Annotated in this window: 57 protein-coding genes and 1 riboswitch (1 of these 58 only partly in view); of the genes, 30 read left to right on the top strand and 27 right to left on the bottom strand. The window is 72.3% G+C overall.

The annotated features are described in order from the left end of the window. Positions 1–308 carry the 3' portion of a helicase-associated domain-containing protein gene (locus ACGFYQ_RS00285; protein ID WP_393738319.1) on the top strand. The gene continues 2,185 nt to the left of window position 1, outside the view, so only the last 308 of its 2,493 coding nucleotides appear in the window; its start codon lies off the left edge, out of view; its stop codon occupies positions 306–308. A 210-nt stretch (positions 309–518) separates the two neighbouring features. Beyond that, positions 519–1,109 carry a DUF4291 domain-containing protein gene (locus ACGFYQ_RS00280; protein WP_393738317.1) on the top strand — a complete coding sequence of 197 codons (591 nt, stop codon included), beginning with the start codon at positions 519–521 and terminating at the stop codon, positions 1,107–1,109. Here ACGFYQ_RS00280 and ACGFYQ_RS00275 read toward each other — a convergent pair. Together ACGFYQ_RS00275 and ACGFYQ_RS00270 are read right to left on the bottom strand one after the other, a co-directional pair. Further along, complete coding sequence (locus ACGFYQ_RS00275) at positions 1,094–1,561, bottom strand: N-acetyltransferase (RefSeq protein WP_393738315.1); 468 nt, start codon at positions 1,559–1,561, stop codon at positions 1,094–1,096. The two genes, ACGFYQ_RS00280 and ACGFYQ_RS00275, sit on opposite strands and share 16 nt — an antisense overlap. A 309-nt stretch (positions 1,562–1,870) precedes the next feature. Beyond that, entirely contained in the window at positions 1,871–2,320 is a 450-nt protein-coding gene (locus ACGFYQ_RS00270) for a GNAT family N-acetyltransferase (RefSeq protein WP_393738313.1), read from the bottom strand. 232 nt (positions 2,321–2,552) lie between these two features. Here ACGFYQ_RS00270 and ACGFYQ_RS00265 point away from each other — a divergent pair, with 232 nt between their 5' ends. Continuing rightward, entirely contained in the window at positions 2,553–4,196 is a 1,644-nt protein-coding gene (locus tag ACGFYQ_RS00265; RefSeq protein WP_393738311.1) for a DNA repair helicase XPB, read from the top strand. Positions 4,197–4,687: 491 nt separating this feature from the next. Here ACGFYQ_RS00265 and ACGFYQ_RS00260 read toward each other — a convergent pair whose 3' ends face one another. Beyond that, positions 4,688–4,873 carry a hypothetical protein gene (locus ACGFYQ_RS00260; RefSeq protein ID WP_393738309.1) on the bottom strand — a complete coding sequence of 62 codons (186 nt, stop codon included), beginning with the start codon at positions 4,871–4,873 and terminating at the stop codon, positions 4,688–4,690. A gap of 312 nt (positions 4,874–5,185) precedes the next feature. On the opposite strand from ACGFYQ_RS00260, the gene ACGFYQ_RS00255 reads away from it, so the two are divergent. Beyond that, the gene (locus ACGFYQ_RS00255) at positions 5,186–7,246 is read left to right on the top strand and encodes a HelD family protein (protein WP_393738307.1); all 2,061 of its coding nucleotides are present in this window, start codon (positions 5,186–5,188) and stop codon (positions 7,244–7,246) included. 237 nt (positions 7,247–7,483) lie between these two features. Here ACGFYQ_RS00255 and ACGFYQ_RS00250 read toward each other — a convergent pair whose 3' ends face one another. Beyond that, on the bottom strand, positions 7,484–8,170 hold the full coding sequence (locus tag ACGFYQ_RS00250; RefSeq protein WP_393738305.1) for a copper homeostasis protein CutC: 687 nt from the start codon (positions 8,168–8,170) through the stop codon (positions 7,484–7,486). A gap of 110 nt (positions 8,171–8,280) precedes the next feature. On the opposite strand from ACGFYQ_RS00250, the gene ACGFYQ_RS00245 reads away from it, so the two are divergent. Continuing rightward, positions 8,281–8,943, top strand: coding sequence for a hypothetical protein (locus ACGFYQ_RS00245; protein ID WP_393738303.1), 663 nt, complete (start codon positions 8,281–8,283; stop codon positions 8,941–8,943). Positions 8,944–9,045: 102 nt separating this feature from the next. Then, positions 9,046–10,323 carry a Cmx/CmrA family chloramphenicol efflux MFS transporter gene (locus ACGFYQ_RS00240; RefSeq protein WP_393739664.1) on the top strand — a complete coding sequence of 426 codons (1,278 nt, stop codon included), beginning with the start codon at positions 9,046–9,048 and terminating at the stop codon, positions 10,321–10,323. 9 nt (positions 10,324–10,332) lie between these two features. Here the strand turns inward: ACGFYQ_RS00240 and ACGFYQ_RS00235 are convergent, their stop codons facing one another. Then, positions 10,333–10,602: a DUF4031 domain-containing protein gene (locus ACGFYQ_RS00235; protein WP_328926322.1), complete on the bottom strand. Its 270-nt coding sequence runs from the start codon at positions 10,600–10,602 to the stop codon at positions 10,333–10,335. Continuing rightward, positions 10,599–10,970 carry a hypothetical protein gene (locus ACGFYQ_RS00230; protein WP_393738301.1) on the bottom strand — a complete coding sequence of 124 codons (372 nt, stop codon included), beginning with the start codon at positions 10,968–10,970 and terminating at the stop codon, positions 10,599–10,601. The genes ACGFYQ_RS00235 and ACGFYQ_RS00230 overlap by 4 nt, the downstream gene beginning before the upstream one ends. Before the next feature lie 100 nt (positions 10,971–11,070). Between ACGFYQ_RS00230 and ACGFYQ_RS00225 the strand changes: the two genes are divergently transcribed. The 3 genes from ACGFYQ_RS00225 (at position 11,071) to ACGFYQ_RS00215 (ending at position 14,654) form a co-directional block, all read left to right on the top strand. Continuing rightward, positions 11,071–12,057 (top strand): MurR/RpiR family transcriptional regulator, encoded by a 987-nt coding sequence (locus ACGFYQ_RS00225; RefSeq protein WP_393738299.1) that lies wholly within the window; start codon positions 11,071–11,073, stop codon positions 12,055–12,057. A gap of 106 nt (positions 12,058–12,163) precedes the next feature. Next, positions 12,164–13,087 (top strand): N-acetylmuramic acid 6-phosphate etherase, encoded by a 924-nt coding sequence (murQ, locus tag ACGFYQ_RS00220; protein ID WP_393738297.1) that lies wholly within the window; start codon positions 12,164–12,166, stop codon positions 13,085–13,087. Between the two features lie 94 nt (positions 13,088–13,181). Continuing rightward, positions 13,182–14,654 carry a PTS transporter subunit EIIC gene (locus ACGFYQ_RS00215; RefSeq protein ID WP_393738295.1) on the top strand — a complete coding sequence of 491 codons (1,473 nt, stop codon included), beginning with the start codon at positions 13,182–13,184 and terminating at the stop codon, positions 14,652–14,654. Positions 14,655–14,777: 123 nt separating this feature from the next. Here ACGFYQ_RS00215 and ACGFYQ_RS00210 read toward each other — a convergent pair whose 3' ends face one another. Next, on the bottom strand, positions 14,778–16,220 hold the full coding sequence (locus tag ACGFYQ_RS00210; RefSeq protein WP_393738293.1) for a hypothetical protein: 1,443 nt from the start codon (positions 16,218–16,220) through the stop codon (positions 14,778–14,780). Between the two features lie 126 nt (positions 16,221–16,346). Between ACGFYQ_RS00210 and ACGFYQ_RS00205 the strand changes: the two genes are divergently transcribed. Continuing rightward, positions 16,347–16,550: a hypothetical protein gene (locus ACGFYQ_RS00205; RefSeq protein WP_393738291.1), complete on the top strand. Its 204-nt coding sequence runs from the start codon at positions 16,347–16,349 to the stop codon at positions 16,548–16,550. Positions 16,551–16,598: 48 nt separating this feature from the next. Here the strand turns inward: ACGFYQ_RS00205 and ACGFYQ_RS00200 are convergent, their stop codons facing one another. Then, positions 16,599–17,219, bottom strand: coding sequence for a hypothetical protein (locus ACGFYQ_RS00200; RefSeq protein WP_393738289.1), 621 nt, complete (start codon positions 17,217–17,219; stop codon positions 16,599–16,601). Beyond that, entirely contained in the window at positions 17,216–17,434 is a 219-nt protein-coding gene (locus ACGFYQ_RS00195) for a hypothetical protein (protein ID WP_393738287.1), read from the bottom strand. The genes ACGFYQ_RS00200 and ACGFYQ_RS00195 overlap by 4 nt, the downstream gene beginning before the upstream one ends. Before the next feature lie 115 nt (positions 17,435–17,549). Here ACGFYQ_RS00195 and ACGFYQ_RS00190 point away from each other — a divergent pair, with 115 nt between their 5' ends. Next, a complete protein-coding gene (locus ACGFYQ_RS00190) occupies positions 17,550–18,386 on the top strand; it encodes a Scr1 family TA system antitoxin-like transcriptional regulator (protein WP_393738285.1) in 837 nt (278 codons plus the stop codon). Then, positions 18,370–18,624: a DUF397 domain-containing protein gene (locus ACGFYQ_RS00185; RefSeq protein WP_393738283.1), complete on the top strand. Its 255-nt coding sequence runs from the start codon at positions 18,370–18,372 to the stop codon at positions 18,622–18,624. Before ACGFYQ_RS00190 ends, ACGFYQ_RS00185 begins: the two co-directional genes overlap by 17 nt. A gap of 16 nt (positions 18,625–18,640) precedes the next feature. On the opposite strand, the gene ACGFYQ_RS00180 is transcribed toward ACGFYQ_RS00185, so the two are convergent. Both ACGFYQ_RS00180 and ACGFYQ_RS00175 read right to left on the bottom strand, forming a co-directional pair. Beyond that, positions 18,641–20,044: a PQQ-binding-like beta-propeller repeat protein gene (locus ACGFYQ_RS00180; RefSeq protein ID WP_393738281.1), complete on the bottom strand. Its 1,404-nt coding sequence runs from the start codon at positions 20,042–20,044 to the stop codon at positions 18,641–18,643. Positions 20,045–20,149: 105 nt separating this feature from the next. Further along, positions 20,150–20,515 (bottom strand): S8 family serine peptidase, encoded by a 366-nt coding sequence (locus ACGFYQ_RS00175; protein WP_393739662.1) that lies wholly within the window; start codon positions 20,513–20,515, stop codon positions 20,150–20,152. Between the two features lie 280 nt (positions 20,516–20,795). Between ACGFYQ_RS00175 and ACGFYQ_RS00170 the strand changes: the two genes are divergently transcribed. Beyond that, positions 20,796–21,149 (top strand): protease inhibitor I9 family protein, encoded by a 354-nt coding sequence (locus ACGFYQ_RS00170; RefSeq protein ID WP_393738279.1) that lies wholly within the window; start codon positions 20,796–20,798, stop codon positions 21,147–21,149. A gap of 96 nt (positions 21,150–21,245) precedes the next feature. After that, on the top strand, positions 21,246–22,877 hold the full coding sequence (locus tag ACGFYQ_RS00165; protein WP_393738277.1) for a protein kinase: 1,632 nt from the start codon (positions 21,246–21,248) through the stop codon (positions 22,875–22,877). 13 nt (positions 22,878–22,890) lie between these two features. On the opposite strand, the gene ACGFYQ_RS00160 is transcribed toward ACGFYQ_RS00165, so the two are convergent. Both ACGFYQ_RS00160 and ACGFYQ_RS00155 read right to left on the bottom strand, forming a co-directional pair. Then, complete coding sequence (locus tag ACGFYQ_RS00160; protein WP_393738275.1) at positions 22,891–23,631, bottom strand: beta-glucanase; 741 nt, start codon at positions 23,629–23,631, stop codon at positions 22,891–22,893. A gap of 70 nt (positions 23,632–23,701) precedes the next feature. Then, entirely contained in the window at positions 23,702–24,310 is a 609-nt protein-coding gene (locus ACGFYQ_RS00155) for a phosphoribosylanthranilate isomerase (RefSeq protein WP_393738273.1), read from the bottom strand. Positions 24,311–24,447: 137 nt separating this feature from the next. On the opposite strand from ACGFYQ_RS00155, the gene ACGFYQ_RS00150 reads away from it, so the two are divergent. Continuing rightward, positions 24,448–25,020, top strand: a complete 573-nt coding sequence (locus ACGFYQ_RS00150; protein WP_393739660.1) for a Uma2 family endonuclease — start codon at positions 24,448–24,450, stop codon at positions 25,018–25,020. A 95-nt stretch (positions 25,021–25,115) separates the two neighbouring features. Here the strand turns inward: ACGFYQ_RS00150 and groL are convergent, their stop codons facing one another. The 4 genes from groL to thrC all read right to left on the bottom strand — a co-directional run bounded on the left by groL (position 25,116) and on the right by thrC (position 29,250). Beyond that, positions 25,116–26,738 (bottom strand): chaperonin GroEL, encoded by a 1,623-nt coding sequence (gene groL / locus ACGFYQ_RS00145; RefSeq protein ID WP_328926339.1) that lies wholly within the window; start codon positions 26,736–26,738, stop codon positions 25,116–25,118. 305 nt (positions 26,739–27,043) lie between these two features. Continuing rightward, a complete protein-coding gene (locus ACGFYQ_RS00140) occupies positions 27,044–27,250 on the bottom strand; it encodes a cold-shock protein (RefSeq protein WP_030009783.1) in 207 nt (68 codons plus the stop codon). A gap of 382 nt (positions 27,251–27,632) precedes the next feature. Next, positions 27,633–27,911, bottom strand: coding sequence for a MoaD/ThiS family protein (locus ACGFYQ_RS00135; protein ID WP_393738270.1), 279 nt, complete (start codon positions 27,909–27,911; stop codon positions 27,633–27,635). 34 nt (positions 27,912–27,945) lie between these two features. Continuing rightward, a complete protein-coding gene (gene thrC / locus ACGFYQ_RS00130) occupies positions 27,946–29,250 on the bottom strand; it encodes a threonine synthase (protein ID WP_393738268.1) in 1,305 nt (434 codons plus the stop codon). Between the two features lie 17 nt (positions 29,251–29,267). Then, positions 29,268–29,424: riboswitch (SAM riboswitch) on the bottom strand. A gap of 186 nt (positions 29,425–29,610) precedes the next feature. On the opposite strand from thrC, the gene ACGFYQ_RS00125 reads away from it, so the two are divergent. Beyond that, positions 29,611–30,561, top strand: a complete 951-nt coding sequence (locus tag ACGFYQ_RS00125) for a glucosyl-3-phosphoglycerate synthase (RefSeq protein WP_393738266.1) — start codon at positions 29,611–29,613, stop codon at positions 30,559–30,561. 46 nt (positions 30,562–30,607) lie between these two features. Continuing rightward, positions 30,608–32,056: a trehalose-6-phosphate synthase gene (locus tag ACGFYQ_RS00120; protein WP_393738264.1), complete on the top strand. Its 1,449-nt coding sequence runs from the start codon at positions 30,608–30,610 to the stop codon at positions 32,054–32,056. Between the two features lie 209 nt (positions 32,057–32,265). On the opposite strand, the gene otsB is transcribed toward ACGFYQ_RS00120, so the two are convergent. From otsB to ACGFYQ_RS00105, 3 genes are all read right to left on the bottom strand, one after another. Further along, positions 32,266–33,114 (bottom strand): trehalose-phosphatase, encoded by an 849-nt coding sequence (gene otsB, locus ACGFYQ_RS00115; protein ID WP_393738262.1) that lies wholly within the window; start codon positions 33,112–33,114, stop codon positions 32,266–32,268. A 33-nt stretch (positions 33,115–33,147) separates the two neighbouring features. Beyond that, positions 33,148–33,384, bottom strand: a complete 237-nt coding sequence (locus tag ACGFYQ_RS00110; protein ID WP_030031449.1) for a DUF3263 domain-containing protein — start codon at positions 33,382–33,384, stop codon at positions 33,148–33,150. Between the two features lie 112 nt (positions 33,385–33,496). Then, positions 33,497–34,804, bottom strand: coding sequence for an extracellular solute-binding protein (locus ACGFYQ_RS00105; RefSeq protein WP_393738260.1), 1,308 nt, complete (start codon positions 34,802–34,804; stop codon positions 33,497–33,499). A 176-nt stretch (positions 34,805–34,980) separates the two neighbouring features. Here ACGFYQ_RS00105 and ACGFYQ_RS00100 point away from each other — a divergent pair, with 176 nt between their 5' ends. The 4 genes from ACGFYQ_RS00100 to ACGFYQ_RS00085 all read left to right on the top strand — a co-directional run bounded on the left by ACGFYQ_RS00100 (position 34,981) and on the right by ACGFYQ_RS00085 (position 38,689). After that, positions 34,981–35,913 carry an ROK family protein gene (locus tag ACGFYQ_RS00100; RefSeq protein ID WP_393739658.1) on the top strand — a complete coding sequence of 311 codons (933 nt, stop codon included), beginning with the start codon at positions 34,981–34,983 and terminating at the stop codon, positions 35,911–35,913. Further along, positions 35,913–37,076, top strand: a complete 1,164-nt coding sequence (gene nagA, locus ACGFYQ_RS00095; protein ID WP_393738258.1) for an N-acetylglucosamine-6-phosphate deacetylase — start codon at positions 35,913–35,915, stop codon at positions 37,074–37,076. Before ACGFYQ_RS00100 ends, nagA begins: the two co-directional genes overlap by 1 nt. Positions 37,077–37,175: 99 nt before the next feature. After that, positions 37,176–38,102 carry a 1-phosphofructokinase family hexose kinase gene (locus ACGFYQ_RS00090; protein WP_393738256.1) on the top strand — a complete coding sequence of 309 codons (927 nt, stop codon included), beginning with the start codon at positions 37,176–37,178 and terminating at the stop codon, positions 38,100–38,102. A gap of 122 nt (positions 38,103–38,224) precedes the next feature. After that, complete coding sequence (locus tag ACGFYQ_RS00085; protein ID WP_393738254.1) at positions 38,225–38,689, top strand: hypothetical protein; 465 nt, start codon at positions 38,225–38,227, stop codon at positions 38,687–38,689. 68 nt (positions 38,690–38,757) lie between these two features. On the opposite strand, the gene ACGFYQ_RS00080 is transcribed toward ACGFYQ_RS00085, so the two are convergent. After that, on the bottom strand, positions 38,758–39,789 hold the full coding sequence (locus tag ACGFYQ_RS00080; RefSeq protein ID WP_393738252.1) for a CBM35 domain-containing protein: 1,032 nt from the start codon (positions 39,787–39,789) through the stop codon (positions 38,758–38,760). Between the two features lie 68 nt (positions 39,790–39,857). Beyond that, positions 39,858–41,591: a diguanylate cyclase CdgB gene (gene cdgB, locus ACGFYQ_RS00075; protein WP_393738250.1), complete on the bottom strand. Its 1,734-nt coding sequence runs from the start codon at positions 41,589–41,591 to the stop codon at positions 39,858–39,860. A gap of 384 nt (positions 41,592–41,975) precedes the next feature. On the opposite strand from cdgB, the gene ACGFYQ_RS00070 reads away from it, so the two are divergent. Next, complete coding sequence (locus ACGFYQ_RS00070) at positions 41,976–42,461, top strand: flavin reductase family protein (RefSeq protein WP_393739656.1); 486 nt, start codon at positions 41,976–41,978, stop codon at positions 42,459–42,461. Positions 42,462–42,479: 18 nt separating this feature from the next. On the opposite strand, the gene arfB is transcribed toward ACGFYQ_RS00070, so the two are convergent. Further along, positions 42,480–42,905 (bottom strand): alternative ribosome rescue aminoacyl-tRNA hydrolase ArfB, encoded by a 426-nt coding sequence (arfB, locus tag ACGFYQ_RS00065; protein ID WP_215139607.1) that lies wholly within the window; start codon positions 42,903–42,905, stop codon positions 42,480–42,482. Positions 42,906–43,042: 137 nt separating this feature from the next. Here arfB and ACGFYQ_RS00060 point away from each other — a divergent pair, with 137 nt between their 5' ends. Together ACGFYQ_RS00060 and ACGFYQ_RS00055 are read left to right on the top strand one after the other, a co-directional pair. Further along, on the top strand, positions 43,043–43,618 hold the full coding sequence (locus ACGFYQ_RS00060) for a TerD family protein (RefSeq protein WP_393738247.1): 576 nt from the start codon (positions 43,043–43,045) through the stop codon (positions 43,616–43,618). Positions 43,619–43,701: 83 nt separating this feature from the next. Then, a complete protein-coding gene (locus ACGFYQ_RS00055; protein ID WP_393738245.1) occupies positions 43,702–44,226 on the top strand; it encodes a GNAT family N-acetyltransferase in 525 nt (174 codons plus the stop codon). 17 nt (positions 44,227–44,243) lie between these two features. On the opposite strand, the gene ACGFYQ_RS00050 is transcribed toward ACGFYQ_RS00055, so the two are convergent. After that, positions 44,244–45,653, bottom strand: coding sequence for a M1 family metallopeptidase (locus ACGFYQ_RS00050; RefSeq protein WP_393738243.1), 1,410 nt, complete (start codon positions 45,651–45,653; stop codon positions 44,244–44,246). Between the two features lie 40 nt (positions 45,654–45,693). Continuing rightward, positions 45,694–46,251: a heme-binding protein gene (locus tag ACGFYQ_RS00045; protein ID WP_393738241.1), complete on the bottom strand. Its 558-nt coding sequence runs from the start codon at positions 46,249–46,251 to the stop codon at positions 45,694–45,696. A gap of 563 nt (positions 46,252–46,814) precedes the next feature. Here ACGFYQ_RS00045 and ACGFYQ_RS00040 point away from each other — a divergent pair. The 3 genes from ACGFYQ_RS00040 to ACGFYQ_RS00030 all read left to right on the top strand — a co-directional run bounded on the left by ACGFYQ_RS00040 (position 46,815) and on the right by ACGFYQ_RS00030 (position 49,260). Then, positions 46,815–48,032, top strand: a complete 1,218-nt coding sequence (locus tag ACGFYQ_RS00040; protein WP_393738239.1) for a sensor histidine kinase — start codon at positions 46,815–46,817, stop codon at positions 48,030–48,032. Further along, positions 48,029–48,652 (top strand): response regulator, encoded by a 624-nt coding sequence (locus tag ACGFYQ_RS00035; RefSeq protein ID WP_393738237.1) that lies wholly within the window; start codon positions 48,029–48,031, stop codon positions 48,650–48,652. The genes ACGFYQ_RS00040 and ACGFYQ_RS00035 overlap by 4 nt, the downstream gene beginning before the upstream one ends. Positions 48,653–48,756: 104 nt before the next feature. Next, positions 48,757–49,260 carry a hypothetical protein gene (locus tag ACGFYQ_RS00030; protein ID WP_362395822.1) on the top strand — a complete coding sequence of 168 codons (504 nt, stop codon included), beginning with the start codon at positions 48,757–48,759 and terminating at the stop codon, positions 49,258–49,260. 445 nt (positions 49,261–49,705) lie between these two features. On the opposite strand, the gene ACGFYQ_RS00025 is transcribed toward ACGFYQ_RS00030, so the two are convergent. Then, the gene (locus ACGFYQ_RS00025; RefSeq protein ID WP_393738234.1) at positions 49,706–50,380 is read right to left on the bottom strand and encodes a pentapeptide repeat-containing protein; all 675 of its coding nucleotides are present in this window, start codon (positions 50,378–50,380) and stop codon (positions 49,706–49,708) included. A 134-nt stretch (positions 50,381–50,514) separates the two neighbouring features. Here ACGFYQ_RS00025 and ACGFYQ_RS00020 point away from each other — a divergent pair, with 134 nt between their 5' ends. From ACGFYQ_RS00020 to ACGFYQ_RS00010, 3 genes are all read left to right on the top strand, one after another. Beyond that, positions 50,515–51,507: a zinc-binding dehydrogenase gene (locus tag ACGFYQ_RS00020; RefSeq protein WP_393739654.1), complete on the top strand. Its 993-nt coding sequence runs from the start codon at positions 50,515–50,517 to the stop codon at positions 51,505–51,507. A gap of 93 nt (positions 51,508–51,600) precedes the next feature. Then, entirely contained in the window at positions 51,601–52,113 is a 513-nt protein-coding gene (locus tag ACGFYQ_RS00015; RefSeq protein ID WP_393738232.1) for a DUF6232 family protein, read from the top strand. After that, complete coding sequence (locus ACGFYQ_RS00010) at positions 52,110–52,457, top strand: hypothetical protein (RefSeq protein ID WP_393738230.1); 348 nt, start codon at positions 52,110–52,112, stop codon at positions 52,455–52,457. The genes ACGFYQ_RS00015 and ACGFYQ_RS00010 overlap by 4 nt, the downstream gene beginning before the upstream one ends. Here ACGFYQ_RS00010 and ACGFYQ_RS00005 read toward each other — a convergent pair. Beyond that, positions 52,454–52,990: a GNAT family N-acetyltransferase gene (locus tag ACGFYQ_RS00005; RefSeq protein WP_393738228.1), complete on the bottom strand. Its 537-nt coding sequence runs from the start codon at positions 52,988–52,990 to the stop codon at positions 52,454–52,456. The genes ACGFYQ_RS00010 and ACGFYQ_RS00005 overlap by 4 nt on opposite strands. Positions 52,991–53,133 lie beyond the last annotated feature (143 nt).

Genomic DNA, 53,133 nt, shown 5'->3' with positions numbered 1-53,133 from the left:
GCGACCTGGCGGCGACGGCCGTGCGCAAGGAGCCGACGGCCTCGGCGTCCGCCGCGGTCGCGCCCGGCGAACTGCCGCGCACGAGCGCGGCCGAGACCCTGGCGACGGTGCAGGCGGCCGCGCTGACCGGGTCGGCCGTGTGGATCGGATACGTGAACGCGGACGGGGCGGCGAGCCAGCGGGTCATCGCCCCGGTCCGGGTGGAGGGCGGCTTCGTCACCGGCTACGACCACACGGCCGACGAGGTGCGGACGTACGCGCTGCACCGGATCACGGGGGTCGCGGAGCTGGCGGAGGAACACCTCTGAAACCGCCTGCCGATCCAGCCCCGCCCGGGGGCACCTCCCTGGGGGTCCCCCCGGACGGAGTCTGGGGGAGGTAGCCGGGGGAGTTTGAGGCGTGGGGGTCCCCCCGGACGGAGTCTGGGGGAGGGTCTGGGGCAGCGCCCCGGCAACGGCGCGCCGCACCGGCCCGGAAAACCGCTGGCCGACGCGGCGGAGCCTCGTCAGGCTGGGGCCATGCCCGAAGCACCGCCGCGAGCGATCCGCGCCGCCCACACCGACACCACGATCACCGTCTACCAGGCGTACTCCCCCGCCCTCGGGGTGCCGGCCGCCCGCGACGGCCGCTTCCCGCCCGCCTGGAAGCGGGAGCGGATGACATGGATCAAGCCGTCGTTCCTGTGGATGATGTACCGCTGCGGCTGGGCCACCAAGGCCGACCAGGAGACGGTGCTGGCGATCGAGATCACCCGGTCCGGTTTCGACGACGCGCTCCGCGGGGCCTGCCTCTCCCACTACTCGCCCGGTGTCCACGCGGACCGCGACGCCTGGCAGCGGTCGCTGCGCGCGACGTCGGCCCGCGTCCAGTGGGACCCGGAGCGCGACCCGCACCTGAACCCGCTGCCGTACCGCTCGCTCCAGCTGGGCCTGTCGGGGCCCACCTCACGGGCCTACGCCGACGAGTGGACGGTCGCCATCCGGGACGTCACCCCGCTGGCCCGGAAGATCCACGGCCTGCTCCGCGCGGGCGACGAGGCCGCGGCGCGCGCCCTGCTGCCCGCGGAAACCCCGTACCCCGCGGGCCCGTTGCCTCACCTGGGGGCGTAGTCGATCCGCCCGTGGTCGAAGGGCCAGTCCTCGCGCAGCCAGCGGCTCACGGCCTCGTACAGCGGGCGGTCGAGGTGGGCCCGGTCGGCGCGCACCCAGGAGCTGGCCTGGACCCGCTCCGGGTCGTCCTTGCCCGGGTAGACGTACAGGCACCCGATGACCTCGTCGTCCCCTTCCAGGACGGTGTACGTGAACCCGCGCCGCTCGGCGAAGTCCCGGGCGTGCCGGGCCAGATCGCCCCGGTTCGCCTCGGCGGACATCCCCTCCACGGGCGGCCAGCCGCGCCCCACGAATCCGGGGGTGGCCCTGATGTGCGCGATGCTCCCGGTCCAGGCGGCGAGATCCCGCTCGTTGTGCTGCTCCCCGAGCGGCTCCAGCCGGAAGCCGTCGCCCGCGAGCGTGCCCGGCACCTCGAAATCACCGGGCACGAAGGTCTGCTGATCATCGTTCATGCCCGGACGGTACGTGCCCGCCGCGCGAGCGCCAGCAGGTTTTCCACCTGCCACCGGTCGTCCACGTGCTCCCCGTACCCGGCGGCCGGCACCCGGCCGTCCGGCGCGATCAGCAAGCCCGCCGGAAGCCCCAGGCACCCGCCGTCCTGGACACGCGCCGGCGCCCTGTCCGGCGCGGGCACCACGGCGATCGCCGAACTCCCGGCGGCCGAGTACCCGTACCTGACCGAGGCCGCCCGCGGCGCCCGGACCCTCACCCGGGACCGGGAGTTCCACGGCGGCCTCGCCCTGCTCCTGCGCGGCCTGGGATCAGGCTGGTTCGCGCAGTTCGAGGTCGATGAACGGCACGGTGTCCCCCGGCAGCAGGTACCGCTCGACCTCCACGAACCCGTGCGCGAGGGCGAACCGCAGCCCCTCCGGATTGGACTCCAGGACCACGGTCCGGATCCGCTCGGCCCCCAGCTCCCGCGCCCGCGCCAGCCCCCGCGCGTACAGCAGCTCCCCGTACCCCCGGCCCCGGTACCCGGGCAGCACCCGCGCGATGACGGTGCCCACCGCCTCCCCGTCCCGGGGCGGCCGCACGGTCGTACACCCCACCACGGCGTCACCGAGATGCGCCACCTCCAGCACGTTCCGCCCGGCCCGCTCCCGCACGTCGTCTCGGGAGAGCGGATCCGTCGGAATGATCAGATTGTGCACGTACCGCCAGTCCCGCAACGTGCCCTCGTCACCCACGGCCTCCACACGAAGATCACCCATCCCCCCAGCGAACCCACCCACCCACCTCCCCGTCAACCATCCCCACACGCGAACTTAGAGTCGTCATCCGGTTCTCTCCCGGGAATCCGTACGACCCACACGAACGGGTGACCGACCGGGCGGGCTCACCGGCGGACCGAACCCGCTGAGCCAGACCCGAGCGGCAGGTTCCCAGCCGCCTCGGGCGTACGGCACCATGGAGGTTTGACCTGAGTGAAACGGGGCGCCGCGCGTGAATGGTCCACTTATCGTCCAGAGCGACAAAACACTCCTTCTCGAGGTCGACCACGAGCTCGCCGGAGCCGCGCGGCGTGCCATCGCCCCCTTCGCCGAGCTGGAGCGGGCTCCCGAGCACATCCACACCTACCGGATCACCCCCCTCGGCCTGTGGAACGCCCGGGCCGCCGGGCACGACGCCGAGCAGGTCGTCGACGCGCTCGTCGAGTTCTCGCGCTACCCGGTCCCGCACGCGCTGCTCGTCGACGTCGCCGAGACGATGGCCCGCTACGGCCGCCTCACGCTCTCCAAGCACCCCGTGCACGGGCTGGTCCTGACCAGCACCGACCGGCCGGTGCTGGAGGAGATCCTGCGGTCCAAGAAGGTCGCCCCGCTCGTCGGGGCGCGGCTCGACCCCGACACCGTGGTCGTGCACCCCTCCGAGCGCGGGCAGATCAAGCAGACGCTGCTCAAGCTGGGCTGGCCGGCCGAGGACCTCGCCGGGTACGTCGACGGCGAGGCGCACCAGATCGACCTGGCCGAGGACGGCTGGGCGCTGCGCCCGTACCAGCAGCAGGCCGTCGAGGGCTTCTGGCACGGCGGTTCCGGTGTGGTCGTGCTGCCGTGCGGCGCCGGCAAGACGCTGGTCGGCGCCGGGGCGATGGCGAAGGCCAAGGCGACGACGCTGATCCTGGTCACGAACACCGTCTCGGCCCGCCAGTGGAAGCACGAGCTGGTCAAGCGGACCTCCCTGACGGAGGACGAGATCGGTGAGTACAGCGGTACGAGGAAGGAGATCCGGCCGGTCACGATCGCCACGTACCAGGTCCTCACGACCAAGCGGAAGGGCGTCTACCCGCACCTGGAGCTCTTCGACTCCCGCGACTGGGGCCTGATCGTCTACGACGAGGTGCACCTGCTGCCCGCGCCGGTCTTCAAGTTCACCGCGGACCTCCAGGCGCGTCGGCGCCTCGGCCTGACCGCCACCCTCGTACGGGAGGACGGGCGCGAGTCGGACGTCTTCTCGCTCATCGGGCCGAAGCGGTTCGACGCGCCGTGGAAGGAGATCGAGGCGCAGGGCTACATCGCGCCCGCCGACTGCGTCGAGGTCCGGGTCAATCTGACGGAGTCGGAGCGGCTCGCGTACGCGACCGCCGAGACCGAGGAGAAGTACCGGTTCTGCGCGACGACGGCGACGAAGCGGAAGGTCACCGAGGCGCTGGTCGCCAAGCACCAGGGCGAGCAGACGCTCGTCATCGGGCAGTACATCGACCAGCTCGACGAGCTCGGCGAGCACCTGGACGCGCCCGTCATCAAGGGCGAGACGTCCAACGCGCAGCGCGAGAAGCTGTTCAACGCGTTCCGCGAGGGCGAGATCAGCGTGCTGGTCGTGTCGAAGGTCGCGAACTTCTCCATCGACCTGCCCGAGGCGACGGTCGCCATCCAGGTGTCGGGTACGTTCGGCTCCCGCCAGGAGGAGGCACAGCGGCTGGGCCGCGTGCTGCGGCCGAAGGCGGACGGCCACGAGGCGCGGTTCTACTCGGTGGTCGCGCGCGACACCATCGACCAGGACTTCGCGGCGCACCGCCAGCGCTTCCTGGCCGAACAGGGCTACGCCTACCGGATCATGGACGCCGACGAGCTCCTGGCCACCGACTAGCCTCCGGCGGCGGGCAGGTCCCGGCGTACGGAAGGCTCCGGGCGGGCGGATGCGGCTCAGCCGCCGGGCACGGCTCCGGGCGCGGCTCCGGCCGGGCGGGCGCGCGAACGCGCAGACGCCGCCTGCCACGCCGCTGCCGGGGCGCTGCCCCGGACCCTCCCCCAGACTCCGTCCGGGGGGACCCCCACGCCTCAAACGCCGGCGGGGCTGGAAGTGCCCTGCGGGCAACCCAGCCCGCCGGGGCGAAGAGGCGCGGAGCGCCGTTGCACGCCCGCCAGGCAGGCGGCATCGGCCAAATCCAGCCCCGCCGGCGATTGAGGCGCGGGGTCTGGGGCAGCGCCCCAGCAGACGTGCCCGCACGGGGCGGGGCGGGCCGAGGCCGCCGGCAGGGCGGGGGGTCGGCGGCGCGGCCCGGCGCCCGGCGCCCGACGGTCAGTGGCCGGGAACGGGGCGGCGACAGGCGCGCGTGACCCTGACCGGCCTGCCCGGATTCAGCGGCGGACCACGCCCGCGTCCTCGGCGTATTCGCCCAGGACGACCACGCTGACGGCGGCCGCCGCGAAGACCTTCGCGGCGCGCAGCATGCCGCCGAAGCCCAGCCGCGGGCGGGAGTCGGACGTGGCGGTGGCGCCCGCGGGTCGGCCGCCCTGGATCGGGGTGAAGGTTGCGGTGCTCATGTATCCATGGTGCGTTTTCGCACCGGCCGGCACATCGCCCTGGGGGCGGAACCCCCGGGCGTCCCGCCTCCTCCTCCCGGCCCATGCCACCCCCTAGTGGGTCTGCCCGAGGGATGACTCCCCCGTCGCGCCACCCGGACGGGTGTCCCCGTGGGAAGGGACTTCCGGTCCCCGAAATCCATTCGCGCGGGCTCGGCCCGGTGGCTAGAATCTCCGCTCTTGCCGCCTCCCGCCGCCTCATCGGGGAGAGCCGCCCGCCGCTCGGTAACCGGCGGGCCATCTGTTCCGTACCCAGCAGCTGGAGGCAGTCCCGTGCCCGCGCACGCCCCCGCATCCGACATCGGCCCGCTCGCGCGCGAACGGGCCCACCTCACCGCCTCCCGCGCCGCGCTCCGCGCGATGCGCGCGGACGTCGAGGCCCTCGACATCCGCGACGTCACCGCGAACTGGGTCAACGCGATCGTCCTCCAGGCCCAGATCGACGACCGGATCAAGGCCCTCGCCGACCTCGCCCACACGCCCCTCTTCTTCGGCCGCCTGAACTATCTGCACGCTCCGGGCGCGGAGCTCGCCGAGGGCGCGGAGGGCGAGCAGTTCTACATCGGCCGCCGCCACGTGCACGACGCCGACGGCGACCCGATGGTCATCGACTGGCGCGCGCCCGTCTCCCAGCCGTTCTACCGCGCCTCCAAGACCGACCCGCAGGACATCGGGCTGCGCCGCCGCTTCGGTTACACCGGCGGCGAGCTGACGGCGTACGAGGACGAGCACCTCTCCGACCCGGCGGAGGCGGCCGCGGTCAGCAAGCTGCTCCAGCAGGAGATCGAGCGCCCGCGCGTCGGCCCCATGCGGGACATCGTGGCGACGATCCAGCCCGAGCAGGACGAGATCGTCCGTTCCAGCCTGTCCGGCTCCGTCTGCGTACAGGGCGGCCCCGGCACCGGGAAGACGGCGGTCGGCCTGCACCGGGTGGCGTACCTGCTGTACGCGCACCGCGAGCGCCTCGCCCGTACGGGCACCCTGGTCATCGGGCCGAACCGTTCCTTCCTCCAGTACATCGAGCAGGTCCTGCCAGCCCTGGGCGAGCTGGAGGTCAAGCAGGCCACCGTCGATGACCTGGTGGCGCGCGACGGCCTGGAGGTACGCGGCACGGACGCGGCCGAAACCGCCGTGGTCAAGGGCGACGCCCGGATGGCGCAGGTGCTGCGCCGCGCCCTCGCATCGCACGTCACGCAGCCCGCCGAGGCGCTGATGGTGGTCCGCGGTTCGCGCCGCTGGCGGGTGCCGTCGTACGAGCTCGCGGAGATGGTGGAGGAGCTGCAGAACCGCGACATCCGCTACGGCGCGGCCCGCGACGCGCTGCCGCAGCGGATCGCGCACGCGGTGCTCGTACGGATGGAGCAGGCGGGCGAGGCGCCGGACGACCGCGTGCAGGACGCGGTGGCGCGCAACCCCGCGGTGAAGGCGGCGGTGAAGGAGATCTGGCCGCCGGTCGAACCGGCGAAGCTGGTGCTCCGCCTGCTGTCCGACCCGGAGTTCCTGGCGCTGCACGCGCAGGACGTCCTCACGGCGGACGAGCAGAAGCTCCTCCTGTGGCCGAAGCCGTTCCGGAGCGTGAAGTCGGCGAAGTGGTCGGCGGCGGACCTGGTGCTGATCGACGAGGCGGCCGACCTCGTCGAGCGCACGCACTCGCTCGGGCATGTGGTCGTCGACGAGGCGCAGGACCTGTCGCCGATGCAGTACCGGGCGGTGGGGCGGCGGTGCACGACGGGTTCGGCGACGGTGCTGGGCGATCTCGCGCAGGGCACCACGCCGTGGGCCACGCGCAGCTGGGACGAGGCGCTGACGCACCTCGGGAAGCCGCAGGCGGTGCTGGAGGAGCTGACGGCGGGGTTCCGCGTGCCGCGCGAGGTGATCGCGTACGCTTCCCGCCTGCTGCCGTCGATCTCCCCGGGGCTGGCCCCGGTCTCCTCGGTCCGCGAGACGCCGGGGTCGCTGGTCGTCACGCACACGGCGGACCTGACGGAGTCGGTGATCTCGGCGTGCCGTGCGTCGTTGTCGCAGGAGGGGTCGATCGGCCTGATCGCGGCGGACGCCCGTGTCCCGGTGCTGGCCGATGCGCTCGCGGAGGCGGGGCTGGCGTACCTGTCGCCGGGCGAGGAGACGACGGCGGAGGCCCGGCTGACGCTGGTGCCGGCGTCGCTGGCGAAGGGTCTGGAGTACGACTACGTCGTCCTGGACGAGCCCGCGGCGATCGTGGACGGCGAGCCGGACGAACGCACGGGCCTGCGCCGCCTGTACGTCTGCCTGACCCGCGCCGTCTCGGGCCTGACGGCCCTCCACTCGGCCCCGCTCCCGGCCGCCCTGTCCTGACCCTGCGGGTCCACTGCTGGGGCTCCGCCCCAGACCCTCCCCCAGACTCCGTCCGGGGGACCCCCACGCCTCAAACGCCGGCGGGGCTGAAATTGCCCTCCGGGCAATCCAGCCCGCACCCGGCAGACGGCATCAACCAAAATCCAGCCCCGCCTGGGGGCACCTCCCAGCGGTAGCTGGGGGAGTTTGAGGCGCGGGGGTTCGGGGGCAGCGCCCCCGACAACGGCGCCGCGCCGGTCAGGCCAGCTCCGCCCGCCACTCGGCGACGGCGGCCGCCGAGACCGGCCGGCCCCACCCGGAGGGGCGGGCCGCGCCGCCGATGTGGAAGGCGTCGATGCCCGCCCCGCGCAGCACCGGCAGGTGCGAGAGGGTCAGGCCGCCGCCGACCAGGATCCGCGCCCCGTACCCCGGCTCACCCCGCCGCGCCGCCTCCGCGAGCAGCACCGGCAGGCCCTCGTCGACCCCGGCCGCCGACCCCGCCGTCAGGTAGGTGTCCAGGCCGGGCAGATCGGCCAGCGCCTTGCGCAGGCCGTCCCGGTCCGCCGCCCGGTCGATCGCCCGGTGGAAGGTCCAGCTGCAGCCGTCCAGCTCCGTCACCACCGCCTCGACCGCCGCGAGGTCCGGGCTCCCGTCCGGGTTCAGGAAGCCGAGTACGAACTCCCGCGCCCCCTCCGCCCGCAGCTCCCGCGCCGTCCGGACCAGCCTGGAGACGTCACCCGCGGCGAAGCCGTCCGACATGCGGAGCATCACGCGCAGCGGGATGTCGACCGCCGCCCTGATCGCCGCGAAGGTCTCGCGCGGCGGGGTGAGCCCGTCGGCGGCCATGTCGGTGACCAGCTCCAGTCGGTCCGCTCCACCGGCCTGGGCCGCGACCGCGTCCTCCACGTCGAGGGCGATCACCTCCAGGAGCGCACGGTTGCTCATTCGATGCCGTCCTTTGTTCCGGTACGGAAAATAGGTCTAGTCCAATATTAAGAGTACGGGCCTCCGCCCTCGCTCCACCAGCACAATCACGCCACCCCCACAATGTGCCCATGGACACAGGGACCCCGCGCAACGACACCACCGCCGACACCACCGCTCTCCGGGCCCGCTGGTCCGCGACCCTCATCGCCGCCGGGGCGAGCGGCGACCCCGCCCCCTACGCCGACCGCCTCCTGGCCGCCTGGGCGGAGCCGCAGCGCCGGTACCACACCACCGCGCACCTGGCCGACGTACTGGCACGGATAGACGTACTGGCGCCGTACGCCGCCGACCCCGCCGCCGTCGAGCTCGCCGCCTGGTTCCACGACGCCGTCTACCGCCCCGACCGCTCCGAGAACGAGGAGCGCAGCGCCGCCATGGCCGAGCGGGCCCTGCCCGAGCTCGGCGTCGACCCCGACCGCACGGCCGAGGTGGCCCGGCTGGTCCGGCTGACCGTCACCCACGACCCCGCCCCCGGCGACACCGACGGCGAGGTGCTCTGCGACGCGGACCTGGCCGTCCTGGCCGGCCCGCCCGAGGCGTACGCCGCCTACGCCGCCGCCGTGCGCGCCGAGTACGGCTTCGTCCCGGACGACGCCTTCCGCGCCGGCCGCGCCGCCGTCCTCCGCCAGCTGCTCGCCCTGCCGCGGCTCTTCCGTACGCCGTACGGCACCGCGCACTGGGAGGCCCCGGCCCGCGCCAACCTCGCCGCGGAACTCGCCGGGCTCACGTAGCACGTAGCTCACCCAGCTCACCCAGCTCACGTGGCAGCGGGAATGTGGTCCCGTTCGCCATGGTTGGTGACAGTCATGCCCGCAGCCCCCGCACGCCCCCGCATGCCCGTTGCCGTCTACATCCTCGGCCTGTCCGTCTTCGCGCTCGGCACCAGCGAGTTCATGCTCTCCGGGCTCCTGCCGCCGATCGCCGAGGACATGGGCGTCACCATCCCGCAGGCGGGCCTGCTCATATCCGCCTTCGCGATCGGCATGGTCGTCGGGGCGCCGCTGCTGGCCGTGGCCACCCTGCGCCTCCCGCGCCGCACCACCCTCATCTCCCTCATCAGCCTCTTCGGCCTCGGGCAGATCGCGGGCGCGCTGGCCCCCTCGTACGAGCTCCTCTTCGCCTCCCGCGTGGTCTCCGCCCTCGCCTGCGCGGGCTTCTGGGCCGTCGGCGCGGCCGTGGCCATCGCCATGGTCGACAAGGACCAGCGGGCCCGCGCGATGGCCGTCATGATCGGCGGCCTGTCCATCGCGAACGTCCTCGGCGTACCGGCGGGCGCCTTCCTCGGCGAGCAGTTGGGCTGGCGCTCCGCGTTCTGGTCGGTCGGCGCGGCCTCCGCCATCGCCCTCGTCGGCATCCTGGCGCTGATCCCGAAGATCCCGCTGCCCGCCGAGAAGCCCTCGCTCGGGCGCGAGCTGCGCATCTACCGCGACCGCCAGGTGTGGCTATCCATCGGCATCACCGCCCTGGGCGCCGGCGGCGTCTTCTGCGCCTTCAGCTACCTGTCACCGCTGCTCACCGATGTCGCGGGGCTGGACTCCGGCTGGGTCCCGTGGATCCTCGGCCTGTTCGGCGTGGGCGCGCTGGTGGGCACGACCGTCGGCGGGCGGGTCGCCGACGCGCACCTGTTCGGCGTGATGATCTGGGGCATCACCGCGTCGACCGTCTTCCTGACGGCGCTCGCCCTCCTCGCGTCGGTGCAGGTCGCGGCGATCGCGCTGTCGTTCCTGCTCGGCGTCTCGGCCTTCTTCACCGCCCCGGCGCTCAACGCCCGCATGTTCAACGTGGCCGGCGCCGCCCCGACCCTGGCCGGAGCCACCACCACGGCCGCGTTCAACCTCGGCAACACCGGCGGCCCCTGGCTCGGCGGCACCGTCATCGACGCGGACCTCGGCTTCGCCGCCACCGCGTGGGCGGGCGCCGCGATGACGGTCACCGCCATCTTCCTCGCCGTGATCGCCCTCCGCCTGGACCGCGGTACGCGGCCGGCCACCACCCGCGTGATCGCGTCCTCGGCCGATGCGGCCCGGGGCCCGTCGGTCGCGTCGGTCGCGTCGGTCGCGTCGGTCCCGTCGGTCCCGTCGGTCCCGTCGGAAGAAGCCGCCCGGGCGTGACACCCCCGGCTACGCCTGCGCCCGGCCCTTCGGGCGGCGCAGGCCGGCCGCGGTGAGGCGGCGGACCAGTTCCTTGCTGCCGATCTCCACCGCGCCCGCCCGCACCGCGTCCGCGTAGCGGTACGAGGGCACGTCGTAGTGGTCCCGCTCGAAGGCCCGTGGCGGGCAGCCGATGGCCGCCGCGAACGCGTGCAGCTCCTCGTACGAGACGTCGCTGACCAGGTGCGACCACATGCGGCCGTGGCCCGGCCAGGTGGGCGGGTCGATGTAGACGGTCACGGGTGGAAGACCGGGCCCAGGCCGCCCACCGCCGCCACTTTCACGCCCGCCTCCGAACACACCCAGTGCGGGTCGGGTCCCAGTTCCGGCTCCACGTCCAGCGCGTGCGGATCACCGTGCGCGCAGACGGGACACAACGGCCAGCGCCCGTACTTCTCCAGCAACGCGTCCTGCACGTCCTGGGCGACGAGTCCGGCCAGGTAGTCGACCCCCTCCGGCCACTGCTCCACCCACCAACGGCGGTGCGTGACCGAGTCCTCGACGAGGGAGACGACATCGGCATCGGCGACCTCGCCGGCGGCGAGGTCGGCGAGAACAAGTGCACGTGCGACGTGCAGCGCCTGTTCCAGGGGGGTCGCGTGGTCCATGGGGTCATTGTGACCCCGTGCGGGCGAAGTGGCGTAGGTCCTTTTTCCGGGGGCCTCATGGCGCCTTGACGCCCACCGCTGTCGAAAATAAGTTTCAGATATGAGCATGAACACGAAAGAAACTTTCAATCCGGCCGGAGCGGAGGGAACCGACGGGACCCAGGCGACCACCGCGACCACGGCCACGGCGACCGACACGAAGCCCGGGGCCCCACCGGCCACCGCCCTCCAGGCCCGCGTGCGCAGTCTCGCCCCCTCCATGACCCGGTCCGTGCTGGCCGTCGCCGAAGCCGTCGCCGCCGACCCCGCCGGATGTTCCCGGCTCACCGTCTCCGCACTCGCCGACCGCACCGGCACCAGCGAGGCCACCGTCGTCCGCACCGCCCGCCTCCTCGGCTACCCCGGCTACCGCGACCTGCGGCTCGCGCTGGCCGCCCTCGCCGCCCAGCAGGAGTCCGGGTCCGCCCCCGCCGTCACCGTCGACATAGCCGTCGACGACTCCCTCGCCGACGTCGTCGCCAAGCTGGCCCACGAGGAGGCGCAGACCCTCGCCGACACCGCCGCCGGGCTGGACCTGGCCCAGCTGGCCGCCGCCGTCACCGCCCTCGCGACGGCCCGCCGCATCGACATCTACGGCATCGGCGCCTCCGCCCTCGTCGGCCAGGACCTCGCCCAGAAACTGCTGCGCATCGGCCTGATCGCGCACGCCCACAGCGACCCCCACCTCGCCGTCACCAACGCCGTCCAGCTGCGCCCCGGCGACGTGGCCGTCGCCGTCACCCACTCCGGCTCGACGGGCGACGTCATCGAGCCGCTGCGCGTCGCCTTCGAGCACGGCGCCACCACCATCGCCCTCACCGCCCGCCCGAACGCCCCCGTCACCCACCACGCCGACCTCGTACTGGCCACCTCCGCCGCCCGCGAGACCCAGCTGCGCCCGGCCGCCATGTCCAGCCGGACCAGCCAGCTCCTCGTCGTGGACTGCCTGTTCGTCGCCGTCGCGCAGCAGACGTACGAGAGGGCCGCGCCCGCCCTCGCCGCCTCGTACGAGGCACTCGCCCACCGCCACCGCACCACCTCCCGCTGAACCGGCCGCTGCCCCTCCCACCGCACCGCCCGCCGCACCGCCCGCCGGACCGCCCGCCGGACCGCCCGCCGAACCGCCCGCCGAACCGCCAGGAGACGCCCCGCCCATGACCGCGTACGCCGAACTCCGCGCCCAGCTGGAGACGCTCACCACCGAGGCCTTCCGTCCCGAACTGGCCGAGATCGACCGGCTGTCCACCCTCGACATCGCCCGCACCATGAACGCCGAGGACGCCACCGTCCCGGCCGCCGTCGCCGCGCAGCTGCCGCTGATCGCCGCCGCGATCGACGCGATCGCGGCGCGCATGGCCCGGGGCGGCCGTCTGGTCTACGCGGGCGCCGGCACGGCCGGCCGGATGGGTGTCCTGGACGCCAGCGAGTGCCCGCCCACCTTCAACACCGACCCGGGCGACGTCGTCGGCCTCATCGCGGGCGGCCCCTCCGCCATGGTCGAGGCCGTCGAGGGCGCCGAGGACTCCGAGGAGCTGGCGGCGGAGGACCTGGCGGCGCTGGAGCTCACCCCTGACGACACCGTCGTCGGCATCTCCGCGTCCGGCCGCACCCCGTACGCGATCGGCGCGGTCGCGTTCGCCCGTACGCGCGGCGCGCTCACCGTCGGGCTGTCCTGCAACGCCGGCTCCGCGCTCGCCGCGGCCGCCGAACACGGCATCGAGGTCGTCGTCGGGCCCGAACTGCTCACCGGCTCGACCCGCTTGAAGGCCGGGACCGCCCAGAAGCTCGTCCTCAACCTCATCTCGACCCTCACCATGATCCGGCTCGGGAAGACGTACGGAAACCTGATGGTCGACATGCGCTCCTCGAACGAGAAGCTGCGCGCCCGCGCCCGCCGCATCGTGGCACTGGCCACCGGCGCGCCCGACGCGGAGATCGAGGCCGCGCTGACCGCCACCGACGGCGAGGTCAAGCACGCCATCCTCGTCATCCTCGGCGGCGTCGACGGCCCGGCCGCCGCCGAACTCCTCGCCGCGTCGCGGGGCCACCTGCGCGCGGCCCTCGACCGGACCCGCTGACCGGCCCACCGACCGGCCCACCGACCTGACCTGCTGACCGGACCCGCTGACTCCTCCCCTCCCCAACGGCAAGGCGACCCTGACGATGCCCACCATGCCCACGGACAAGAACCGCGCCACCGCCGCCGCGATCCTTCCTCTGGTCGGCGGCCCGGACAACATCACCTCGATCGCGCACTGCATGACCCGCCTGCGCATCTCCCTGCGCGACCGCTCGCTGGTCCAGGACGAGGCCCTCAAGGCTCTGCCCGCGGTCCTGGGCGTGGTCGAGGACGACACCTACCAGATCGTGCTGGGGCCGGGCACCGTCGCCCGCGTCGCCCCGGAGTTCGAGGCGCTGGTCGAGGAGGGCCGCCGGGCGGCACCCCACACGATCACGGCGGACGATCTGGCCGCCCAGGGCGCGGCGCTCAAGGAGGCCCAGAAGACCCGCAACGCCACCCCCTTCAAGCTGTTCCTGCGCCGCATCGCCAACATCTTCGTCCCGCTGATCCCGGCCCTCATCGGCTGCGGCATCATCGCGGGCCTGAACGGCGTACTGGCGAACATGGGCTGGCTGCCCGCCGTCGTCCCGGCGCTCGCCGCCATGGCCTCCGGCTTCATGTCGCTGATCGCGGTCTTCGTCGGCTACAACACGGCCAAGGAGTTCGGCGGTACGCCCATCCTGGGCGGCGCGGTCGCCGCGATCATCGTCTTCCCGGGCATCGCCAAGATCGAGGCGTTCGGCCAGCAGCTCTCCCCCGGCCAGGGCGGCGTCCTCGGGGCGCTCGCGGCCGCCGTGCTCGCCGTGCACGTGGAGAAGTGGTGCCGCAGGTGGGTCCCGGAGGCCCTGGACGTCCTGGTCACGCCGACCCTCACCGTCCTGGTCTCCGGCCTGGTCACGATCTTCGGCCTGATGTTCCTCGCCGGTGAGGCCTCCGCCGCCATCGGAACCTTCGCCGACCGGCTGCTCGCCACGGGTGGTGCGTTCGCGGGCCTGGTCCTCGGCGGGCTGTTCCTCCCCCTCGTCATGCTGGGCCTGCACCAGGCCCTGATCCCGATCCACACCACGCTCATCGAACAGTCCGGCTACACGGTCCTGCTGCCCATCCTCGCCATGGCGGGCGCGGGCCAGGTCGGCGCGGCCCTCGCGGTCTACTGCCGCCTCCCCCGCAACCGTTCCCTCCGTACGACCATCAAGTCGGCGCTCCCGGCCGGTCTCCTGGGCGTCGGCGAGCCCCTGATCTACGGCGTCTCCCTGCCGCTCGGCCGTCCCTTCGTCACCGCCTGCGTCGGCGGCGCGGCCGGCGGAGCCTTCGTCGGCCTCTTCCACCAGCTCGGCGTGGCCTTCGGCTCCACCGCCATCGGCCCCTCGGGCTGGGCCCTGTTCCCGCTGCTGGACGGCAAGTCGAGCATGGGCGCCACCATCGCCGTCTACGCGGGCGGCCTGGCCGTCGGCTACCTGGCGGGCTTCGTCGCGACGTACTTCTTCGGCTTCACCCGCCAGATGCTGACCGACCTGAACACGGACCCCGAACCCACCACACCCACCAGCCCGGAACCCACCTCGGAACCGGCCCTGGCCTGACCCTGGCTCTGGGGCCCATCCGTCCCCGCGCACCTGGGCCGCCGGCTGCCCGCCTGGGACGGCTGGCACGACGAACACCTCCACGCCCGCCTGCGCACCGACGTCCCGGTGTGAGAGGGGCAGTCACTGGGCCGGGGTTGGGATCGGGGTCGGCGTCGGGGTTGGGGTTGGGGGCGGGGTCGCGCCCTTTTCGGTGGCGCTGGCCTTTTCCAGGAGCTCCGCGTAAGGCATCTGCGCCATGGAGCCGCGGAACTGTGTGAGACCGTAGCGTTCATAGGCCTTTCGGTTCACAGGCGGCGTACGCGGATCGAACTTTATCCGCCTACCCGGCGGGGACACATCCACAATGACGCGAGACGACGTAGCGCCCGACCTCCACACCGTCACGTGCAGTGGGCCACGGGTCACATTCAGAATTTCACTGCTGTTCGACATCCCGGCCTCGAATCTGTACTTCGGAGCGGGCGGATCGCCCGGCTTCAAGGAGTCCCGGAGTGTCTTCCCCGTCACCCTGGCGTTCTCGTAATTGCCGGTCATTTTCATTCTGTCTTTCCTGATCACGTACACCTCGGTCTGAGCACTGAGCGCCTCATACTTGCGGGGATCAGGATTATCTATCTCAATGACCGCATCCTGGGCGATCTCTTCCCCTGGGTTCAGCACGCGGCCGTCCGGGCGGACGAACTCGTCATCGTAGATCGATTCGGACTTTTCCTTCTTGTCGTGCGACCTACTTCTCGCAGGCTCTCCACGGATCCAGTAGGTGCTGCCCAAGATATAGACGGGCACCTGACCGGCATTCTTCACGTACAGATGGACCGTCACGTACAGCTTCGCCGCCCCGTTTTCCAGGTTCGGCTCCTTGAACTCGGCCCCACTCTGGATCAGCGGCTCCGTCACATAGGGAACATAGATCTGCGAATACGCCAGGTTCGCGCCGGCGAGAAGCGTGGAAATGATCACGCCGATCGCGATCTTCCTGGGAATGGGGAGCCCCTTCCACGCCCCGCACTTGAAAAGTAGGAACAGGGCCACCAGAGACCAGACACCGAGGGCCATCCCGACCACGGTGTAACCGGTGAACCGCTCGCCGATCTGCAGCAGAAGGAGGGTGATGCTGCAGAGGAGGGAGATCACGACTCCGACGAGAACAACAACGCCCGAGTAGGGCCACCGCCGCTTGCCCCAGTAGTCGCCGGCGGCCACGATGGCCAGCACCTCCACCACGGCCACAACAAGGATGGTGAGCCCGGCAATTCGTCCGCCGTACGTCAGCGCATCGCCGCTGTCCGACACGCCGATCCGGAAAAGCGGCCATGCCGTCACGAGAAGGCCGGCGACCATGTACAAGCAGGTGCCTCTTCGCAACCCCGCTCGGTCCGGCCAGACAGTGCCGTCCTCGCCGAGCCAGCTGATCTCGTACCCCGGTGGCACACCGGCACGATCCAGGATTCTTCGGAGTTCCCCGAGGGACCAGACCCTGCCCACATGCTCGCCGTCTACCAGAACCTTCCGCAAGCCGCGTTCATCAGGCGCCCCCACGGTTACCTTGGGCGTTTTCGCCATAACACCAGCCTGCCTCTTGACCGCGGATGGCGCGCCTCGTGCGCCCCCTGTCGGCGTGCACCCGACACGCCGTAGAGGGAAGCTGGTGTTGACGTTTTGGTGTCACTCGTCCCCAGAGGAGTTCCCATGCGCGCCCGAATCCTCGCGTTCGCCACCACCCTCGTACTGGCCGCTCTCGGCGCCGCGGTCCCCGTCGCATCCGCCGCCGCACCGGCCATCCCCGGACCGACGTGCACGGACAAGCAGGGGACGGTGGAGTACGACTCCTCCACCGGCCAGTGGACCTGCAAGGGCGGCGAGCACGACGGCGAACTCATCACCGAGAGCTGAGACTCAGCAGGCCGCGGTACGCAAGAACCGCACCAGGTCATCGGCGCTTTAGCCGAGCTTCGGACCCCGCTCGGCCGCCATCAGCAGCAACTGGCCCACGATCTCCGCGCCCCAGCCGTCCGTGCCGTCCGCCGACCACTCCCACAGCTTCTCGACACCGAGGTCGGTCATCAGCAGCCCGTACGCACCCCGGACCTCCCGGCACGTCTCGGCGACGGCGTCCAGCAGCCGTACGCCCGGCCGTTCGCAGCGCAGCCCGAAGTACCCGCCGATCTCCTCGACCGCGCACCCCCGCGGCGGCCGCGCCTTGAGCCGGTCGTAGCGCGCGTCCGCGAAGTCCGGACAGTCCCCCACCGGGCAGTGGACCAGCGTGAACCGCTGCCACCCCGGCGGCGGAGGCGGCAGCGGCCGCCACGCCGTCAGGCCGAAGGCCTCGTGCACCAGCGCGGTCGCCTCGTCCGCCGTATCGGCCGACCGCGACTCCCGCCGCTCGCCGTCGTCCCCGACCGCCGTCCACGACCCGCCGCCCTCGTCGCGCCGCACGTGTACGGAAATCCCCGTGCCCCCACGCCTCCATCCGCCACCACCACCGGCAAGGACCGTCTCCAGCCCGCGCAGCTTCCACCCGAGCTCGAAGGCGAACTCCGCCGCCTCGACCGCCTCGCTCATGCGCGGGCCCGCTCGTGGAGTACGGCGGCCAGCCGGAGCGCGGTGTCCAGGTTGCAGCGTCCCAGGTCGACCAGCGGCAGCCCGTGCGTACCGGCCGCCGAGACCCCGTCCACACCCAGCGAGGGGAACAGTACGCCCACCCCCGCCAGGGACTCCCTCAGCTGCTGCACCGCCTCCTCAGCCGCCTGCATGCGCTCCTGTGGAGTGAGCACCATGACATGTCACCTTTCTACTCTGAGTGTTCAGCTTCGACACACAGAGTGGCGACGCGCTCGCTAGCCTTTCAACGCGGACACCGCAACAACCGCACGTGTTGGCCAGGGAGTTGCCATGGCAGGAAAGAACCTCGATCCCTCCTCCTCACCCCGCGCCCTGCTCGGCGCCGAACTGCGCGTCGCGCGCGAGCGCGCCGGCCTCAGCCAGGCCGAACTCGGCGAACCGCTCTTCGTCAGCGGCTCGTTCATCGGCCAGCTCGAAGCGGGCACGCGCCGCATGCACCTCGAATTCGCGCGGCAGATAGACGACATCCTCGACACGGGCGGCTTCTTCGTCCGCAACTGCGGCGCGGCGGCCAAGTCCAAGTACCCGGACCACTTCGCGGCGGCGGCCGAGGCGGAGGCTCTGGCGACGGCGATCCGGGAGTACGCGCCTCAGCTGATCCCCGGGCTGCTCCAGACGGAGGCGTACGCGCGGGAGGTCTTCCGCGCCGGGCATCCGACCGCGACTGAGGAGACGATCGACGAGCTGGTCGCGAACCGCCTAGCCAGGGCCGCGCTGCTCAGTGATCCAACAACACCGCTGTTGTGGTGCGTCCTTGACGAGACGGTGCTCCGCCGCACTGGAGACAACCCCGCGGTCCTCGCGGAGGCCTTACGTCACATCGCGAGCCTGATGCGGTCGCGCCGGATCATCGTTCAGGTGCTCCCTTTCAGCGCGGGGCTGCACGCTGCCATGGGCGGCGCCATCAAGCTGATGTCCTTCGATGATGCTCCCCCGCTCTCCTACGTCGAAGGCATGGGGACAGGGCTGCTGTTCGACGATCCGGCCACGGTCACCCATCACACCCTGACCTACGATCTCCTCACGGCCAACGCGCTGTCACCGCGCAAGTCCCTGGCCCTGATCGAGTCGGTGGCGGAGGATTACGAACATGATCAGCACGCCTGAGTACGACCTGTCGGCCGCCAGCTGGCACAAGTCCAGCTACAGCGATGCCAGCGGCGGCAACTGCCTGGAGATGGCCACCTGGCGGAAGTCCACCCACAGCGACGGCAGCGGCGGCGACTGCCTCGAAGTCGCCGACGGCCACCCCGGCCTCGTCCCCGTCCGGGACTCCAAGGTCCCCGACGGCCCCCACCTCACCTTCGGCGCGGGCGCCTGGGCCGCCTTCGTCGGCGGCCTCTGACCGGAACGGCCGGGCCTCACCACCCGAAGACGGGATCCACATCGAAGATCGGCGGCAGTTGCCCGCCCGGGTCCAGGTTGACGAAGGTGCGGCCGTACAGGGCGATCGACTCGCCCATCGGGAGGTCGCGCAGGACCGTCGACTCCCCGGCCGGCTGCCCGGTGCGCGGGTCGAGGTGCCAGAGGTGGGTGTACGCGCCCTGGGTGACCACGGCGATCCGGCCGGACCGGCCGGTGCCCACGGCGCGGACCTTCCAGTCCTGGTCGAAGGCGCGGGTCCACAGCTGGCTGCCGTCCGTCAGGGAGTAGGCGGCCAGCACCTCCCGCTTCTCGCGCTCCGGGACCGGCACGATCAGCACGTCGCCGAGGACCCGATGGCGCCCGTCCGGGTCCGGGACGTACGGCGACTGCTCCGGCCCGCCGCGCGGCCGGCCCGCGTCGTCGAAGGTGAGCAGATGCCCGTCCGCGACGACCGCGGCCGGGCGGGCCGACACCAGGCGCGGGGGCTCGGTCCCGGCCGGGCGCGTGGCCTGCCAGGCGACGGCGCCGGTGCGGGCGTCCAGCGCGATCAGCTCGCTGCCCGAACCGGACCGGGCGGCAACCAGCACCCGGTCCGGACCGGCCAGGACTTCCGTGACGTCCGCGGGCCGGCGCAGCGGGGTGCGCCAGGCCTCCTTGCCCGTGCGCAGGTCGTACGCGAGGACCGCGTCCGCCGTCGCGGTGACGGCGAGGGAGCCGACCGCCGACACGTTCCCGGTCGGGTTCGGTATGTCCTGCACCCAGCGCTTCTCGCCCGAGATGACGTCCACCGCCACCAGTCGCGTTCCGCACGCGTCCTGCCCGGCGGCGGTGTAGGCGAGGACACCGGTGCCGGACGGGGCGTCGGGGCTCATCCCGCAGACCTCGCCGCCGGCGGGCGGTGGGCCGAGCCGCCAGCCGCGGCGGCCCTCCCCGTCGTACCCGGTCACGCCGTCCGTGCGGACCCGGATCACGAACCCGGAGGTGGGCGGCGACGCCCAGGAGCCGAGCGGCTTCCCGGCGGCCGCGCCCTCCGGGATCTGATAGCCGAAGAGGTCCATGTGCGGGCCCCGCAGCCACGAGAAACCGAGCCGGCCGGGCCACAGGGCGACGAGCGCGACGGCGACGGCCGCGACCCAGCCGACGGCGGAGCGGTACCCGCGGCCCTTCACGGCCGACCGCCACAGGCCACCCGCGGCGAGAGCGGCGACCAGTGCCCACAGCACCAGTGGGCCCAGCCCGCGCGGGCAGCCGCCGATGCCGCACAGGTCGCCGGACGTGTCCGCGGCGGTCGACTTCACACACAGGACGGCGTACAGCACCGCGACGGCGCTGAACGCGCAGGCCGCGGTGAGCCGCACGTGGTCCCGGAGCCGCTTCGCGAACGGCGGTGGCGTGTCCATGATCCCCCCGCCCGCAGCCTATCCACGATCGGGCGGCGCGTGCGGCGGCCCGTGCGCGGGCTTGCGCGCACGGGCCTGGGGCCGAGCTGCCAGAACCCTCTGAGGTCAGAGACCGCTGGTGAACAGCAGCTTGTTCGGAGAGGCCGGGCTGATGCTGTTCAGGACGTCCTTGGAGGACTCGTCGTCGATGAACTCGTTGATCTCCGCCGGGGTGGCGGTCGGGTGCGCCTGCTTGTAGAGGGCGGCGATACCGGCGACGTGCGGCGCGGCCATCGACGTACCGTCGAGGGCCACGCTGCCGCCGCCGAGCTTCGCGGAGACGATGGCCTGGCCCGGTGCGTAGAGGGAGACGCACCGGCGGTGGCCAGACGTGCGAGCAGGCGCATGAAAGGAACTCCCTGACGGGGTGCACTGTCGGCATGGGTGAGCCGCACCCGCGCCACCGAGTGCTTCCACGGGTGCGGCCCTCATGTCCATCGGTGCCACCCCGAAGCGGCTTGAACCGCCGCTCCCCGCCTGGCCGATCGTCCCGATGTTCGTCAACACGGTCCGTCCCACAAACTGCAGAAAGGAATAACCTCCTCTGCCGTCCAGGCCGCACCCCGGCCCGCACGGCCCGTGGCCGCCCCGGCAAGATCACCCGTACGGCCCGCCCCCACACCAGGGAGCGCGCGGCCGGTGCGCCGCCCGTGCCCCCGCCTCACCCCGGGACCTCGTTGACCGGCACCACGGCGCGTGGTGGCCTCGCCCCATGCGCAACCGTCTGAGCCGAGCCCTGCCCGTGGCCCTCGCCGTCCTGGCCGCCGTCACCGCCCTGCCCGTGTCCGCGGCCGCCGCCGTGCCCGAGCCCGTGCCCCACACGGCCCCCGCCGACCCCGCCGACCACGCCGACCACGCCACGTACATCGTCACCGTGCACCCGGGCCTCGACCCGGCCGCCGTCGCGGAGGCCTACGGGATCACCCCGCTGCACGTCTACCGCGACTCGCTGAACGGCTTCGCCGCCCGCCTCTCCCCCGAGCAGGTCGAGGACCTGCGGGCGACCGCGGTCGTGGAGTCGGTCGAGGAGGACGGTGGCGCGACCCCGTTCGGCCCCGCCGCCTGACCGCGGCGAACCACCCGGCAATTCCCCGCCGACGCCCGGCGCTTAGGGTGAGTCGGATCAACTCATCGGTTGATCCGGGGGATCGGGGGGAGACCGATGAGCAGCGTGACCGAGGTGTTCCAGCCGCTACGGGCGGACGATCCCACGACCGTGGCCGGCTACCGCCTCGCCGCCAGGCTCGGCGCGGGTGGCATGGGCCGCGTCTACCTGTCGCACACCCAGGGCGGCCGACCGGTGGCGATCAAGGTGGTACGTCCGGAACTGGCCGAGGACCCGGCCTTCCGGAGGCGCTTCCGCCGGGAGGTGGAGGCGGCCAGGCGGGTCCGGGGCGCGTACACCGCCGAGCTGATCGACGCCGAGGCGGACGGGACGCCGCCCTGGCTGGCCACCCTGTACGTGCCCGGGCCCTCGCTGTCGGAGGCCGTCGACCGGCGCGGACCGCTGCCCGTGCCCGCGGTGCTGTGGCTGGTCGCGGGGGTGGCCGAGGCCCTGCAGGCCATCCACGGCGCGGGCATCGTGCACCGGGACCTGAAGCCGTCGAACGTGCTGCTGGCCGCCGACGGTCCCAGGGTCATCGACTTCGGCATCTCGCTGGCCTCCGGCACCACCGCGGCCACCGCCACGGGCACCGCCATCGGCACGCCCCAGTACATGGCCCCCGAGCAGGCGTCGGCGGGTGAGGTCACGGCGGCCACCGACGTCTTCGCGCTGGGCCAGACGGCGGCGTTCGCCGCGTTGGGCGAGCCGCTGTACGGGGACGGCCCCTCCGTGAGCGTGCTGTTCCGGATCGTGCACTCCGACCCCGACCTGTCCAGGCTGCCGGAGCCGCTGCGCCCGCTGATCGCCCGGTGCCTGGCCTCCGATCCGCAGGAGCGGGCCACCCCGACGGAGATCGTGGCGTGGTGCCGGAAGCATCTGGGCAAGGACGCCGACGCGGGCGGCGGACCGGCCGTCTGGCGGGAGGTGACGGGACCGGAGGTGGTGATCCCGGCGCCCGTCCCGCATCCCACGTCGGTGCACACGACGCCGCTGGTCTGGCAGCCGCCGCCGCTGCCGACGGCGCCGGTCGGGCCGGAGGAACGGCGGGCGCGCAAGCGGCGCATCGCGCTGATCACCGCCGCGGCGGTGACGGCGGGTGCCATGCTGCTGACGGGCCTGGTCTGGATCGGCAAGGGGGCGGCGGACAGGCTGCGCGAACTGGACGCTTCCCCGACACATCCGACCGGATCGGCCGCGGAGGCCCAGGGGACACCGTCGGGATCGGCTGGCCCGTCGACCGGCGGCAAGGCGCCGAAAACCTCCGGATCCGCGTCCGGCACGCCCAAGGCGTCCAAGCCGCCCACGGCCTTCCCCTACCCCGGGCTGCGCCTGGACGAAAAGAACTCGATCGGCATCAAGGACCCGGTCCGGCACGAGGACCGCACGGGGGACATCCGCCTGAGCTGCGCGGAGACGGGGACAAGCTGCCGGCTGGAGAGCGACGCTAGCGTGTTCACCCTGCTGTACGCCGATCCGGGCACCGGGAACCTCGACACGTGCCGCCTCCTCACCGGCCCCGGCGCCGCCAGCAAGGTCCCGCTGGCCGCGGTGGCGGCCGGCAGCGAGATCTGCGTCAGGCACCCGTCGGGGGACATCGCGCTGCTCGTGATCGGGATCAAGTCGACCGTGAGGCTGAAGGACCTGCCCGCGTGGGTCCTCACGGACATGACGGTCTGGCGCGCGGCCTGACGAGAAGCCCTGCCTAGGGCCGGTACACGGACAGCCGTGAGACCTCGTACGCCATCTCCGTCACCCCCGGGCCGGGCGACGGGTGGTAGCGCCCGGCCGACACGGACAGGTTCACGATGAGGTAGGCGTGCCAGGACCGGCCCACGCCCCTGCGGTCGGCGAACACGCGGGCGCCGTTGACCCACCACACGACCGACTTCCGCCCGAACTCGACCTTGAGGTCGACCCACGCGCCGGGCCGCACCGACGGGTCGCGGTGGTAGAGGTGCGCCTCGCGGACGTGGTTGGAGAGCTCCAGCAGATCCGGGTTGTCGGGGTGGTACTCGAAGACGTCGATCTCCTGGCCGCCGTCCCGCCAGGTCCAGATCGCCGGCCAGGCCCCCGTCTCCACCGGGAGTTTCACCCGGGCCTCCAGCACGTCGCCGGTGCGCACCATGAACCCCTCGTCGCTGCCCTCGGTGGTGAGCAGCCCGGTGTTCCAGTTGCCGTCGGGCCTCAGCGTCGCCCGGAAGACGCCGCCGCGGCTGTAGTCGGGATCGTCGACGAGGTGGTCCAGCTTGTTGTCCCCCGGGTTCGTCGGGCCGCCGTCGGGATACGCCCACGAGCGGCCCGCGACCCACTGGGTGGGCGAGGCGAAATCGGCGGTGAAGACGGCGGCGAGGCGCGGCCTGAGCGCGACCGCGCCGCCGCCCGCGCCCGCCGGGGCGAGCCGGGACGTCAAGCGCCGCAGCCAGCCGAGCTGTTCCGAGTCCATGCAGGGTGTGTGCCCCCAACCGGACGCACCCATGCCGGAATCATCGCACAGGGTAATCGCATGGAAGCGTTCAGCGACCGGGGGCGCGCGCCGCCTCGATGAAGGCGCGCATCAGATCGGGCGACTTCACCCCGCGCTCGCTCTCCACGCCGCTGGAAACGTCCACGCCCCATGCCCCGGTGACCTCGACGGCCTCCCGGACATTGCCCGGGTTCAGCCCGCCGGCGAGCAGCCACTTGCCCTCGGGCGCCGTGAAGTCCGCCGACCCCCAGTTCCACGGCTTGCCGGAGCCCGGGTCGGGGGCGTCGAGGAGCAGCAGGTCCTCCCCGTACTCGCCGCAGCGCTTCACATGCCCGGCGGTGGCCCGCAGCAGCGTCCGCCCCTCGGCGCGCAGCGCCGCGAAGTCCTCGGGGCCCTCCTCGCCGTGCAGCTGTACGCCCCGTACGCCGCTCTCCTCGGCGAACCGGCGCACCTCCGCCACCGACTGCCCCCGGAACACCCCGACGGTGAGCACCCCGTCCGGCACCCGCGCGGCCAGCTCCCGCGCGGTGGCCGCGTCGACCGTACGGGGGCTGCCGGGGGCGAAGACGAACCCGACGGCCTGCGCCCCGGCCGCCACGGCCACGTCGACGTCCTGCGCGGTCTTGAGCCCGCAGATCTTGACGAAGAGATCGCTCATGCCCCCAGTCAATCAAAGCCCCCCGATCGGTGGTGATCCGTCTCGGCACCCGGGCGCGACCACCCACGCGCCGCTAGCCTGGAACGAGGCTCACGCCCAGTGCACAGCACGCCACGCGGAGGACAACGGTGACGATCATGATCGAACGGGCCACACCGATAGGGCAGGCGGCACCGCCGACGTTCGAGACGCTCCTGCGCACCGTCGAGGAGATGGACACGCCAGACGGCTTCAAAGCCGAGCTCATCCGGGGGAAGATCATCGTGTCACCGTGGTCCAGGCTGCGTTACTACCGCCCCATGCGGGCGCTGCGTGAGCAGCTCGAGGCCCACGCCCCGGAGGGTCACGTCGCGGACATCGCGCCGTTCCTCTTCCAGTTCCCTGACGCCGGGCGCGCCTACGGCCCCGATCTCTACGTGGTCGACGAGTCTGCCTTCGACGGCGAGGGGAGGCACCTGGACGGAGCGGCACTCTCCCTGGTGGCCGAGTTCACCTCGGTGTCCACCAAGGACGTGGACTGGCACGAGAAGATGGACGTGTACGGACAGCTCGTCCCCGTCTACCTGATCGTCGACATGCAGGGGTCCGAGATCACCTGCTTCTCGGACCCCTCGCCGCACGGGTATCAGTTCCGCAAGACGGTGCCCTTCGGTGCACCCCTGCCCATCCCGGACCCCTTCGGCTTCGACATTGACAGCTCGGGCTTCTGACGCCGCCCGAAACGCCCGAGGGCGGCACCCCCCGCAGGGAGTGCCGCCCTCGTTCGAGAACAGCCGATCAACCAGAGGCCGAAGCCAGGGGTCGATCAGAAGTCCATGTCACCGCCCGGCATGCCGCCCGGCGCGCCGGCGCCGGCCTTCTCGGGCTTGTCGGCGATGACGGCCTCGGTGGTCAGGAACAGCGCGGCGATCGACGCGGCGTTCTGCAGCGCGGAGCGCGTGACCTTGGCCGGGTCGATGATGCCCTCGGCGATCATGTCCACGTACTCGCCGGTCGCGGCGTTGAGGCCGTGACCGATCGGCAGGTTGCGGACCTTCTCGACGACGACGCCACCCTCGAGACCACCGTTGACGGCGATCTGCTTGAGCGGGGCCTCCAGGGCCAGGCGCACGGCGTTGGCGCCGGTCGCCTCGTCGCCCGTGAGCTCCAGCTTCTCGAAGACCGCGGAGGCCTGCAGCAGGGCCACGCCACCACCGGCGACGATGCCCTCCTCGACGGCCGCCTTCGCGTTGCGCACGGCGTCCTCGATGCGGTGCTTGCGCTCCTTGAGCTCGACCTCGGTCGCGGCGCCGGCCTTGATGACGGCCACGCCGCCGGCCAGCTTCGCGAGGCGCTCCTGGAGCTTCTCGCGGTCGTAGTCCGAGTCGGAGTTCTCGATCTCGGCGCGGATCTGGTTCACGCGACCGGCGACCTGGTCGCTGTCACCGGCACCGTCGACGATGGTGGTCTCGTCCTTGGTGATGACGACCTTGCGGGCGCGGCCGAGCAGGTCGAGACCGGCGTTCTCCAGCTTGAGGCCGACCTCCTCGGAGATGACCGTGCCACCGGTGAGGATGGCGATGTCGCCGAGCATGGCCTTGCGGCGGTCGCCGAAGCCCGGGGCCTTGACGGCGACGGACTTGAAGGTGCCGCGGATCTTGTTGACGACCAGGGTCGACAGGGCCTCGCCCTCGACGTCCTCGGCGATGATCAGCAGCGGCTTGCCGGACTGCATGACCTTCTCCAGGAGCGGCAGCAGGTCCTTGACCGAGCCGATCTTGGAGTTGACGATCAGGATGTACGGGTCGTCGAGAGCCGACTCCATACGCTCCATGTCGGTGGCGAAGTACGCCGAGATGTAGCCCTTGTCGAAGCGCATGCCCTCGGTGAGCTCCAGCTCCAGACCGAAGGTCTGGGACTCCTCGACGGTGATGACGCCTTCCTTGCCGACCTTGTCCATGGCCTCGGCGATGAGCTCGCCGATCTGGGTGTCGGCGGCGGAGATGGAGGCCGTGGAAGCGATCTGCTCCTTGGTCTCGACATCCTTCGCCTGCTCCAGCAGGGCGCCGGAGACGGCCTCGACGGCCTTCTCGATGCCGCGCTTGAGGGCCATCGGGTTGGCGCCGGCGGCCACGTTGCGCAGGCCCTCGCGGACGAGCGCCTGGGCCAGGACGGTGGCGGTGGTCGTACCGTCGCCCGCGACGTCGTCCGTCTTCTTGGCGACTTCCTTGACCAGCTCGGCGCCGATCTTCTCGTACGGGTCCTCGAGCTCGATCTCCTTGGCGATGGAGACACCATCGTTGGTGATCGTGGGCGCGCCCCACTTCTTCTCAAGGACGACGTTGCGACCCTTGGGGCCAAGGGTGACCTTGACGGCGTCGGCGAGCTGGTTCATCCCACGCTCGAGACCGCGCCGGGCCTCCTCGTCGAACGCAATGATCTTGGCCATCTGAAGTGGTCCTCCCGGACAGCGGTGGATTGCTCCCGGACCGCGCCCGCGCCCGCGACGGACGGCCTGCGTGCCCGGCGGTTCCTTCCCGCCGGACCCTGCGGGCCTCACCGACCCGGTCCTCGTGTGGTAGCACTCTCACCTGGAGAGTGCTAACGCCAATGATTAGCACTCGACCCCCTCGAGTGCAAGCGGCTTGGGTGAACGCCCCCGTGAACGGCCCCCTGAACGCACGAGGGGCCCACACCCCGTGTCCAGGATGTGGGCCCCTCTTACGTACGCGTGGGCGGTCGATCGCGCCAGGACTAGCCGAGTGCGAGCTTGACCATGTCCGCCTGCGGACCCTTCTGGCCCTGCGAGATCTCGAACTCGACCCGCTGACCCTCTTCAAGGGTGCGGTACCCGTCCATCTGGATGGCGCTGTAGTGGACGAACACATCCGCACCACCGTCGACCGCGATGAAGCCGTAGCCCTTCTCCGCGTTGAACCACTTGACGGTGCCCTGAGCCATGCCTAACTCCCCTATTACTGGCCCTTGCGCAGGAACGCACTTCGCGCTCCCGGGTCAGAACTTGCGTCGGAACGCGTCGACCGAGGCTGAATGTATCTGCGCCGGTGCTGTCTGCAACAGGTCAATCCGACGAGAATTCAGGACACCCAGAAACATTGAAATAGAGTGAAAATTTGGCATATGGCAGGGCAACTCGGACCCGGCAAATCTCACCAAAGCCCCATACCGCGCTTGCATATTGACTGAATGTCAACCCTGCCGCGGCCCGTTCATATGCGGCGGGCAAGTCCAGCGGAGGGGACTTCCCCAACTCTACCGCGCCCAATCAAGCAGAATTGCCCCCTCCGCTTTTAGCGGAGGGGGCAATTACGGTTTTCGCGTGTCAGCAGCCGCCGGCGACGGCGGGAATGATCGACACACCGGCGCCGTCCGGCGTCGCCGCCTCCAGCCCACCCTCGAAGCGCACGTCGTCGTCGTTGACGTAGACGTTCACGAAGCGGCGCAGCTTGCCCTGGTCGTCCAGGACACGGGCGGCGATGCCCGGGTGGCTCTTCTCCAGCGACTCGATGACCTCGGCCAGGGTCGCGCCCTCGGCCGGGACCTCGGCCTTGCCGCCGGTGTAGGTGCGCAGGATGGTGGGGATGCGGACGTTGACGCTCATGGCGCTACTGCCTTTCCGGTGTGCGGGGGGAGGGTCAGGCCAGGCCGGCGGCGCGGAACGCGTCCAGGCTCGGGCGGATGGTGGCGGTCTGGCCGCTGTCCGCGACCACCGCCTCCAGGGTCTTGAGGCCGTCACCGGTGTTCAGGACGACGGTGGTCAGCGCCGGGTCGAGCTGCCCGTTCTCGATGAGCTTCTTCGTGACGCCGACGGTCACGCCGCCCGCCGTCTCGGCGAAGATGCCCTCGGTCTGCGCGAGGATCTTGATGGCCTCGACGACCTGCTCGTCGTTGACGTCCTCGACGAAGCCGCCGGTGCGCCGCGCGATGTCCAGGACGTACGGGCCGTCCGCCGGGTTGCCGATGGCGAGGGACTTGGCGATGGTGTTCGGCTTCTGCGGGCGGACCACGTCGTGGCCGGCCTTGAAGGCGGTGGACACCGGGGAGCAGCCCTCGGCCTGGGCGCCGAAGATCTTGTACGGCTTGTCCTCGACGAGGCCGAGCTTGATCAGCTCCTGCAGACCCTTGTCGATCTTCGTCAGCTGCGAGCCGGACGCGATCGGGATGACGATCTGGTCGGGCAGCTGCCAGCCGAGCTGCTCGCAGATCTCGTACGCCAGGGTCTTGGAGCCCTCGCCGTAGTACGGGCGCAGGTTGACGTTGACGAAGCCCCAGCCCTCGCCCAGCGGGTCGCCGATGAGCTCGGAGCAGAAGCGGTTCACGTCGTCGTAGTTGCCCTCGATGCCGACCAGGTCGCCACCGTAGACACCGGCCATGACGACCTTGCCCTGCTCCAGGTCGTGCGGGATGAACACGCAGGAGCGGAAACCGGCCCGGGCGGCGGCGGCGCCGACGGCGCCGGCCAGGTTGCCGGTGGAGGAGCAGGACAGGGTGGTGAAGCCGAAGGCGCGGGCCGCCTCGACGGCGATCGCGACGACGCGGTCCTTGAAGGAGTGCGTCGGGTTGCCGGAGTCGTCCTTGACGTAGAGCTTGCCGGTGACACCGAGCTCCTTGGCCAGGTTCTCCGCGTCCACGAGCTTGGTGAAGCCCGGGTTCAGGCTCGGCTTGGAGGCCACGTCCGCGGGGACGGGCAGCAGCGGCGCGTACCGCCAGATGTTGTTCGGGCCGGCCTCGATCGCGGCGCGCAGGGCCTCGACGTCTTCAGATGAACCCGTGCCGGTCGGGAGGTCGTAGGCGACTTCCAGAGGTCCGAAGCACTCGACGCACGCGAAGATGGGTCCGAGCTCGAAGCGGGTACCGCACTCGCGACAGGAAAGGCCGGTGGCAGGTCCGAGGTCGACGGTTCCGGTTCCGGCAGAGGTGGCGACAGTCTGTGCAGCCATGATGGCGAGGCCCTTTCTCCTCATCTTCCCCATGGCGCACTTCGCCATGAGACGGAATTGGCACCTTCCCTAGCCGGGGACCTCGCGGAGGTGCGTGAAAACGCATCGCGAGAACCGACTGGAGGGTTGCCGGGGCTTCAACGGGCCGTGTCCCTCTGCCCCTCTGGATGAGCGGTATGGCACCGGGCCGCGCGCTCTGTGGCGCGTCCGGGCGTTTGTGCGCGAGGACCCCCGGCATGCGGTGGTCCTCTGCGTTGTTCAAGACTGTAACCGAAGGGCCGGGCGGTTGAGACAGCCGTCCGAACCGCGAGATGGATCACAAATCGGTCCAAACAAGTGACGATGCAGGGAGTACCGAGGGTGCTGGAAGAGGTGGAGCGCTGGCTGGCCGACCGCTCCTGGTCCGCCGCCGACCGACCGCTCGACCAGCTGCTGGACCGGAAACGGGCGGCTGGGACCACGGTCAGCGTGGTGCTGCCCGCGCTCGACGAGGAGGCGACGGTCGGCGCGATCGTCGAGGTGATCCGGCGCGAGCTGATCGAGGGACTGCCGTACCCCCTCGTGGACGAACTAGTGGTCATCGACTCGGGCTCCAGCGACCGGACGGCGGAGGTGGCGGCGAAGGCCGGCGCCCGCGTCGTGCACCGCGACGAGATCCTGCCGCGGATCCCGGCGCTGCCCGGCAAGGGCGAGGTGCTGTGGCGCTCCCTGCTGGCCACCGCCGGGGACATCGTCTGCTTCGTCGACGCCGACCTGCGGGACTTCTCGGCCGACTTCGTCTCCGGGATCGTGGGGCCGCTGCTGACCGAACCGGACGTGCAGTTCGTCAAGGCGATGTACGACCGCCCGCTGGGCGACGCCCCCGGCCAGGGCGGCCGGGTGACGGAGCTGGTGGCGCGCCCGCTGCTCAACCTGCACTGGCCGCAGCTGGCCGGCTTCGTCCAGCCGCTGGGCGGCGAGTACGCCGTACGCCGCTCCCTGCTGGAGCGGCTGCCGTTCCCCGTCGGGTACGGCGTCGAGCTGGGCCTGCTGGTGGACGCGCTGCACACGGTCGGGCTGAACGCGCTGGCCCAGGTGGACGTGGGCGTACGGGTCCACCGCCACCAGGACGGGCAGGCGCTGGGCCGGATGGCCGCGGCGATATACCGCACCGCGCAGCTGCGGCTCTCGCGCGGTCATCTCGTACGGCCGGAGCTGACGCAGTTCGAGCGGGGGCCGGACGGGTTCGTGCCGCGGACGTACGCGGTGGACACGGAGGAGCGGCCGCCGATGCTGGGCGTCAAGGAGTACGCACTGCGCAGCGTGGCGTGAGGGATCGTACGGTTTGAGCGGGCGCGGGCCGGGCTAGGTTGGCCGCATGGCTTCTCAGGTACTCGTTGCAGCGAACCGCGGCCCGCTCTCGTACGTCCTCGCCGCCGACGGCACGCTCAGTGCCCGGCGCGGCGGGGGCGGTCTCGTCTCCGGACTCTCCGCGGCCCTGGCCGAGCAGCCGGACGCGGTGTGGATCTGCGCGGCCCTGTCGGAGGCGGACCGGGAGGCGGTCCGCCGGGGCGTGGCCGAGCCTGGCGTCCGGATGCTGGACATCGATCCCACGGTGTACGACGACGCGTACAACGGCATCGCGAACTCGGTGCTGTGGTTCACCCACCACCACCTGTACGACATCCCGCGCACGCCGGTCTTCGACGCGGAGTTCCGCCGGCAGTGGGGGTCGTACGTCGCCTACAACCAGGCCTTCGCGGCGGCCCTGGCCGAGGAGGCGGCGGAGGGCGCCTGTGTCCTGGTGCAGGACTACCACCTGGCGCTGGTGCCGGGGCAGTTGCGGGAGCTGCGGCCGGACCTGCGGATCGGGCACTTCACGCACACGCCGTGGGCCTCGCAGCAGTTCATGCACATGCTCCCGGACGACATCCGGCGGGAGCTGGTGTGGGGGATGCTCGGGGCGGACCGGCTGGGCTTCCACACCTACGAGTGGGCGCTCGGCTTCATCACCAGCGCGCAGTTCGAGGACGCGAGCGGCGTCGCGCGGACGCACCTGCCGAGCGGGGAGGACCCGCTGCGCGGGGTGAAGCACATCAAGGCGGGCGGCGAGGCCCGGTTCACGCACGTGACCAAATACCCCCTGGGGGTCGACGCGGACGAGCTGCGGGCGCTGGCGCACCGGCCGGAGGTGGACGACAAGCTGGCGGCACTGCGGGCGGAGGTCGGCGACCTGAAGACGATCGTCCGGGTGGACCGGACGGAGCTGTCGAAGAACATCCTGCGGGGCCTGCTGGCCTACCGGGAACTGCTGACCACGCACCCCGAATGGCGCGGCCGGGTGGTGCACCTGGCGTCCGCGTACCCGTCGCGGCAGGACCTGGCGGTGTACCGGGCGTACACGGAGTCGGTGCGGGAGCTGGCGGCCGCGATCAACGAGGAGTTCGGCACGGCGGACTGGCAGCCGGTGCACGTGTCGGTGCAGGACGACTTCGCGCGCTCGCTCGCGGCGTACCGGATGGCGGATGTCGCGCTGGTGAACCCGGTGCGGGACGGGATGAACCTGGTGGCGAAGGAGATCCCGGTGGTGTCGGAGGCGGGGTGCGTGCTGGTGCTGTCGACGGGGGCGGGGGCGTACGAGGAGCTGCGGCAGGACGCGCTCACGGTGAACCCGTACGACGTCACGCAGACGGCCGAGGCCCTTCACGCGGCGCTGTCCATGCCGGACGCCGAGCGCGCGGACCGCACGAAGCGCCTGGCCGCGGCCGCCACCGCCCTCCCCCCGGCCGAGTGGTTCACGGCCCAACTGTCCGACCTCCAGGCCTGACCGCGGCCCGCCTACTGGGGCTCCGCCCCAGACCCCGCGCCTCAAACGCCGGCGGGGCTGGATTGCCCGCAGGGCAATTTCAGCCCCGCCGGCGTTTGAGGCGCGGGGGTCCGGGGGCAGCGGCGCCGCACCCACCCAGCCCCTCCGGCGTTTGAGGAGCGGGGTACGGGGCGGAGCCCCGGATCCTTGAGCCCCGGCGGCGGCGCGGGTCAGGCGCGCAGGGCCTCGGCCAGGTCGGAGAGGAAGGCCGCTACCGCGCCAGGGCCCGGGAGGACCAGGTCGGCGCGGGAGGCCAGCTCCGGAACCTCCGCGGAGCCACTGCACACCAGCAGCCCCGGCAGACCATCGGCCCTCCGCTTCTCGACCGCCGAGTACGCGGCAAGGTCACCCAGGTCGTCCCCCGCGTACAGCACCGGCCCCGCGTCCGTCTCCGCCAGGAACTCCGTCAGGGCGACGCCCTTGTCCGTGCCCGGCGGCCTGAGCTCCAGCACGGCCCGGCCCGGTTCGACCATCAGCCCGTGCCGCGCGGCCAGCTCGGCCAGCGGTTCCCGGAGCGCCGCGAAGGCCGCCTCCGGGTCCTCGGCGCGGCGGGTGTGGACCGCCAGCGCCCGGCCCTTCTCCTCGATCCACGTGCCCCGCCAGGCCCCGATCGAGTCCAGGAATCCCGGCAGCTCGGCCCGGACCGCCGCCACCCCGGGGTGCTCGGCGGGGGCGTGGACGATCCCGGTGACGGCGTCCCAGCGCTCGGCTCCGTAGTGGCCGAGGACCACCAGGTGTTCCAGTCCGGGGACCCCGGCGAAGCCCCCGTAGCGGACGGCGACGCCCGCCGGCCGGCCGGTGACCACGGCGACCGAGGCCACCTCGGGGGCGAGCGCGGCGAGGGCGGGTACGGCTCCGGGGTGGGCGCGCGCCTGGTCCGGGTCCGGGACGATGTCGGCGAGGGTCCCGTCGAAGTCCAGGGCGATCACGGACCGGCGGGGTGCGCGGAGCAGGGCTTCGAGTCCCTCGCGTCCGGCTGCGGTGACGGGCATCGGCAAGTCGTGCGGATGGCTCCCCATACGGACGACCCTAACGGCCCAGCCGCGTGACGGCTATCGCCTGGCCCGCTGCGCCTCGCGGATGCGCCGCAGCCGGTTCACCGTGCCCGGGGCGTGCGCCAGCGCGCGGGGGTCGTCCATCAGCGCGTTGAGCAGCTGGTAGTAGCGGACCGGGGTCATCCCCAGCCCCTCCCGTATCGCTCGCTCCTTGGCCCCGGGCCCGGGCCAGGTGCGTCCCTCGTACGCGAGCACCGCGGCCTCCGTGGCCGTCAGCTGCCCCTCGTCCGTCATACGGCCAGATTAACGCCGCCCACCGACACCGCCCCGACCGCCCGGTCCGCCGAGCGCCGCCCGGCCCGCGCCTGCCCGCGCCGGGCCCGCGCCGACGCGGGTCAGCCCCTTGTCAGCGCGGATCGGCCGCCCGCGCGGACGCCGCGATCTCCTCCAGCACCTGCGCCGGCTGCCCGCCCGGCTGGACGGTCTTGCCGATCTTCTGCTTGATGTCCTCGCTGACGCCCGCCCAGGACTTCTTGCCGGCCGGGTAGAGCCGCGAGCTCGGCAGCGCGTCCAGGAAGGTCTTCAGCTGCGGCGCGGCGCCGCCCGTACCGGCCCCGGCCTGCATCGCCCGGTAGCCGGTGGTCGTCACCGGGAGCAGGTCGTACATGGTGGTGAAGGCGGTCACGTTCTTCGCCTCGTACAGGTGGTCCAGGAACTTGCCGGACTCCTTCGGGTGGCCGTTCTTGAAGGCCATCACCCAGTCCGCGACGCCCATCGCCGAGCGCTCGGTGCCGTCGTTGGTCGGCATCGTCACCATGCCGAACTTGACGCCCTTCCCGGCCGCCTGCTTGATCAGCGTCGGGTGGCCGTTGAGCATGCCGACCTCGCCGCGCGTGAAGGCGTCGAAGGCGGCCTGCCGGTCGGTCTTGCCCGGCTCGGACGGCCCGGTCAGACCCTGTCCGACCATCTTGTCCCGCAGGAACTCCAGGGCCTTGACGTTCTCGGCGGAGTCGATGGAGTACTGCTCTTCGTTGTCGGTGTAGCCGCCGCCGCCCGCGAGCATCCACATCATCGTCTCGGCCTGCGCCTCCTCGCGGCCCAGCGGCAGCGCGAAGGGGGTCTGGACGCCGGCGCCCTTGAGCTTCTTCGCGGCCGCCTCCAGCTCCGCCCAGCTCTTGGGCTGCCAGCCGTTCTTGGCGTCCTTCGCGATGACCCCGGCGTCGGTCAGCAGCTTCTCGTTGTAGAAGAGCAGCCGGGTGCTGGCCACGAAGGGCAGGCCGTACTGGACCCGCTTGACCTTGCCCGCGTCGGCGAGCGGCCCGAGGAAGTCGGCCTCGGTCTTGACGGAGAGCAGCTCGTCCGCCGTGTACAGCCTGCCCGCCTCCGCGTAGTCGGCGTAGGCGCCGATCTGCGCGATGTCGGGGGCCTTGCCGGCCTTGACCATCTCGGCGACCTTGGCGTCGACCTCGGACCAGGAGTAGACGCTGACCTCGACGTTGATCCCCGGGTTGGCCTTCTCGAAGCCGTCGGCGAGCGTCTTCCAGTACGTCGCGGAGGAGTTCTGCGGATTGTCCCCGTACTCGGCCGCCACGACCCGCAGGGTCACCTCGTTGTCCCCGGTGAGTCCGTCGACGGCTCCGCAGCCCGTCAGCGTCACCGCGGTCAGACACAGTGCGGCGCCGGACGCGGCCAGGCTCAGGTATCGGCGCTTCACGGTTCTCGTCCACCCCTTGTTGTACGTACGATCCACGTAAGGTCTACACCACTTTGGCGGCTCGATCACATCCGGATCCGGACCTCGGTCCCGAATTTGTATGGCTGCTCAACAATCCCCTCCAATGGACTAGACCTTTCCCCGTCGAGCACGCGAGACTATCCCCTGTGAAACCCGTGAAACACGTCATCGCCCTCGATGTGGGCGGCACCGGGATGAAGGCCGCCCTGGTCGCCGCCGACGGCACCCTGCTCCACGAGGCGCGCCGCGCCACAGGCCGCGAGCGGGGCCCCGACGCCGTCGTCGAGACGATCCAGGCCTTCGCCGCCGAGCTGCTCGACACCGGCCGGGAGCAGTTCGGAGAGGCCGCCTCGGCCGCCGGGGTCGCCGTCCCCGGCATCGTCGACGCCGAGAACGGGATCGCCGTCTACGCCGCGAACCTGGGCTGGCGCGACGTACCGATGCGCGCCCTGCTCGGCCGACGCCTCGGCGGCATCCCCGTCGCCCTCGGCCACGACGTGCGCACGGGCGGACTCGCCGAAGGCCGCATCGGCGCGGGCCGCGGCGCCGACCGCTTCCTGTTCGTACCGCTGGGCACCGGCATCGCCGGAGCCATCGGCATCGGCGGCCGCATCGAGGCCGGCGCCCACGGCTACGCGGGCGAGATCGGCCACATCGTGGTCCGTCCCGGCGGCCCCGCCTGCGGCTGCGGCCAGCACGGCTGCCTGGAGACCCTCGCCTCCGCCTCCGCCGTCAGCCGCGCCTGGGCGGCCGCCTCCGGCGACCCCGACGCCGACGCCGCGGACTGCGCCAAGGCCGTCGAATCGGGCGACGCGCGCGCCCGGAAGGTGTGGCTGGCCGCCGTCGGCGCCCTCGCCGACGGGCTGGTCACCGCGATCACCCTGCTGGACCCGCGCACGCTGATCATCGGTGGCGGGCTCGCCGAGGCGGGGGAAACCTTGTTCACACCACTACGGACGGCCGTGGAGGAGCGCGTGACGTTCCAGCGGCTCCCGCACATCGTGCCGGCGGCCCTCGGGGACACCGCCGGATGCCTGGGCGCAGGGCTGCTCGCCTGGGACCTACTCGCCACGGAGGTACCTGCCTGATGTCCGGAAGCGCGCACAGCACTGTTCTCTCCGGCGCCAGGGTGGTGCTGCCCACCGGAACCGTGGCCAACGGCCGGGTCATCGTCGACGGCGACCGCATCGCCGGCAGCGCCCCGGAGGGCGCGCGGACCGTGGACCTGTCCGGGCACTGGATCGTCCCCGGCTTCGTCGACATGCACAACCACGGCGGCGGCGGCGCCTCCTTCACCTCCGGCACCGCCGAGGAGGTCCTGACGGGCGTCCGCACCCACCGCGAGCACGGGACCACCACCCTGGTCGCCTCCACCGTCACCGGGGACCTCGACGAACTGGCCCGGCGGGCCGGGCTGCTGGCCGAGCTCACCCAGCAGGGCGAGATCGCGGGCATCCACTTCGAGGGGCCGTTCATCAACGCCTGCCGCAAGGGCGCGCACAAGGAGGAGCTGCTGCGCGACCCCGACCCGGCCGAGGTCCGCAAGCTCATCGACGCCGCGCACGGCGCCGCCCGGATGTTCACCCTCGCCACCGAGCTGCCGGGCGGCCTGGACTCCGTACGGCTGCTGGCCGAGCACGGGGTCATCGCCGCGGTCGGCCACACGGACTCCACGTACGACCAGACGCGCCAGGCCATCGACGCGGGCGCGACCGTGGCGACCCACCTGTTCAACGCGATGCCGGGCCTCGCCCACCGCGCCCCCGGCCCGATCGCGGCGCTGCTGGAGGACGAGCGGGTCACCGTCGAGCTGATCAACGACGGTGTCCACCTGCACCCGGCCATGCTGGAGCTGGCCTTCCACCACGCGGGCGCCCACCGGGTCGCGCTGATCACCGACGCGATGGACGCGGCCGGCTTCGGCGACGGGACCTACCACCTCGGCCCGCTGGAGGTCGAGGTCAAGGAGGGCGTGGCCCGCCTCGTGGAGGGCGGCTCCATCGCCGGCTCGACCCTGACCCTGGACACCGCCTTCAAGCGCTCGGTCACCCTCGACAAGCTGCCCGTGGAGTCCGTGGTCCAGGCGATCTCCGCCAACCCGGCCAAGCTGCTGGGCCTGTACGACGAGATCGGCTCGCTGGAGCCGGGCAAGTACGCGGACCTGGTCGTCCTGGACGCCGGGTTCGACGTCAAGGGCGTCATGCGGCGCGGCGACTGGATCGTCAGCCCGGCCCTCGGGGACGGTTCCTGACGGCCAACCGGCTGTACCGGGGAAGGCGGTCGCCCCCAGGACTGGGCCGACCGCCTTCTCTTTGGCATGATCCCGGCAGCAACAGACCCGGGGGAGCCCATGATCCTGACCGTCACGCTCAACACCGCGCTCGACGTGACCTACCGCGTGCCGAGGCTGCTCCCGCACGCCTCGCACCGGGTCGCCGCGGTCACCGAGCGCCCCGGCGGCAAGGGGATCAACGTGGCCCGCGTCCTGGCCGCCCTCGGCCACGAGGTGACGGCGACCGGCTTCACGGGCGGCCCGGTCGGGGCCGTCGTACGGGAGCTGCTGGCGCGGTCCCCGGGCGTGGTGGACGCCCTCGTCCCCTGCGCGGGCACCACGCGCCGCACCCTGGCCGTGGTCGACGACGCCTCGGGCGACACCACGCAGTTCAACGAGCCGGGCCCGCTGATCACGCCCGCGGAGTGGGCGGGCTTCCTCGCCCACTACGAGACCCTGCTGGCCGGCGCCCGGGCCGTGGCCCTGTGCGGCAGCCTCCCGCCCGGCGTGCCGGTGGGCGCGTACGCGGTGCTCGTACGGGCAGCCCGCGCGGCCGGCGTCCCGGTCCTCCTGGACACCAGCGGCGAGGCCCTGCGCCGCGGGGTCGCCGCCCGCCCCGAGATGATCAAGCCGAACGCCGCCGAGCTGGCCGAGCTCACCGGATCCCGCGAGCCGCTCCCCGCCACCCGTGCCGCCCGCCGCCGGGGCGCCCACGCGGTGATCACCTCGCTCGGCCCGGCCGGTCTGCTGGCCGCCACCCCCGAGGGCACCTGGCAGGCCGCCCCGCCGCGCGCCCTGACCGGCAACCCCACGGGGGCGGGCGACTCCGCCGTCGCGGGCCTGCTGTCGGCCCTGGCGGAGGGCCTGGACTGGCCCGAGCGCCTCACCCGCGCGGTCGCCCTCTCGGCGGCCACGGTCGCGGCCCCGGTGGCGGGGGAGTTCGACCCCGGCGTCTACGAGGAGTTGCGGCTCGCCGTCTCCGTCACCGACAGGAGCGGAAGCTGAACGTCCGTCAAAGTGCGGCGAAGCCCACACCGCTGACGAACCATCGGGTGCATGAGCCCCGGTTCAGAACGATCTAAGATCAACAAGCTCAATTGATCTTCGAACTTACGGGGCCGACCCAAGTGAACCGACTCTTCCGCAACCTGCTCGCCACCGTCACCGGGGTGGTGGCCATCTCCGCGCTCGCCGCGGTACCCGCCCAGGCCCAGACGATCTCGGGGGGCTCCTGCGGCGCGGGCTACTACCAGCAGGACGCCTACCCGCTCGGCGACAGCTCGGGTGCCACCGGCGCCGGCGTCATGTTCCTCTACTACAACAAGTCCACCGGCAAGAACTGCGCGATCCTCCGCCGCGATGCCAACTTCAAGGTCACCGACGGCATGAGCATCGTCCTGGAGGACAGCAGCGGCCAGGCCGACCCCGACGGCCAGCGCGCCTACACCCAGTACGCGGGCCCGGTCTACCTCTACGCCCCGGGCAGGTGCGTCAAGCTCTACGGCGAGGTCACGGGCTACTGGATGGGGAACAACTCCACCTACCTGGAGAAGAAGCACAGCGAGAACACCGGCTGGGTCCACTGCGGCTAGCAGCCACCGGGAACGCCGAGAGGTCCGGCCCTGCCGCGCGAGCGGTGGGGCCGGACCTCTTTTCGCGTTCAGCGCTTGGTGTGCCCCGAACCCAGCTCCAGCTGGTCGAAGATCGCGTCGCACTGGTTGCCGGGCTCGCACGAGATCTTCATCGCGTTCGAGCCCTTCTTGAGGGTGATCCAGGCATAGGTGCGGGTCCAGCCCTTGTCCCAGGCCCCGTCAGCCGCCTTCGCGAAGTTGGACAGGTTCAGCGACTGGTTCGGGCTCTGCCCGTTGACCGTCAGGGTCGCCTTGCCGTCCTTGCCGGGAACGGCGTAGTTGACGAACAGCGTGTAGTCGCCCGCCTCCGGCACCTCCACCGTCCAGGTGAGCGCCGCACCGGTCTGGTTGAAGTTGCCGACGTACTGGCCGCCCGAGCTCTTCGAACCCGGCACCGCGCTCTGCAGCTGCGCGCCACCGCTCAGCACCATGCCCGCACCGGCCGCCTCGCCCTTGGGCAGCGGGGCCTCGGAGGGCTTGGAAGAGCCGCTCGGGGTCGGGGACGAGGGGTTCTGCGGGGCCGCCGACTGCTGGCCGCCGTCCGCCTTGTCGTTCTTGCCCTTGTCCTTGTCGCCGAAGGCGACGGCCGCGCCGATGCCGATCGCGACCGCGCCGACCACCGCGACCGCCGCGATGAGCAGACCCTTGCGGCTGGAGCCGCCACCGCCGCCGTGACCGCCGTGACCGCCGGGGTGCGCGACCGTCTGCGTCTGGTGCTGCGGGGGCTGCTGCTGCGGCGGAACGCCGTAGCCGCCCGCCTGGAGCGCCTCCGGGGCCTGGTACTGGGCCTGGTAGGGCGGCTGCTGCGCGGGCACCTGTCCCCGCTGGCCGCCGTTCCTGCGCTCGCCGACCGTCCGCACCTGGTGGTGGGAGGTACGGGGAACTCCTGGCTGCGCGCCGGAAGGACCGCCTGCCGCGGGCCCCGGGTAGCCGTATCCGCCGCCCTGACCGGGCGGGGTGGCTCCGGCGGCCTGGCCGTCCGCGTAGAGATAGCCGAACGGATCGTCGTCCTCGGGCTTGTTCGCCCCACCGTGCGGGCCGTTGTTCGCGGGCGTCGTCATCGCAGGTCACTCCTTTCGACCCCCGGGAGCCTACCCCGAACAGGTGCGCCCACGGGTGCCCGATCGCCTCAGCCTGCCCGGCGGTGCGCCTTGGAGCGTGACCTCTTCTCGATGTACATCCGCTGGTCGGCGGAGCGCAGCACCTCGTCCGCCGACATACCGCAGCTGGCCCAGCCGATGCCGAAACTGGCCCCGACACGCACCGCACGGCCGTCCACCCGGATCGGCGGGATGATCGCGCTGCGCAGCCGGACGGCGAGATCGGCGGCGTCCGCGGCGCCCAGTCCGTCGGCGAGGACGACGAACTCGTCACCACCCAGCCGGGCGACGGTGTCACCGTCCCTGACGCCCGTCGTCAGCCGCCGGGCCACCTCGATCAGGACCGCGTCACCCGTGTGGTGCCCGAACCGGTCGTTGATCGACTTGAAGCCGTCGAGGTCGCAGAAGAGCACCGCGAGCCCCTTCGTCCCGTCGTCGACGTCCGTCGTGGGCGCCACCGTGTGCACGTGGTGGTCGTACGGGCCGTCCGCCTGGGCGGGCAGCGTCCCGGCGTACTCGAAGGGGTCGGACCCCGCGAACCGGTCGGGGCCGTCGGGCTGAAAGCCGTGCTCACCGGCACCACCCGCCTCGCTCCGCACCTCGTACCCGTCGCCGTGCCCGGCGTGCGCCTCGCGGCCCTCGTAGGCCGCGTCCAGGGCCTCCACGGCGGTGGCCCGTACGGACTGCGGCCTGCGGCACAGCCGCGCGCCGAGCCGGGACCGCAGCTCGGCGCTGTTGGGCAGGCCGGTCAGCGAGTCGTGGCTGGCGCGGTGGGCGAGCTGGAGCTCGTGCCGCTTGCGCTCCTCGATGTCCTCGACGTGCGTGAGCAGGAACCGCGGGCCGTCGGCGGCGTCGGCGACGACGGAGTTGCGCAGGGAGACCCACACGTACGTGCCGTCACGCCGGCCCAGGCGCAGCTCGGCGCGGCCGCCCTCGGCGGAGGTCCGCAGCAGCGTGCCGATGTCCTCGGGATGGACCAGGTCGGAGAAGGAGTAGCGGCGCAGGACCGAGGCCGGGCGGCCCAGCAGCCGGCACAGCGCGTCGTTGGTCCGCAGCAGCCGGCCGTGCTGGTCGCCGCCCATCTCGGCGATGGCCATGCCGCTGGGCGCGTACTCGAAGGCCTGGCGGAACGACTCTTCACTGGCGCGCAGCGCCTGCTGCTCGCGCTCCAGCCGGACCAGGGCGCGCTGCATGTTCGCGCGGAGCCTGGCATTGCTGATCGCAATCGCCGCCTGGAAGGCGTACATCTGGAGCGCTTCCCGGCCCCAGGCGCCCGGCCGGCGTCCATTGCGCGGTCTGTCCACCGAAATGACACCTAGAAGTTCCCCGCCGGACGCATACATGGGGGCGTAGAGCCGGTCCTCGGGGTGCCATTCGTCCTCGAACCGCGGTTCGGGGCCCTCCGTGTGCCACTGGGGGACGTCGTCCTCCATGAGAACCCAGCCCTCGGTGTGCGGGATGAAGCGGAGGCCGTCCCAGTTCTCACCCATCGTCAGACGGCGTTCCCAGGAGCTGCGGGAGCCGACGCGGCCGGTGATGAGAGCCTCCGCGGCGGGGTCGCCGGCGAAGGCGGCGACGACGAGATCACCGTCGGGGCGTACGAGGTTGACACAGGCGAGCTCGTAGCCGAGGCCCACGACGATGCCGTCCACGACGGTCTGCAGAGTGTCCGCCAGGCTCCTGGCCGTGTTGAGCTGGGCCACCACCCGGTGCAGCTGCCGCAGGGTCGCAAGACGGACGTACGGCTCCGACTCGGTCTCCATTGCTCGCTCTCCCCGAGACCTCGACAGCAACTCCAGGTTTGTCATCGGCGTTTCGTTGCGGTGTCCCGTCCACTGAATCACAGTGAGCTGTGCCGCAGGTACACAGGGTCAACAAATCTTGCCCTCTGTGACTCAAGTCACATGAGATGAATAACGGCGTGCTGCTGGGCGTATGCAACTGGGAGCGCTCCCTCACATTCCCGGAAGCAAACGATACGCCCGGGCCTAGGCCAAGGGGCGGGGGCGCGACTCGGACCAGGGCCCGATGTGCGCGCGGGAGCGCGAGACTAGCGTTCCAGCGTGCTGAAGACGACCCCTGTCACCACCCCGCCCCATGCCAGCCCCCATGCTGAGGGGGTGAGCAACGACGAGTTCCGGGCAGCCATGTCCCGGCTGGCGGCGGGCGTGTGCCTGATCACCGCACACGAGACCCCTCTGACGGCGGACGGCCCGCGCGGCGAGGACGTCGGCATGACGGCGACCGCCTTCATGTCCGTGTCCCTGGACCCGCCCCTGGTCCTGGTGAGCCTGCGCGAGGGCTCCCGGATGGACGACCTGCTGGCGGAGCAGCCGCTGTGGGCGGTCTCGCTCCTCGCCGACCACCAGCTCCAGGTCGCCGGCCGCTTCGCCATGAAGGGCCGGATCAGCGACCGGCTGCTCTTCGCGGACCTCCCCCACGTCCGCGGCGAGGTCTCGGGCGCCCCGCTGCTGAGCGGCGCCCTGGCCACCCTCGAATGCCGTACGGAGAACCGCGTCGAGGCGGGCGACCACACGCTGGTCATCGGCCGCGTCCTGACCGCCGGCCTGCCCTCCCCGGACGGGCAGCCGCTGACGTACTTCCGCGGCCGCTACCGCCACCTGGGCCAGTAGTCCCAGGGCCGGGCGGCGCTACCAGTCCCGGCCGGTCCGCCCGCGCTTGGTCTCGGCCCGCGCCTTCTTCTCCCGCAGCCGGCGCTCGTTGATCCCGCGAGGGATCTTCGTCGCCCGGCGCGGCTTCGGCGGCGGCGCCGTCGCCTCGGCCAGCAGCGAAGCCAGCCGGACCAGCGCCATCTCCCGGTTGCGGAACTGCGAGCGGTGCTCGGAGGCCCGTACGGTCACCACCCCGTCGACCAGACGGGACGCGAGCCGCTCCAGCGCCCGCGCCTTCCACACCTCGGGCAGCGCGTTCGTCGCCGCCACGTCGAAGAGCAGCTCCACGCGGGAGTCCGAGGTGTTCACGTGCTGGCCGCCCGGTCCGGAGGACCGCGAAAAACGCCAGGCGAGCTCGCCCTCGGGGAGCACGACCGAACCGCGGATGACATAGGGACCAGGCATGCCCCTATGATCCGTGCCCGCCGCCGCCCCGTCACCCGCATTTCGCACGGGAACCCGAGCGCCCCCTCGTGGCGTTATAGGGATGAGCGGTAACTTGACCGCGTTCGTGCATGCTGGATGAGGAAAGGGACAATCCCATGGCTGTCAGCCTGTCCAAGGGCGGCAACGTCTCGCTCTCGAAGGAGGCCCCCGGCCTCGCTGCCGTCACGGTCGGCCTCGGCTGGGACGTCCGTACGACCACCGGTGTCGACTTCGACCTCGACGCCTCCGCCATCGCCGTGAACCCGATGGGCAAGGTCGTCTCCGACGGCCACTTCGTCTTCTTCAACAACAAGTCCACCCCGGACCAGACCATCGTCCACACCGGTGACAACCGCACCGGCGAGGGCGCGGGCGACGACGAGGCCATCAACGTCAACCTCGCCGGCCTCCCGGCCGACGTGGACAAGATCGTCTTCCCGGTCTCCATCTACGACGCCGAGGCCCGCAGCCAGAACTTCGGCCAGGTCCGCAACGCGTACATCCGCGTCGTGAACCAGGCCGGCGGCGCCGAGATCGCCCGCTACGACCTCTCCGAGGACGCGGCGACCGAGACCGCCATGGTCTTCGGCGAGCTCTACCGCAACGGCGCCGAGTGGAAGTTCCGCGCGGTCGGCCAGGGCTACGCCTCCGGCCTCACCGGCATCGCGCAGGACTTCGGCGTCAACGTCTGAGTCCCGCCCGCGGCGGCCGACGCCGTCGCCGGCGAAGCCCCCTCCCGGCCGTCCGGGGAGGGGGCTTCGCTACGGTTGACCAGGTGATTCTTCAACCGCTCGTCCCCGTGGACGGCGCCCTGCCCGGTCCGGTCCTGACCGAGATCGCCGCCCTGTACGCGACGAACCACGCGTTCTTCGAACTCAGCGGCGACTTCCCCGACCCGAACCGCATCACGGTCGAACAGGTCGCGGCCTCCCTCGCCGACGAACTCGCCCATGACGGCGCCGAGGTCTTCCTCGCCCGTTCCGCCGGCCGGCTCGTCGGCATGGCGGCCACCCTCGCCACCCACCCCGATCCGGCCTCCGGCGACCCGGACCCGTGGATCGGCCTGCTGCTCGTCGACGCCACCGCCCACCGCGAGGGCTACGGGCGCGCCGTGGCCACCCTCGTCGAGGACCGCTTCCGCGCCGCCGGACGGACCGGCCTGCGGATCGCCGTACTCGACAACAACCCCAAGGCCATGGCCTTCTGGGAGTCCCAGGGCTACACCCCGCTGCGCCGGGCCGAGGACCGCGAACTGGGCCGCGCGTGCACGGTGCTGCGCAAGCCGCTGGCCGCCCCGTAAGACCCTCGGCCACCGGGCTACTCGGGGCGGTCCTTCCCGTACAGCCACACGTCCCAGACCTTCTTCAGGTCGTGCCCGGTCTTCTCCTGCGCGTAGGCGGTGAAGTCGGCCGTACTCGCGTTCCCGTGCCGGTGGTCGGCCGCCCAGCCGCGCAGCAGGGCGAAGAACTTCTCGTCGCCCACCTCCTGACGGATCCGGTGCAGCACCATCGCACCGCGGACGTACACCGGCTGCGAGGAGATGTCCTCGGGCCCGGGCGGGGCGGCCGGGGGGAAGGCGTCCCAGCCGGAGCGGGCGTCCTCGTCGACGTCCGTGTCACCGGCCAGGAAGGCATCGAACTCCTGCTGCGCGGTGGTCCCGCCGTGGTCCTCGGCCCACAGCCACTCGGCGTAGGTCGCGAAGCCCTCGTTGAGCCACATGTCCTTCCAGGACTTCGGCGACACCGAGTTGCCGAACCACTGGTGGGCCAGCTCGTGCAGCAGGGTCTCCTCGTCGGTCGCGCCGGGGAAGACGGGCTTGGTCTGGGTCTCCAGCGCGTAGCCGAGGGTCCCGGCGGGCAGCACGACCGCCCCCGCCGTGCCGAAGGGGTACGGGCCGAACCGGCCCGCCGCCCACTCCACCATCTCCGGCAGCCGCGCGAGGACGCCCGCGCTCGCCGCCGCCTCCCCGGGCGCCACGGCGTTGTACAGCGCGACCCCCGACGGGGTCCGTCCGGTCGTCACCCGGTACTTGCCGACGACGGCGGTCGCCAGATAGCTCGCCATCGGCTCCGGGTTGTGCCACGCGAACACGGTCCGCCCGTCGGCGTCGGTGGTCCGCGAGCGCAACTCGCCGTTCGACACGGCCTCGTAGCCCTGCGGCACCGTGATCGTGATGTCGTACGCGGCCTTGTCGCTGGGGTGGTGGTTGCCCGGGAACCAGGTCATCGAGCCCACCGGCTCACCGACGCCCACCGCGCCGTCGTCCGTGCTGATCCAGCCCTCCTTGGCGCCGTCCGCGTCCGTGAGGGCCTTCGGCCTGCCGGCGTAGTCGACCTCCGTACGGAAGACCTCGCCCTTCTCCAGGTCCTCGGCCGGGCGCACGGTCAGCTCGTTGCCGGTCCGGTTGTACCGGGCCCCGGCGCCCTGCACCGTCACGCCCTCGACGTTCAGGCCGCTGAGGTCGAGGTTGAAGGAGCTGAGCCGCTGCCCGGCGCGGGCGGTGATCACCGCCGTGCCGTGCAGCCGGCCGTCGGCGGGGTCGTAGTCCAGGTCCAGGTCGTAGTGCTCGACCTGGTAGCCGCCGTTGCCGGCCTTGGGGAAGTACGGATCACGCAGCCCCGCCGCACCCGGCCGCCCCTGCACGGGGCCGCCCGTACACGCCGTGGTGAGGGCGAGCAGGGCGGCTACGGCGGGGGCGGCGAGACGGGAAAGAGCACGGTGTTCCACGCACTCGATCCTAGGCGGGCGTCATCGTGTCCTACTTGATCTACTTGGCGAGGGCGTCGACGCCGGCCTTGGCGAACTTCTCGTCCAGCTCGCCGCTCGGGGCGCCGGCCACGCCGATGCCGGCGACCGGGGCGCCGTCGGCCTGCACCGGGGTCCCGCCACCGAGGAAGAGGGTGCCGGGGATGTCCTTCAGGTTCGGGGCCTGGGCGAGGCGGCCCACGAGCACCGAGGTCGGGGCGTTCCAGGACACGGCGGTGAAGGCCTTGCGCTGCGCCGACTCGTAGGACTGCGGGCCCGCGCCGTCGCCGCGGAGGGTGACGATGGTGTTGCCGTTGCGGTCCACGACCGCGACGGTCACCTTCTGGTTCTCGCTCTGGGCGGCCTGGAGCGCGGCCTGGGCGGCGCGGGTGGCGGCGTCGATGGTGAGGTGCGTCGTGGCGGTGAAGTTCTTGTCGCCCGGCCCGTCCTTCTTCGCGGACACGGCAGCCGGCGCGGCCTCGGCGGCGGGGGTGGCGCTGGCGCTGACGGCACCGAAGGTCCCGGCGCCGAGCGCGACGGCGAGGGCGGTACCGGTGAGAACGCGGGTGCGGGTGTTCATCTCTGCTCCTGAGAACGGTTGACGCGGTGACTGCTCCAAGCCTGTCCCCGAACCCCCCGCCACCCCGTCCCCGTACCGGCTCCCCCCACCGACCGCACCGGCTGACCCGGGGGTCATCCGATCGGTCGATGCGCACCGCCACGAGGACCGTATTGGCTGGTCACGTCTCCCCCACCGGCGCTTGCGGCTCGGGCTCCGGGGCGGAGCCCGACCTCCAGCCCGCCTGGGGGCCCCTCCCAGCGGTAGCTGGGGGAGCTTGCGGCGCGGGGCCCGGGGCGGAGCCCCACTTCCAGCTACGCCGGCGCTTGCGGCGCGGGGCCCGACCTCCAGCCCCGCCTGGGGGCCCCTCCCAGCGGTAGCTGGGGGAGTTTGAGGCGCGGGGTCCGGGGCGGAGCCCCGGCAACGGCGCCGCAGGCGACTGGCGGCCTGGCCGAATCCAGCCCCGCCGGCGCTTGAGGCGTGGGGGTCCCCCCGGACGGAGTCTGGGGGAGGGTCCGGGGCAGCGCCCCGGCAACGGCGCCGCAGGCAACAATGGACGCAAGCCCCGAACCCAGGAGCACCCCGTGACCCCCGCCCCGCCACGCGACACCCGCACGCTGGCCACGGTCGCCCACACCGCGTTCTTCCTGCTCCTCGGCGCCTCGCTGGCCCGCTTCCTCCTCCACCACCCCGGCGAACCCCGCACCCCGTGGATCATCGCCCTCAGCATCACCCTGGCCCTGCTGTACGTACTCGGCCCCGCCGTCGGCCCGGCCCTCGGCGCCGCCCCAACCGCCCCAACCGCCCCCACCGCACGCCGGACCCGGCGGACCCGGCGGACCCGCCAGACCCTCTGGCTCGGCCTGATCGTCGCCACCTGGGTGGTCCTCGTCGTCCTCGCCCCGAGCTTCGCCTGGTGCGCCGTACCGCTCTTCTTCACCGCCCTGCGCACCCTCCCCCCACGCGCCGCGATCGTCCTCGTCGCCCTCCTCACCGGCTTCGTGGTGATCGCCCAGCTGAAGCTGGCCGGGTCCTTCGACCCCAATCTCCTCCTCGCCCCGCCCGCCGTCGCCGCCCTCGCCACCGCCGTCTTCGTCCACATGGAACGCCAGGCCCAGGCCCAGCGCGCCCTGATCGACGACCTGATCCGCACCCGCCGGGAACTGGCCGCCACCGAACGCCGCGAAGGCACCCTCGCCGAACGCCAGCGGCTGTCCATGGAGATCCACGACACCCTCGCCCAGAACCTCTCCAGCCAGCAGATGCTCCTCCAGGCCGCCGACCGCACCTGGGACACCGAACCGGCCACCGCCCGCGCGCACGTCCGTACCGCCACCGGCATCGCCGCCCGCGGCCTCGCCGAGGCCCGCCGCCTCGTCCACGACCTGGCCCCGGCCGAACTCGCGGACGGCACCGGCCTCGCCGACGCCCTGCGCGCCCTGGACGCCGGACCGGACATCGAGGTCCGCTTCCACCTCGAAGGCACCCCGGCCGCACTCCCCGGCCGGGTGCAGTCCGCCCTGCTGCGCATAGCCCAGGGCGCGCTGGCCAACGTACGGGAGCACTCCGGCGCCCGGACGGCAGCCCTCACCCTGAGCTTCCTCGGCGACCAGGTGGTCCTGGACATCGCCGACGACGGCCAGGGCTTCCACGAGCCCCGCGTCGCCACCGCGGAACGCGGACACGGCCTCCCCGCGATGCGCGCCCGCGTCCGCCAGCTCGGCGGCACCCTGACGATCGAATCCACGCCGGGCGAGGGCACCGTCCTCTCCGCGGCCATCCCCCTGGAGCCCACCGGATGACGACGATCCTGCTCTGCGACGACCACGTGGTGGTCCGCGCCGGACTCCTGGCCCTCCTCGGCAGCGAGCCCGACATCGAGGTCCTCGGCGAGGCGGGCAGCGGCGAGGAGGCCGTGGCCCTGGCCGCCAAGCTCCGCCCCGACGTGGTCCTCATGGACCTCCAGCTCGGCGAGGGCATCGACGGAGTCGAGGCCACCCGCCGCATCACCTCCGCCCCGAACCCCCCGCACGTCCTGGTCCTCACCACGTACGACACGGACGCGGACATCACCCGCGCCATCGGCGCGGGCGCGACCGGCTACCTCCTCAAGGCGGAACGCCCCGAGGAGCTCTTCGCCGCCATCCACTCGGCGGCCCAGGGCCGCACCACGCTGTCCCCGCCGGTGGCCAGCCGCGTCATGGCCCACATGCGCGGCACCCGCCCCACCCTGACCGACCGCGAACTGGACATCCTCGGCCAGCTGGCCCGCGGCCTCGGCAACCGCGACATCGCCCGCGCCCTCTTCATCAGCGAGGCCACCGTCAAGACCCACCTGGGCCGCATCTACGACAAACTCGGCGTCGACACCCGGGCGGGCGCCGTCGCCGTGGCCAAGGAACAACGCCTGCTGCCTTCTTGACGCGCTCCGTCCGGCGGGTCCCGGGGGAGCCGGGCGGCCGCTGACACCGCCCCCGCGCCGTCCGGGGTGAGGACACCCCCCGCACCCGTGACACCATCGGTTACGTGCTCGACATCGGCTACTCCCTCTCCCGGCGCTTCCCCGACCCCCCGCAGACCGACTACCGCTCGGCGGACGTCCACACCCTGCGCCACGACCTGTTCTGCGGGGACGTCTACCTCGCCGACACCACCACGGACCGGGAAGTGTCCACAGCCTGGGGATGGGTGCCCGTACTGGACTTCGCCTGGGCCCTGTGCGACATCGTCGAGCAGCTCGACCAGGACCCGCGCGGCAACCGCTCCGCCAATCGCCAGTACGCCGAACTCGACTTCACCGAGTCCACCGACCGGATGCTCTTCGAGCGCCGCTTCGGCTGGGTCGACGTCGAGGCCGACTGGATGCCGGGCGAGGAGGAGCCGCTGACCTTCAGCCACCGCCTGCTGCGCCGCGAAGCCCGCGACTTCCTGCACGACCTGATCGCCGACCTGGTCGACATGCACGACGGCCTGGCCGAGAACCCCGCCATCTGGATGCTCCAGTCCCGCTTCCCCCGAGTCCCGGCCTAACCCCTGCGGCGCACGGCCCCACTCACCGGGGCCCCGCGCCTCCCTGCGGGGCTGATCGGTGCGCCGCCGCTGCCAGGGGCTCCGCCCCCGGACCCCCGCGCCTCAAACGCCGGCGAGGCTGAAATTGCCCTATGGGCAATCCAGCCCACCCGGGCGGCATCGGCAAATCCAGCCCTCCGACGTCCGAGGCGCGCGCCACGGGGCGCAGGCCCAACCTCCAGCCTCGCCGGCGTTTGAGGCGCGGGGTCCGGGGCGCAGGCCCAACCTCCAGCCTCGCCGGCGTTTGAGGCGCGGGGTCCGGGGCGGAGCCCCGATCTTTCAGCCCCGCCGACGCCTGACGCGCGCGGCACGGGACGCAGCCCCAACCTTCAGCCCCGCCGGCGTTTGAGGCGCGGGGTCCGGGGCGGAGCCCCGGCAGGCGGCCCACAGGGGCCCGCCGGCCCCGTTACGGAACCACCCTCACCCCCAGCTGCGCAGCAAGGGCCGGGGCCAGCTCGAACAGCTGCCCCGGGCTGATCACGGCCCCGGCCAACGCCTCCACCCCCCGCGCAATCTCCAGCACGCCCGCGGCCCGCAGATCCACATCCGTCATCCGCACGCCGCTGAAATCCACCCCCCGCAGCCCGCAGTCCCGGAACTCCACCCGCTCCAGCACCGCACCCCCGAAGTCCGGCTCCACGAGCACGCACCCCTCGAAGACCACGTCCCGCAGCCGCGCCTTCCGCAGGTTCAGGTAGTCGATCTTGCCGCCCCGGATCACCACCCGCTCCAGTACGGCCCCGTGCAACTGCACCCCGCCCAGCCGCGCGTCGACCAGCTCCACGTCCCGCAGCGAGGCCCCCGCCAGGTCGGTCCCCACCCCGCGGACCCCCTCCAGTACCGAGTCCAGGAACCGCGCCTTCGCCAGCCCCGCCTCGTCCAGCGCGCACCGCCGCACCGCGCAGTCCATGAACCGGGCCCCGACCCCCTCCTGCCCCGCCAGGTCCAGGTCCGCGAACTCCAGCCCGTCGTAGTCCCCGTCCGGCTCCAGCTCGTCCCCCTCCCACACCGCCAGCTCCGGCAACCGCACCTCCGGCCGCCGCGCCGCCTTCACCGTCTCCTGCTGCCCTTTGCGCGCCATGCCCCCATCGTGGCGCAGCCCACTGACACGACCCGGCAGCACCGCCAGCCTCTTGACCTCAACCACGGTCGAGGTCGAAGGCTGACTCCATGAAGACCATGAAACCCATGAAGGCCATGAAGGCCATGCAGACCATGAACGCCATCCGCCTCCACACCTTCGGCCCCGCCGAGAACCTCACCTACGAGGCCGTCCCCACCCCCGCTCCGGCCCCCGGCCAGGTCCGCATCGCCGTCGCCGCCGCCGGCGTCCACCTCCTCGACACCACCCTCCGCCAGGGCGTCCAGGGCCCCGCCCCCGCTCTTCCCGAGCTCCCCACCGTCCCCGGCCGCGAGGTCGCCGGCACCGTCGACGCCCTCGGTCCCGGCACCGACCCCGCCTGGCTCGGCCGCCGCGTCGTCGTCCACCTCGGCTTCGCGCCCGGCGGCTACGCCGAGTACGCCGTCGCCGACGCAGACCGCCTGCACCCCGTCCCGTCCGGGCTCGACCCCGCCGAGGCCGTCGCCATGATCGGCACCGGTCGCACCACCCTCGGCATCCTCCAGTTCGCCGAGCTCGGCCCGGACTCCACCGCCCTGATCCCCGCCGCCGCCGGCGGCATCGGCACCCTGCTCGTCCAGTACGCGAAGAACGCCGGCGCCACCGTCATCGCCCTCGCCGGCGGCCCCGCCAAAGCCGCCCTCGCCGCCGCCAACGGCGCCCACCTCGCCCTCGACTACACCGCCCCCGACTGGCCCGACGCCGTACGCGCCCACTCCCCCGGCGGCGCCACCGTCCTCTTCGACTCCGTCGGCGGCGACACGGCCCGCGCCGCCCTCGGCCTCCTCGCCCCCGGCGCCCGCCACCTCGTCTTCGGCTGGTCCGCCGGTCCCCTCACCCTCACCGACGCCGAACGCGCCGACCTCACCGCCCGCGGCATCACCACCCGGAACGTCCTGGGCCCCGCCATGTTCGAGGCCGTCGGCGCCCCCGACCCCCTCCGCGTCCTGGAGACCCGCGCGCTCGCCGAGGCCGCCGCCGGCCGCCTGCGCCCGGCCGTCCAGCGCCACCCCCTCGCCGAGGCCGCGGCCGCCCACCGCGCCCTGGAGACCCGCGCGACCACCGGCAAGGTCGTCCTGGAGCCGTAGCCCACTTCTGGTTCTTCTTCGTCAATTCCGCTTGCTGAGAGCTCAGTTGACGAGGATCCTGTGCGCTACGACGGGCATTCGGGGGGAGACGAAATGGCCAGACGTGAGGTCATCCAGGTGCGCGTCAGCAAGCGGGTGCTCTGGATCGGCGGCGAGGCGTACCCGCTGCAGAACATCGCCCGCGCGACGACATGGCGGATCGACCCCGAGCGCGGGCGGGCGGTGGGGCAATTCATCAAGTCCATGCTGACCCTGGGGATCCTGACGGTCATCGCGTTCGCCGCCCTCCAGGGCGTGGCCGGCGACCAGTTGATGAACGGCGTGACCTTCGCCGCACTGGCGCTCGCCGCGTTCTTCCTCTACCGGCTGATCTCCGTACTGACCACGAGGACGTACTACGCGCTGGTCATCGAGACCTCCGGAACTCCCCGCACGCTGCTCGCGAGCGCGGACCAGCAGGAGGTGCAGCAGCTCGTCCTCGACATCATGGAAGCCATCGACGACCCGCACGCCGACTTCAGCAGGCCGATCAACACCTACAACATCGGTCAGATCGGCGACAACTACCACGCCTCCGGCAGGGGCGGCGTCGGGAGGATCGGATGACCGGCAACGAGCCCGTCCACATCGGCCAGATCGGCGACAACTACAACGCCTCCGGCCCCGGCAGCATCGGCCGGATCCAGAACACCTACCAGGGCGCGCAGGACCCGCAGGCCGTCTTCGAGGACATGATCCGGGCGATCCGGACGCTCCGCGGCCAGGTCTCCGACGAGGACCGCCAGGTCATCGACGAGTCCCTCGCGACCATCACCCAGGGCGACGCCGCGCCACCCGGTGCCTTCCGCCGGGCGCTCGCCTCCGTCACCGGCGTCGCCACACTCGTCGGCGAGATCGGCCTCCCCGTGGCCGAAGCGGTCCGCCGCGTCCTGGCCCTGCTCGCCGGCTAGGCCCTGTCCGGGCGGTCCGCCCCACCCGCACGGTCCGCCCGGTCCGCGCCGTCCTCCGGACCGCCCGCGCCCAGCTCCGCCAACGGCCCGTCCGTCAACCGGTACACCGACCACTCGTCCTGCGGCCGCGCGCCCAAGGCCTCGTAGAAGGCGATCGTCGGCGCGTTCCAGTTCAGCACCGACCACTCCAGCCGCCCGTACCCGCGCTCCACGCAGATCCGCGCCAACTCCCGCAGCAGCGCCTTCCCGTAACCGCCCCCGCGCGCGCCCGGCCGTACGTACAGGTCCTCCAGGTAGATCCCGTGCACCCCGCGCCACGTCGAGAAGCCGAGGAACCACACCGCGAACCCGACGACCTCCCCCTCGGCCGTCTCCGCGATGTGCGCGAACGCCGCCGGCCGCTCCCCGAACAACGCCTCCCTCAACTGCTCCTCGGTCGCCCGCGCCTCGTGCGGCACCTTCTCGTACTCCGCGAGCTCACGGATCATGGCGCGAATGGCAGGGACATCGTCGACAACAGCGCTACGGATCATGCCCGCACCCTAGGTCGTGTCGTCAAAGTCCCGTCTGGCTGGTGGGGCCTGGCACGCACTCCCCCAGACTCCGTCCGGGGGGACCCCCAGCCGCGTTGTCGTCGGTCACCGACGTCCCCCAGCTACCGCTGGGAGGTGCCCCC

The organism is Streptomyces sp. NPDC048258, assembly GCF_043201995.1.
Lineage (GTDB): Bacteria > Actinomycetota > Actinomycetes > Streptomycetales > Streptomycetaceae > Streptomyces.
The sequence above is the reverse complement of the archived record's forward strand: the minus strand, read 5'-3'. Positions and strand labels throughout refer to the sequence as shown.

What these genes read in the sequence shown, in the direction of transcription:
- ACGFYQ_RS00280 (WP_393738317.1), top strand. Translation starts at nt 519, where the DNA reads ATGCCCGAAGCACCGCCGCGAGCGATCCGCGCCGCCCACACCGACACC.
- ACGFYQ_RS00275 (WP_393738315.1), bottom strand. Translation starts at nt 1,561, where the DNA reads ATGAACGATGATCAGCAGACCTTCGTGCCCGGTGATTTCGAGGTGCCG.
- ACGFYQ_RS00270 (WP_393738313.1), bottom strand. Translation starts at nt 2,320, where the DNA reads ATGGGTGATCTTCGTGTGGAGGCCGTGGGTGACGAGGGCACGTTGCGG.
- ACGFYQ_RS00260 (WP_393738309.1), bottom strand. Translation starts at nt 4,873, where the DNA reads ATGAGCACCGCAACCTTCACCCCGATCCAGGGCGGCCGACCCGCGGGC.
- ACGFYQ_RS00250 (WP_393738305.1), bottom strand. Translation starts at nt 8,170, where the DNA reads ATGAGCAACCGTGCGCTCCTGGAGGTGATCGCCCTCGACGTGGAGGAC.
- ACGFYQ_RS00245 (WP_393738303.1), top strand. Translation starts at nt 8,281, where the DNA reads ATGGACACAGGGACCCCGCGCAACGACACCACCGCCGACACCACCGCT.
- ACGFYQ_RS00240 (WP_393739664.1), top strand. Translation starts at nt 9,046, where the DNA reads ATGCCCGTTGCCGTCTACATCCTCGGCCTGTCCGTCTTCGCGCTCGGC.
- ACGFYQ_RS00230 (WP_393738301.1), bottom strand. Translation starts at nt 10,970, where the DNA reads ATGGACCACGCGACCCCCCTGGAACAGGCGCTGCACGTCGCACGTGCA.
- ACGFYQ_RS00225 (WP_393738299.1), top strand. Translation starts at nt 11,071, where the DNA reads ATGAGCATGAACACGAAAGAAACTTTCAATCCGGCCGGAGCGGAGGGA.
- murQ (WP_393738297.1), top strand. Translation starts at nt 12,164, where the DNA reads ATGACCGCGTACGCCGAACTCCGCGCCCAGCTGGAGACGCTCACCACC.
- ACGFYQ_RS00215 (WP_393738295.1), top strand. Translation starts at nt 13,182, where the DNA reads ATGCCCACGGACAAGAACCGCGCCACCGCCGCCGCGATCCTTCCTCTG.
- ACGFYQ_RS00210 (WP_393738293.1), bottom strand. Translation starts at nt 16,220, where the DNA reads ATGGCGAAAACGCCCAAGGTAACCGTGGGGGCGCCTGATGAACGCGGC.
- ACGFYQ_RS00205 (WP_393738291.1), top strand. Translation starts at nt 16,347, where the DNA reads ATGCGCGCCCGAATCCTCGCGTTCGCCACCACCCTCGTACTGGCCGCT.
- ACGFYQ_RS00200 (WP_393738289.1), bottom strand. Translation starts at nt 17,219, where the DNA reads ATGAGCGAGGCGGTCGAGGCGGCGGAGTTCGCCTTCGAGCTCGGGTGG.
- ACGFYQ_RS00195 (WP_393738287.1), bottom strand. Translation starts at nt 17,434, where the DNA reads ATGGTGCTCACTCCACAGGAGCGCATGCAGGCGGCTGAGGAGGCGGTG.
- ACGFYQ_RS00190 (WP_393738285.1), top strand. Translation starts at nt 17,550, where the DNA reads ATGGCAGGAAAGAACCTCGATCCCTCCTCCTCACCCCGCGCCCTGCTC.
- ACGFYQ_RS00185 (WP_393738283.1), top strand. Translation starts at nt 18,370, where the DNA reads ATGATCAGCACGCCTGAGTACGACCTGTCGGCCGCCAGCTGGCACAAG.
- ACGFYQ_RS00180 (WP_393738281.1), bottom strand. Translation starts at nt 20,044, where the DNA reads ATGGACACGCCACCGCCGTTCGCGAAGCGGCTCCGGGACCACGTGCGG.
- ACGFYQ_RS00175 (WP_393739662.1), bottom strand. Translation starts at nt 20,515, where the DNA reads ATGAGGGCCGCACCCGTGGAAGCACTCGGTGGCGCGGGTGCGGCTCAC.
- ACGFYQ_RS00170 (WP_393738279.1), top strand. Translation starts at nt 20,796, where the DNA reads ATGCGCAACCGTCTGAGCCGAGCCCTGCCCGTGGCCCTCGCCGTCCTG.
- ACGFYQ_RS00165 (WP_393738277.1), top strand. Translation starts at nt 21,246, where the DNA reads ATGAGCAGCGTGACCGAGGTGTTCCAGCCGCTACGGGCGGACGATCCC.
- ACGFYQ_RS00160 (WP_393738275.1), bottom strand. Translation starts at nt 23,631, where the DNA reads ATGGACTCGGAACAGCTCGGCTGGCTGCGGCGCTTGACGTCCCGGCTC.
- ACGFYQ_RS00155 (WP_393738273.1), bottom strand. Translation starts at nt 24,310, where the DNA reads ATGAGCGATCTCTTCGTCAAGATCTGCGGGCTCAAGACCGCGCAGGAC.
- ACGFYQ_RS00150 (WP_393739660.1), top strand. Translation starts at nt 24,448, where the DNA reads ATGATCGAACGGGCCACACCGATAGGGCAGGCGGCACCGCCGACGTTC.
- groL (WP_328926339.1), bottom strand. Translation starts at nt 26,738, where the DNA reads ATGGCCAAGATCATTGCGTTCGACGAGGAGGCCCGGCGCGGTCTCGAG.
- ACGFYQ_RS00140 (WP_030009783.1), bottom strand. Translation starts at nt 27,250, where the DNA reads ATGGCTCAGGGCACCGTCAAGTGGTTCAACGCGGAGAAGGGCTACGGC.
- ACGFYQ_RS00135 (WP_393738270.1), bottom strand. Translation starts at nt 27,911, where the DNA reads ATGAGCGTCAACGTCCGCATCCCCACCATCCTGCGCACCTACACCGGC.
- thrC (WP_393738268.1), bottom strand. Translation starts at nt 29,250, where the DNA reads ATGGCTGCACAGACTGTCGCCACCTCTGCCGGAACCGGAACCGTCGAC.
- ACGFYQ_RS00120 (WP_393738264.1), top strand. Translation starts at nt 30,608, where the DNA reads ATGGCTTCTCAGGTACTCGTTGCAGCGAACCGCGGCCCGCTCTCGTAC.
- otsB (WP_393738262.1), bottom strand. Translation starts at nt 33,114, where the DNA reads ATGGGGAGCCATCCGCACGACTTGCCGATGCCCGTCACCGCAGCCGGA.
- ACGFYQ_RS00110 (WP_030031449.1), bottom strand. Translation starts at nt 33,384, where the DNA reads ATGACGGACGAGGGGCAGCTGACGGCCACGGAGGCCGCGGTGCTCGCG.
- nagA (WP_393738258.1), top strand. Translation starts at nt 35,913, where the DNA reads ATGTCCGGAAGCGCGCACAGCACTGTTCTCTCCGGCGCCAGGGTGGTG.
- ACGFYQ_RS00090 (WP_393738256.1), top strand. Translation starts at nt 37,176, where the DNA reads ATGATCCTGACCGTCACGCTCAACACCGCGCTCGACGTGACCTACCGC.
- ACGFYQ_RS00080 (WP_393738252.1), bottom strand. Translation starts at nt 39,789, where the DNA reads ATGACGACGCCCGCGAACAACGGCCCGCACGGTGGGGCGAACAAGCCC.
- cdgB (WP_393738250.1), bottom strand. Translation starts at nt 41,591, where the DNA reads ATGGAGACCGAGTCGGAGCCGTACGTCCGTCTTGCGACCCTGCGGCAG.
- ACGFYQ_RS00070 (WP_393739656.1), top strand. Translation starts at nt 41,976, where the DNA reads ATGTCCCGGCTGGCGGCGGGCGTGTGCCTGATCACCGCACACGAGACC.
- arfB (WP_215139607.1), bottom strand. Translation starts at nt 42,905, where the DNA reads ATGCCTGGTCCCTATGTCATCCGCGGTTCGGTCGTGCTCCCCGAGGGC.
- ACGFYQ_RS00060 (WP_393738247.1), top strand. Translation starts at nt 43,043, where the DNA reads ATGGCTGTCAGCCTGTCCAAGGGCGGCAACGTCTCGCTCTCGAAGGAG.
- ACGFYQ_RS00045 (WP_393738241.1), bottom strand. Translation starts at nt 46,251, where the DNA reads ATGAACACCCGCACCCGCGTTCTCACCGGTACCGCCCTCGCCGTCGCG.
- ACGFYQ_RS00035 (WP_393738237.1), top strand. Translation starts at nt 48,029, where the DNA reads ATGACGACGATCCTGCTCTGCGACGACCACGTGGTGGTCCGCGCCGGA.
- ACGFYQ_RS00025 (WP_393738234.1), bottom strand. Translation starts at nt 50,380, where the DNA reads ATGGCGCGCAAAGGGCAGCAGGAGACGGTGAAGGCGGCGCGGCGGCCG.
- ACGFYQ_RS00020 (WP_393739654.1), top strand. Translation starts at nt 50,515, where the DNA reads ATGAACGCCATCCGCCTCCACACCTTCGGCCCCGCCGAGAACCTCACC.
- ACGFYQ_RS00015 (WP_393738232.1), top strand. Translation starts at nt 51,601, where the DNA reads ATGGCCAGACGTGAGGTCATCCAGGTGCGCGTCAGCAAGCGGGTGCTC.
- ACGFYQ_RS00010 (WP_393738230.1), top strand. Translation starts at nt 52,110, where the DNA reads ATGACCGGCAACGAGCCCGTCCACATCGGCCAGATCGGCGACAACTAC.
- ACGFYQ_RS00005 (WP_393738228.1), bottom strand. Translation starts at nt 52,990, where the DNA reads ATGATCCGTAGCGCTGTTGTCGACGATGTCCCTGCCATTCGCGCCATG.